The organism is Paenibacillus ilasis (genome assembly GCF_043195395.1).
Taxonomy (GTDB): domain Bacteria; phylum Bacillota; class Bacilli; order Paenibacillales; family Paenibacillaceae; genus Paenibacillus_AQ; species Paenibacillus_AQ lautus.
Genome location: NZ_JBHDJG010000001.1, coordinates 735,507 through 793,177, shown reverse-complemented (window position 1 = coordinate 793,177; position 57,671 = coordinate 735,507). Strand labels below are relative to the sequence as shown.

The 57,671-nt window shown below is 50.3% G+C and carries 49 protein-coding genes, 1 pseudogene and 1 other annotated feature (1 of these 51 only partly in view); of the genes and pseudogenes, 13 read left to right on the top strand and 37 right to left on the bottom strand.

The genetic code is table 11. The features are described 5' to 3' along the window. Together ACETK5_RS03890 and ACETK5_RS03885 are read right to left on the bottom strand one after the other, a co-directional pair. Nucleotides 1–1,218 carry the 5' portion of an amidohydrolase gene (locus ACETK5_RS03890; RefSeq protein WP_100538625.1) on the bottom strand. Its footprint begins 9 nt before the window's first position, so the window shows 1,218 of its 1,227 coding nt (coding positions 1–1,218); it begins with the start codon at nt 1,216–1,218; its stop codon lies beyond the left edge, outside the window. 52 nt (nt 1,219–1,270) lie between these two features. After that, nucleotides 1,271–1,861 carry an ankyrin repeat domain-containing protein gene (locus tag ACETK5_RS03885; protein ID WP_326114703.1) on the bottom strand — a complete coding sequence of 197 codons (591 nt, stop codon included), beginning with the start codon at nt 1,859–1,861 and terminating at the stop codon, nt 1,271–1,273. A gap of 206 nt (nt 1,862–2,067) precedes the next feature. Between ACETK5_RS03885 and ACETK5_RS03880 the strand changes: the two genes are divergently transcribed. Then, the gene (locus tag ACETK5_RS03880; protein ID WP_326114627.1) at nt 2,068–2,937 is read left to right on the top strand and encodes a LysR family transcriptional regulator; all 870 of its coding nucleotides are present in this window, start codon (nt 2,068–2,070) and stop codon (nt 2,935–2,937) included. Nucleotides 2,938–3,020: 83 nt separating this feature from the next. Here the strand turns inward: ACETK5_RS03880 and ACETK5_RS03875 are convergent, their stop codons facing one another. The 8 genes from ACETK5_RS03875 to ACETK5_RS03840 all read right to left on the bottom strand — a co-directional run bounded on the left by ACETK5_RS03875 (nt 3,021) and on the right by ACETK5_RS03840 (nt 13,880). Continuing rightward, nucleotides 3,021–4,871, bottom strand: coding sequence for an ABC transporter ATP-binding protein (locus tag ACETK5_RS03875; RefSeq protein ID WP_127591689.1), 1,851 nt, complete (start codon nt 4,869–4,871; stop codon nt 3,021–3,023). After that, the gene (locus ACETK5_RS03870) at nt 4,855–6,630 is read right to left on the bottom strand and encodes an ABC transporter ATP-binding protein (RefSeq protein WP_100538628.1); all 1,776 of its coding nucleotides are present in this window, start codon (nt 6,628–6,630) and stop codon (nt 4,855–4,857) included. Before ACETK5_RS03870 ends, ACETK5_RS03875 begins: the two co-directional genes overlap by 17 nt. Nucleotides 6,631–6,980: 350 nt before the next feature. Then, nucleotides 6,981–9,038, bottom strand: a complete 2,058-nt coding sequence (locus ACETK5_RS03865) for a HelD family protein (RefSeq protein ID WP_100538629.1) — start codon at nt 9,036–9,038, stop codon at nt 6,981–6,983. A gap of 202 nt (nt 9,039–9,240) precedes the next feature. Next, nucleotides 9,241–10,074: an ABC transporter permease gene (locus ACETK5_RS03860; protein ID WP_326114624.1), complete on the bottom strand. Its 834-nt coding sequence runs from the start codon at nt 10,072–10,074 to the stop codon at nt 9,241–9,243. Continuing rightward, on the bottom strand, nt 10,071–11,027 hold the full coding sequence (locus ACETK5_RS03855) for an ATP-binding cassette domain-containing protein (RefSeq protein ID WP_326114622.1): 957 nt from the start codon (nt 11,025–11,027) through the stop codon (nt 10,071–10,073). Before ACETK5_RS03855 ends, ACETK5_RS03860 begins: the two co-directional genes overlap by 4 nt. Nucleotides 11,028–11,087: 60 nt before the next feature. Beyond that, complete coding sequence (locus ACETK5_RS03850; protein ID WP_394054323.1) at nt 11,088–11,906, bottom strand: NAD(P)H-binding protein; 819 nt, start codon at nt 11,904–11,906, stop codon at nt 11,088–11,090. Between the two features lie 35 nt (nt 11,907–11,941). Then, nucleotides 11,942–12,853, bottom strand: a complete 912-nt coding sequence (locus ACETK5_RS03845; RefSeq protein ID WP_100538633.1) for a helix-turn-helix transcriptional regulator — start codon at nt 12,851–12,853, stop codon at nt 11,942–11,944. A gap of 268 nt (nt 12,854–13,121) precedes the next feature. Beyond that, nucleotides 13,122–13,880 carry an MBL fold metallo-hydrolase gene (locus ACETK5_RS03840; protein WP_100538634.1) on the bottom strand — a complete coding sequence of 253 codons (759 nt, stop codon included), beginning with the start codon at nt 13,878–13,880 and terminating at the stop codon, nt 13,122–13,124. 124 nt (nt 13,881–14,004) lie between these two features. Here ACETK5_RS03840 and ACETK5_RS03835 point away from each other — a divergent pair, with 124 nt between their 5' ends. Beyond that, nucleotides 14,005–14,436, top strand: coding sequence for an Lrp/AsnC family transcriptional regulator (locus ACETK5_RS03835; RefSeq protein WP_100539493.1), 432 nt, complete (start codon nt 14,005–14,007; stop codon nt 14,434–14,436). A gap of 92 nt (nt 14,437–14,528) precedes the next feature. Here ACETK5_RS03835 and ACETK5_RS03830 read toward each other — a convergent pair whose 3' ends face one another. From ACETK5_RS03830 to ACETK5_RS03760, 15 genes and pseudogenes are all read right to left on the bottom strand, one after another. Next, nucleotides 14,529–15,800, bottom strand: coding sequence for a Gfo/Idh/MocA family protein (locus ACETK5_RS03830; protein ID WP_100538635.1), 1,272 nt, complete (start codon nt 15,798–15,800; stop codon nt 14,529–14,531). 35 nt (nt 15,801–15,835) lie between these two features. Next, nucleotides 15,836–17,458: an extracellular solute-binding protein gene (locus tag ACETK5_RS03825; RefSeq protein WP_326114620.1), complete on the bottom strand. Its 1,623-nt coding sequence runs from the start codon at nt 17,456–17,458 to the stop codon at nt 15,836–15,838. A 48-nt stretch (nt 17,459–17,506) separates the two neighbouring features. After that, entirely contained in the window at nt 17,507–18,391 is an 885-nt protein-coding gene (locus ACETK5_RS03820; RefSeq protein WP_326114619.1) for a carbohydrate ABC transporter permease, read from the bottom strand. Nucleotides 18,392–18,410: 19 nt separating this feature from the next. Then, entirely contained in the window at nt 18,411–19,370 is a 960-nt protein-coding gene (locus ACETK5_RS03815) for an ABC transporter permease (protein WP_100538638.1), read from the bottom strand. A gap of 735 nt (nt 19,371–20,105) precedes the next feature. Continuing rightward, the gene (locus ACETK5_RS03810; protein WP_100538639.1) at nt 20,106–21,143 is read right to left on the bottom strand and encodes a LacI family DNA-binding transcriptional regulator; all 1,038 of its coding nucleotides are present in this window, start codon (nt 21,141–21,143) and stop codon (nt 20,106–20,108) included. Nucleotides 21,144–21,352: 209 nt separating this feature from the next. Beyond that, entirely contained in the window at nt 21,353–22,537 is a 1,185-nt protein-coding gene (locus tag ACETK5_RS03805) for an MFS transporter (RefSeq protein ID WP_100538640.1), read from the bottom strand. Nucleotides 22,538–22,687: 150 nt separating this feature from the next. Then, a complete protein-coding gene (locus ACETK5_RS03800; RefSeq protein WP_100539494.1) occupies nt 22,688–22,990 on the bottom strand; it encodes an ArsR/SmtB family transcription factor in 303 nt (100 codons plus the stop codon). A 54-nt stretch (nt 22,991–23,044) separates the two neighbouring features. Beyond that, nucleotides 23,045–24,259: a glucuronate isomerase gene (locus tag ACETK5_RS03795; protein ID WP_100538641.1), complete on the bottom strand. Its 1,215-nt coding sequence runs from the start codon at nt 24,257–24,259 to the stop codon at nt 23,045–23,047. A 29-nt stretch (nt 24,260–24,288) separates the two neighbouring features. Next, nucleotides 24,289–25,860, bottom strand: a complete 1,572-nt coding sequence (locus ACETK5_RS03790) for an extracellular solute-binding protein (RefSeq protein WP_100538642.1) — start codon at nt 25,858–25,860, stop codon at nt 24,289–24,291. A gap of 315 nt (nt 25,861–26,175) precedes the next feature. Beyond that, nucleotides 26,176–27,089: pseudogene (locus ACETK5_RS03785) on the bottom strand (alpha/beta fold hydrolase). 38 nt (nt 27,090–27,127) lie between these two features. After that, nucleotides 27,128–27,886, bottom strand: a complete 759-nt coding sequence (locus ACETK5_RS03780) for a MerR family transcriptional regulator (protein ID WP_100538643.1) — start codon at nt 27,884–27,886, stop codon at nt 27,128–27,130. Between the two features lie 172 nt (nt 27,887–28,058). Further along, nucleotides 28,059–29,222, bottom strand: a complete 1,164-nt coding sequence (locus ACETK5_RS03775; RefSeq protein WP_100538644.1) for an MFS transporter — start codon at nt 29,220–29,222, stop codon at nt 28,059–28,061. Nucleotides 29,223–29,627: 405 nt separating this feature from the next. Continuing rightward, nucleotides 29,628–31,190, bottom strand: coding sequence for a 2-isopropylmalate synthase (locus tag ACETK5_RS03770; RefSeq protein WP_100538645.1), 1,563 nt, complete (start codon nt 31,188–31,190; stop codon nt 29,628–29,630). A 102-nt stretch (nt 31,191–31,292) separates the two neighbouring features. Beyond that, nucleotides 31,293–31,522: a binding site (T-box leader), on the bottom strand. An 81-nt stretch (nt 31,523–31,603) separates the two neighbouring features. After that, nucleotides 31,604–32,674: a bifunctional 3-deoxy-7-phosphoheptulonate synthase/chorismate mutase gene (locus ACETK5_RS03765; protein ID WP_100538646.1), complete on the bottom strand. Its 1,071-nt coding sequence runs from the start codon at nt 32,672–32,674 to the stop codon at nt 31,604–31,606. Between the two features lie 427 nt (nt 32,675–33,101). Further along, nucleotides 33,102–34,307 carry a DUF418 domain-containing protein gene (locus ACETK5_RS03760; RefSeq protein WP_100538647.1) on the bottom strand — a complete coding sequence of 402 codons (1,206 nt, stop codon included), beginning with the start codon at nt 34,305–34,307 and terminating at the stop codon, nt 33,102–33,104. Between the two features lie 351 nt (nt 34,308–34,658). On the opposite strand from ACETK5_RS03760, the gene ACETK5_RS03755 reads away from it, so the two are divergent. Both ACETK5_RS03755 and ACETK5_RS03750 read left to right on the top strand, forming a co-directional pair. Further along, entirely contained in the window at nt 34,659–35,348 is a 690-nt protein-coding gene (locus ACETK5_RS03755) for a response regulator transcription factor (protein WP_100538648.1), read from the top strand. After that, nucleotides 35,333–36,802 carry a HAMP domain-containing sensor histidine kinase gene (locus ACETK5_RS03750; protein WP_394054322.1) on the top strand — a complete coding sequence of 490 codons (1,470 nt, stop codon included), beginning with the start codon at nt 35,333–35,335 and terminating at the stop codon, nt 36,800–36,802. Before ACETK5_RS03755 ends, ACETK5_RS03750 begins: the two co-directional genes overlap by 16 nt. Nucleotides 36,803–36,866: 64 nt before the next feature. On the opposite strand, the gene ACETK5_RS03745 is transcribed toward ACETK5_RS03750, so the two are convergent. Then, nucleotides 36,867–37,823: a 3'-5' exoribonuclease YhaM family protein gene (locus ACETK5_RS03745; protein ID WP_100538650.1), complete on the bottom strand. Its 957-nt coding sequence runs from the start codon at nt 37,821–37,823 to the stop codon at nt 36,867–36,869. Between the two features lie 185 nt (nt 37,824–38,008). Here ACETK5_RS03745 and ACETK5_RS03740 point away from each other — a divergent pair, with 185 nt between their 5' ends. Beyond that, nucleotides 38,009–38,905, top strand: coding sequence for an NAD(P)-dependent oxidoreductase (locus ACETK5_RS03740; protein WP_394054321.1), 897 nt, complete (start codon nt 38,009–38,011; stop codon nt 38,903–38,905). Between the two features lie 162 nt (nt 38,906–39,067). On the opposite strand, the gene ACETK5_RS03735 is transcribed toward ACETK5_RS03740, so the two are convergent. Then, nucleotides 39,068–39,988: an aldo/keto reductase gene (locus ACETK5_RS03735; protein WP_100538652.1), complete on the bottom strand. Its 921-nt coding sequence runs from the start codon at nt 39,986–39,988 to the stop codon at nt 39,068–39,070. 216 nt (nt 39,989–40,204) lie between these two features. Here ACETK5_RS03735 and mgtE point away from each other — a divergent pair, with 216 nt between their 5' ends. From mgtE to ACETK5_RS03720, 3 genes are all read left to right on the top strand, one after another. Then, nucleotides 40,205–41,560: a magnesium transporter gene (gene mgtE / locus ACETK5_RS03730; protein WP_100538653.1), complete on the top strand. Its 1,356-nt coding sequence runs from the start codon at nt 40,205–40,207 to the stop codon at nt 41,558–41,560. Between the two features lie 338 nt (nt 41,561–41,898). Further along, nucleotides 41,899–42,495, top strand: a complete 597-nt coding sequence (locus ACETK5_RS03725; protein ID WP_100538655.1) for a DUF1349 domain-containing protein — start codon at nt 41,899–41,901, stop codon at nt 42,493–42,495. A gap of 218 nt (nt 42,496–42,713) precedes the next feature. Beyond that, entirely contained in the window at nt 42,714–43,790 is a 1,077-nt protein-coding gene (locus ACETK5_RS03720) for an SDR family oxidoreductase (protein WP_394054320.1), read from the top strand. A gap of 72 nt (nt 43,791–43,862) precedes the next feature. On the opposite strand, the gene ACETK5_RS03715 is transcribed toward ACETK5_RS03720, so the two are convergent. After that, nucleotides 43,863–44,237 carry a winged helix-turn-helix transcriptional regulator gene (locus ACETK5_RS03715; RefSeq protein ID WP_100538657.1) on the bottom strand — a complete coding sequence of 125 codons (375 nt, stop codon included), beginning with the start codon at nt 44,235–44,237 and terminating at the stop codon, nt 43,863–43,865. 34 nt (nt 44,238–44,271) lie between these two features. Continuing rightward, nucleotides 44,272–45,618, bottom strand: coding sequence for an aminotransferase-like domain-containing protein (locus tag ACETK5_RS03710; protein ID WP_394054319.1), 1,347 nt, complete (start codon nt 45,616–45,618; stop codon nt 44,272–44,274). A 179-nt stretch (nt 45,619–45,797) separates the two neighbouring features. On the opposite strand from ACETK5_RS03710, the gene ACETK5_RS03705 reads away from it, so the two are divergent. The 4 genes from ACETK5_RS03705 (at nt 45,798) to ACETK5_RS03690 (ending at nt 49,181) form a co-directional block, all read left to right on the top strand. Continuing rightward, a complete protein-coding gene (locus tag ACETK5_RS03705) occupies nt 45,798–46,430 on the top strand; it encodes a nitroreductase family protein (RefSeq protein ID WP_394054318.1) in 633 nt (210 codons plus the stop codon). A gap of 126 nt (nt 46,431–46,556) precedes the next feature. After that, a complete protein-coding gene (locus tag ACETK5_RS03700) occupies nt 46,557–47,540 on the top strand; it encodes a glycoside hydrolase family 43 protein (protein ID WP_394054317.1) in 984 nt (327 codons plus the stop codon). A 183-nt stretch (nt 47,541–47,723) separates the two neighbouring features. Further along, nucleotides 47,724–48,374, top strand: a complete 651-nt coding sequence (locus ACETK5_RS03695; protein ID WP_394054316.1) for a YczE/YyaS/YitT family protein — start codon at nt 47,724–47,726, stop codon at nt 48,372–48,374. A 138-nt stretch (nt 48,375–48,512) separates the two neighbouring features. Next, complete coding sequence (locus ACETK5_RS03690; RefSeq protein ID WP_394054315.1) at nt 48,513–49,181, top strand: hypothetical protein; 669 nt, start codon at nt 48,513–48,515, stop codon at nt 49,179–49,181. A 127-nt stretch (nt 49,182–49,308) separates the two neighbouring features. Here the strand turns inward: ACETK5_RS03690 and ACETK5_RS03685 are convergent, their stop codons facing one another. From ACETK5_RS03685 to ACETK5_RS03670, 4 genes are all read right to left on the bottom strand, one after another. Beyond that, nucleotides 49,309–49,947 (bottom strand): SdpI family protein, encoded by a 639-nt coding sequence (locus ACETK5_RS03685; protein ID WP_326114598.1) that lies wholly within the window; start codon nt 49,945–49,947, stop codon nt 49,309–49,311. Then, entirely contained in the window at nt 49,931–50,215 is a 285-nt protein-coding gene (locus ACETK5_RS03680) for an autorepressor SdpR family transcription factor (RefSeq protein ID WP_100538664.1), read from the bottom strand. The genes ACETK5_RS03685 and ACETK5_RS03680 overlap by 17 nt, the downstream gene beginning before the upstream one ends. Before the next feature lie 227 nt (nt 50,216–50,442). Further along, nucleotides 50,443–50,952 (bottom strand): GNAT family N-acetyltransferase, encoded by a 510-nt coding sequence (locus ACETK5_RS03675; protein ID WP_100538665.1) that lies wholly within the window; start codon nt 50,950–50,952, stop codon nt 50,443–50,445. A gap of 143 nt (nt 50,953–51,095) precedes the next feature. Next, nucleotides 51,096–51,677, bottom strand: coding sequence for a TetR/AcrR family transcriptional regulator (locus ACETK5_RS03670; protein WP_100538666.1), 582 nt, complete (start codon nt 51,675–51,677; stop codon nt 51,096–51,098). A gap of 284 nt (nt 51,678–51,961) precedes the next feature. Here ACETK5_RS03670 and ACETK5_RS03665 point away from each other — a divergent pair, with 284 nt between their 5' ends. Then, a complete protein-coding gene (locus tag ACETK5_RS03665; protein WP_207797485.1) occupies nt 51,962–53,230 on the top strand; it encodes an MFS transporter in 1,269 nt (422 codons plus the stop codon). Between the two features lie 246 nt (nt 53,231–53,476). On the opposite strand, the gene ACETK5_RS03660 is transcribed toward ACETK5_RS03665, so the two are convergent. The 4 genes from ACETK5_RS03660 to ACETK5_RS03645 all read right to left on the bottom strand — a co-directional run bounded on the left by ACETK5_RS03660 (nt 53,477) and on the right by ACETK5_RS03645 (nt 57,314). After that, nucleotides 53,477–53,689, bottom strand: a complete 213-nt coding sequence (locus tag ACETK5_RS03660) for a hypothetical protein (protein ID WP_394054314.1) — start codon at nt 53,687–53,689, stop codon at nt 53,477–53,479. A 75-nt stretch (nt 53,690–53,764) separates the two neighbouring features. Continuing rightward, entirely contained in the window at nt 53,765–55,066 is a 1,302-nt protein-coding gene (locus ACETK5_RS03655; RefSeq protein ID WP_100538667.1) for a DUF1963 domain-containing protein, read from the bottom strand. 364 nt (nt 55,067–55,430) lie between these two features. Next, nucleotides 55,431–56,285: an NAD-dependent epimerase/dehydratase family protein gene (locus ACETK5_RS03650; protein WP_100538668.1), complete on the bottom strand. Its 855-nt coding sequence runs from the start codon at nt 56,283–56,285 to the stop codon at nt 55,431–55,433. 846 nt (nt 56,286–57,131) lie between these two features. Continuing rightward, the gene (locus ACETK5_RS03645) at nt 57,132–57,314 is read right to left on the bottom strand and encodes a GapA-binding peptide SR1P (RefSeq protein ID WP_100538669.1); all 183 of its coding nucleotides are present in this window, start codon (nt 57,312–57,314) and stop codon (nt 57,132–57,134) included. Between the last annotated feature and the right edge of the window lie 357 nt (nt 57,315–57,671).

The following is a 57,671-nucleotide window of genomic DNA, read 5'->3' as shown; positions in this document are numbered from 1 at the left end:
GTAAACCGGTTTTCCCTTGAACAGCACGGCCCGGCGGCGTGACCTCCTGGCAACGGCTTCTGCGGAGCAGCTGGCTTCTACGATCACCGCGTCCGCCGCATCTCCGACATTAGGCCAGGCATAACGGCCGTCCTGTTCTAACGGTGTCACGCCTCCCGTAATAAACCCGAGAGCCTGTCCGAGCGAACGCTCATCGTACATATGGAAGCGTTCGGCCAGCGTGCCCGCCTTGTCCAGATTATCCCCTTTGCCAAACGGGGACCAATGGTCCATAATGCTGTCTTGCCCAAGCGAAATGTCTACGCCGCAGCGGTGCAGCTGCGGAATCGGGATGGTTCGGCCAAGCGGTACGGAAGAGGTGACGGAAATGCCCAGATCCGCCAACCGAATCGCCACTTCATCCACTTCGCTTGGTGAGACGTCCGCGAAAGCCAGCGCATGGCTGAGCGTGACTCTCCCGTTCCAACCCGCTTCCTCCGTAAGGTCAGCTACATACTTAAAGGTATTCAGCCCTACATGCGACGACTCATGCAGGTGCAGGTCAATGCCGGCGTTGGCTTCAACCGCCAGCTCCATCACGGTGTTCAGTGATTTCTCCATGTTCTCATCCACCGTTGTGGGATCCAGACCGCCAACAAGCGCTGCTCCGTTCCGGAGCGCTTCCCTGACCAGGGAGACGGACTGGCTTCGAAGCAAGCCGTGCTGAGGAAATGCTACAATCTCAACAAAAGCTTTTTCCCTGTATCCTTCAACCGCCTGCAAGGTGGCCTCTAAATTTCTCAAGCCGACAACAGGATCCACATTGCAATGGGAGCGGATATGGGTAGACCCGTAGCGCAGCAGCAGATCCAGCAGCCCCTCCGCTCTTTCCTTGGCGGTAGGAAGAAGCTTCGGAAGCAGTCTCTCTTCCTCCTCGATTCGGCTGAATATTCCGTGAGCCGGACGGCTCGGTGCCTTCCAAGGGCCTCCATAATAGGTTTTGTCCAGGTGGATATGCATATCCCTAAATGATGGGAGCATTAGATCCCCCAACATGTCCCGAGTCGGCAATAACGTATCAGGCAAAGCATCCGCCGGGCGGATCTCTGAGAAAGCCCCATTCTCTATTTTCATATGAAAAAGTCCCGTTTCGGTTCCGATCACGACGTCATCCTCGCAGCGATAACCTGTTTCCAGACGGACATTCAGCAGCCAATATGCAGTGCTCTGTTCGTTCATAGCGTTCATCCCCTTCTCGCTTATACTGCCTTCTATTTGACTTGCTCTTTGTTTATAGCGTCGCATCCAATAGGATGCGTTCGATCTCTTGGTATCCCCGCTCCCTGGCATGCTGCAGGGGAGTTACGCCATTCCCGTCGGAAATCCGAGGGTCCGCTCCATGATCCAGCAGCAGCTTCACGATACGCTGATAATTCTCGCTGCCGTCACCCAGAATAACAGCCTCCAGCAGTGCGGTCCAGTTCAGATTATTGATATGGTTCACATCGACGTCGGTCCGGGTCAGCAGCTCCTGAACAATCTTCACATGTCCGCGGTCAGAGGCCGGAATGAGAGCCGTCCCGCCATAACGGTTGGTCAACGTCACATCCGCATCGGCATCGATCGCCAACCGCAAAATTTCCATCATTCCCTCAGCACCGGCGTACAAAAATACATTGTTCAGTTGATGATCCCGAATATTGATATCGGCGCCTGCCTGGATCAAAGCCTCTACCGTTCCGACATGATTATGGTAGGTTGCAGCCATCACGGCCGTTCTTCCTCGCTCATCCGTCGCATTGATGTCTGCGCCGGATTGAAGAAGCTGTCGTACTTGCTCCGTATTGCCTTGCTCGGCATATTCAATGAGTTCACGATTCATATTCTGCACCTCTTCTTTCTCCGGATTGGGTTGACAGGCCGACAGGAAAAGGATCAATAGAATGGCTGATAAACGCGGCACTCGATGCTCCCTCCTCTTTCTATCGTGTATATTGGTATGCTAACATGAGACAGAACCATATGAAAAATACTTAAAAAATTGAATTCACTAAGGTTTTTCATATACAAGGAGGGTTGCATCAACCTATGGACATCAGACAGCTCCGCTATTTTATTGCCATCGTGGAGGAAGGTACGATCTCGCTTGCCGCCAACCGGCTTCATATATCCCAGCCCCCTCTCAGCCAACAGCTGAAAGCAATGGAGGAAGAGCTCGGGTCCGTCTTGGTATATCGTAGAGGGAAGCGGCTTGAAATCACCGAATCGGGTAAAGCGCTGTATAAATATGCGCTCCAGATGACCCAGCTCATGGAAGAGGCCAAAGCCGAGGTGAAAGAGGTCGGGAACGGCGATAAGGGTACGCTGAGTCTTGGCATCAATACATTATCTTCGGTAGAACTGCCGTCATGGCTGCATGAGTTCAAAGCAAGATACCCCCAGGTTTCGTATAAAATTCAGCAGAACGAGTCGTATCAGCTCTGTGAGCTCGTGAGAAACCGGTCGCTTGAAGTAGCGATCGTTCGCCTGCCGCTTGAATTGGATGATTTCTCGATCCTTCATCTGCAGACGGAGCCTTTTTATATGCTCACTTCTGAGCCATCCATCGAACAGGAGATAACCCTCCCGCATATTGCGCAGTATCCGCTCATTCTGCCAAGCACGGAAGGGTTAGGCGTGTATTATACGATCCAGATGGCTTTCTCGGAACAGAAACTACAGCCGAACATTGTAGCCGAATGCTCCGACATTTCGCTGCTGCTGCGTTTGGTCGCTTCGGGTTTTGGCGTGGCGATTGTTCCCGAAACGCTGGTCAAGCAGCATGTGCCTGCATCTGTTCATGCCTTCAAAATCAAGGACACCCCGGCAGCGGCTTCCACAGCCTTGATCTGGCTGAGGGATCATCATGTCTCCAGAACGGCTCTGAACTTCATTGACTTGTTGTCAAGCGCTTTATAAATACGGCTTCCCTAATCGCACGCTCATAAAAAAAGAGGACAGCGCTAATGAAAGCTCCGTCCTCTGGCAAGAATCTGATGCGGTTATTTTGTACGATACAATGAACCGGCAGTCTCATGCTCCTGCTTCTGTCCTTGGGAGTGAAGATACAGCTCTTCATAATACCCATGGGAGTCCAGCAGCTCCTGATGCGTGCCTTGCTCCACGATCCGACCTTTGCTCATGACCAGAATTCGGTCTGCCCCCATGATGGTAGATAGGCGATGGGCAATAACAAGGGTCGTTCGCCCTTCGGCCACGAGCTGCAGCGCGTTCTGGATCAGCTGCTCCGTATGCGAATCCAGGTTGGCGGTCGCTTCATCAAGAATGAGAATCTTGGGCTGGAAGACGATGATCCGAGCGAAGGAGATCAGCTGCCGCTCGCCGGCGGACAGGCCGCTCCCCCGCTCCGACAACCGGGTGTCATAGCCTTCCTTCATCCTCATGATGATCGAATCCGCACCGATAAAGCGGCAAGCCTCGATCACCCGTTCCCTCGAGATGGTCTCATCGAACAACCGTACATTGTCCAGCACCGTCCCGGAGTAGAGATACGGCTCCTGCTGAACAAGGCCTACCATCCGGTGCAGATCGGACTGTGCGAGCTCCCTGATGTCGATTCCATCAATCCGAATGCTTCCTTCGTTCACGTCATAGAAACGGCACAGGAGACTGATGAGCGAGCTTTTTCCCGCTCCGGTGGTTCCGACGATTCCGATCATCTCTCCGGGGTTGATATGGAGATCCAGGTCCTGAATAACCGGCGCTCCGCCTTCGTAACCGAACGTGATCCGGTCAAAGTCAACGCGTCCCTCGACGCTTGCTTTCTCAATGGCCGCCGGCTTGCGTTGATCGGTAACCTCAGGCTGAATCGCCAAGAGACCCCATATCCGGTTAATCGCCACCGTCGCCGATTGCAGCGTATTCCACTGCTGGGTGATCGTGTTAATCGGCTGGAAGAATAAACGGATATACGTTATGAAGGCGTACAGCACGCCGAACTCCAGCGTTGTCCCCAGGACGGCTTGTCCGCCGAGCCACGTCACGAACGCAATGGCCAAGTTGTTCAATATTTCGTAGGAGCGGTTAAACAGCACATTCGTCCGGATCTCCCGAATATTGGCCTTGAAGTAAGAGCCGTTCCGTTCCTCGAACTGCTTCTCCTGCTCCTTCTGCTGATGGAAAACTTGAATCAGATTCATCCCCGAGAGATTCTCGGCCACAAAGGCCACCAGCCGGGATAACCGCGTTCTGGCCATCTGGTAGGTGTGGCGCATATAACGCCGGAACGCAATGGCGATCCCTGCAATGATCGGCAGCAGGATCAAGCAGTATAAGGTCAGCGTGACATCGAGCTGGAACATCAGGATCAGAATGAAGATCAAGGTGAAGCCGTCGCGGAACAGGCTGAGCAGCACCTGGTTAAAAAATTGATTAATCGCTTCGGTATCACTGGATACATGCGTAATCAAGCTACCGCTCGGCACTTTATCGAAATAAGACATCGACAGCTTGGATATATGGGCAAACAGCCGTTTGCGAATGCTCGCTACAATGCTCTGCCCCGCCTTTTGCAGCAAATTATTTTGCAAATAGGTGAACACCATACTGAGCAGCGATAACAAAAAATAAATGCCGCAAATGACCATCAGGCTCCGAAAATCGTTCTTGCCGACCATCAGATTATCATCGATTGCGATTTTCATCAGGTACGGCTGCAGCAGCTCTGCCGATATGGCAATCAAGGTGCAGCCGATAAACCCGGCAAAGATCAGCCGATATTCCTTCATGTAACCCGATAAAGCACGGAATGTGGATATATACTTGGGCTTGGACTGAGGGGCATTCAGATCCGCCTTCTGGTCCAGCTGCCAATTGTTAATGGCCTGTGCCATGATGCTTCATCCCCTCTTCCTGAATGTCATGCAGCGTTCGGTACAGTCCGTCCTTCGACAGCAATTCCTCATGCGTACCCCGCTGAACAATCTCTCCCTGATCCAGGACGATGATCTCATCGGCATGTTTCAGTGCACTGATCCGGTGCGCAATAATGATCGTAGTCTTCCCATCGCGGATATCCCGGATCGTCTCCATGATTTCCGTCTCCGTCACCGCGTCGACCGCGCTTACGCTATCATCCAGAATGAGGATCGGTGCATCCTTGATCATGCCCCGTGCAAGGCTTGTCCGCTGCCGCTGTCCTCCGGAAAGCGTAATGCCTCGCTCCCCAAGGCGGGTTTCGAACTTGTCCGGAAACTCTGCGATGTTGTCATACACCCGAGCTTTTCGTGCCGCTTCCTCAACGATTGCCGGCTCTGTGTCCCGTTTATAGAAGGCAATATTCTCGCGGATGGTCGAGCTGAACAGGAAGCCATCCTGGGGAACATAGGCGATCCCTTCACGCAGGCTTTTTAATGTAAGCTTCCGAATATCCTCCCCCCCGATCAGCACTTTCCCCGGAGGCGGGTCATAGGTACGCAGCAGCAGCTTCATAAGCGTAGTCTTGCCGCTTCCCGTTCGGCCAATGATGCCTAACGTCGATCCTGGCGGAACATCCAATTGAATACCGCGCAGAACCTGTCTGGCCCCCTCCTCTTGACCATCCACATCGTCGTAGGAAAAGGATAAATCACGCACTTCAATGCCCGGGATCTCCTGATTCAGCTCCTTGGCGCCGGGCAGTTCCTTAATATCGGCCTGCTTGCCAAGCAGGTCGTTCAATCGGTCAAGCGAAGCCCTCGCGCGCTGAACGACATTAATAACATTGCCGATCTGCTGCAGGGGATTCATCAGCATGCGAATGTAAAGCGTCAATGCGACAAAGTTTCCGACCGTAATGCGTCCCAGAATCGTCAGGTAACCGCCGAATAAGAGGGCGATAATGAGTGAGGTGGCGCCCAGAAACGGAATGATCGATTGAAAGAGCGATGATACGCGTACCAGCCGCAGCTGCTTGTCCCGGATGCGGTCCACCGTCGTCCCAAAGCGCCGCTTCATCGTATCTTCCACCGCGAACTTCTTGGTGACGCGGATCCCGCCAAACTGCTCCTCCGCGGATTCCGTCATCAAGCCCAGCGCTTCCTGCACCTGCAGCGATCTTCTTCTGATAATCGGTCCGAGCCAAACAACAATAACCGGAATCAGCAGCAAAGGGGCGATGCTCGCAGCCACCAGATACAGCGGTACGTTCGTGATCAGCAGCATGACGATCGTGGAAACCAGCAGGATGGAGGAGTTTGCCGTCTGATTGATCCCCATCGAGATGGCTTCCCTTACCGTAGTCACGTCATTCATGAAATAACTTAGCAGCTTGCCAACGCCATGCTTGGAATAAAATCGCTCACTGAGCCCCGTAAAGTGGACAAACAATCGGCGCCGGTTCATAAATTCGAAATACCGCCCCGTGTACATAACCAGAAACTGGCCGATCCCGCCGATGACGGCAAAGCCGACGCCGATGCCCAGCAGCGTCCAGCTGTAACGCACGATGCCATCGACAGACAATAAACCATCCTTCAGTTCATCCGTAAAATGGCCCAGCACCCTTGGGAAATTCACGTGAATGATGTTGGCTACCAAATGGCAGCAAATCGACAATACATAAAACGGCCACGTCTTCCTGAAAAAATCTCCAAGTATTCGATGAGAGTCCAATGTCCCATATCACTTCCTGTCCCGTTGTTGGATTGATTAGCCCGTTACGTTCCTCCTTCCATACGTTTGCTGTGCTACTCTCATATTAATAGGTTCGAGAAATAAATCAGTCCTCCTTCCTAAACGCCATATGATTTATTCAAATTCAGACATAACCAAAACGTTTATCGAAGTAATGCCTAAGAAGCGGCGCTAAGGTTAAGTTCTCCTGCGATGATCGAATGGGCTCAGCTTCGCTGAAATCTTATGCATGGTCTTAAGAAAAAAAGCCGCAAGCATCGGTTGCGACTTCCTTAAAAGGTGTTTCTATGGATGACATGGATGACGCTATCCTGATTTTCGGCTCACGCTCACACGGCCAACCAAGCTGCCGGCTCACCCGAATAGGTCAGCGAAAGTTTATGCATGGCCCGGGTACAAGCAATGTAGAGTAAGCTTCGGTCCATCTCGGAACGATAGTTTTCGCCGTCCGCAAAAGGAACGATAACCTGATCGAATTCCAGGCCCTTGGCCATATGGGCGAAGGTGATCGTAATCCCATCCTGAAAGCGGTCGCTGCTAAAATCGAGCAGATTCACGCTGCCCCCAAGCTCACTGATGGACTCGTACACCTGCCGGGCCTGCGAGGACGTTTTGCATAGGATCCCCATCGTCTGCAGCCCGGAATCTAAAAAGTGACGGCTAAGCTCTTGAATGAACGCCAGCTCCTCCCGGGCGTCACGACACCGGATCACCTGCGGTTCTTCTCCATGCCGCTCCACGGGAATCATGGTGCTGCCCGGACGGATTCGCTTCGCAAGTCCCATAATCTCCAGCGTGGAGCGATAGCTTTTTAACAGTTCAATCGTATCGGCATGTGGAAACACGCCCTTGATATCATGCAGTGAAGTGGACGTATATACGTTGACCGACTGGTTGCTGTCCCCAAGAATCGTTTTTTTGCACGAAAACCATTTGGAGAGCACGGCATATTGAATCGGTGTATAATCCTGCATTTCATCGACGAGCAGATGCTTCACCATATCGTATGATGTGCTTCCCTCCAAATACATTTTGAGATACAGCAGCGGAAAAACGTCAGCATACTCGATCGTTTTCCTTCCGATCATGACGAACATGTCCGGTTTGTTCCTATGCGAGAAGAATTCCTTGTACATGCTGAGCGCATTTTGAAATTTGAACATTTTTTTGATCGCGGTTTTGACTTTATTGGCTTCTGCGGTTGTCAGCCTCTCTCCATCCTCCGTACGAACCCGGCTTGACAGGATGGAGGCCGTCTTCTCCAATCGCTGCCTGAGCGGCATGGTCATGGTGCCAAGGTAACCCTCCATGATCTCCGAAGCCGAAATGCATACGCCCTTCAGCTGAATATCCGCAGGCAGGAAGAACTGCTCATCGGCATATTTCATATAAGCCTCCAGCTCGTGCACGAAGTGCATCCCGGCCTTATACCGGATCCGTTCAATAGCCTGCTCGTCATGGGCGTGCACGATTTCGTCCACCTGTTCGGAGAAGGTCTGGAACTGACATAATCCTCCCAGCTCTTTGGCAGCAAGCTCCTCCATCGTAACCTCCATGATTTTCTCTTCGCCAAGCTCTGGCAGAACGTTGGATATATAATCAGAGAATACTTTATGGGGGGATATAATGAGCACGTTGCTGGAATTCAAAGTCTCCTTATGGCGGTACAACAGAAAAGCTACCCTGTGCAGAGCCACTGAGGTTTTGCCTGAACCTGCCGCCCCCTGTATGATCAGCTCATTTGCGGTTTCGTTTCGTATGATGGCATTTTGCTCCTGCTGGATGGTAGCCACAATATTCTTCATCTTCTCGTCCGACGTGCTGCTGAGCTCCTTCTGCAGCACGTCGTCATTGATGTTCATGGAGCTCTCAATCATATATTCCATTTGACCGTCTTTGATTTTGTACTGCCTTTTGACGGTAATTTCGCCTTGCATCCTGCCCATGGGGGCTTCATACGACGCAGGACCGACATTGTAATCATAAAACAAGCCTGCTACCGGCGAGCGCCAATCATAGATGAAATGCTCCTGACTCCCTCCGTCCGTGAAAGAATGGATGCCAATATAGTAAGCATCTTCTTCCATCGTTTCATTCGTTCGGAAATCCACCCTGCCAAAATACGGCGAGGCGAGCAGTTTGCGAATCCTTTGCAGCCTCGATACCGTCTTCTCTCCCGTATCAATCGACAAGGAAATATCAACCCGGTTGGCCGCCCGTTCCGCCGCATCCAATTGGGCCATGTTCACCCACAGGTATTTCTTCGCTTCAATGATCTCCTTATACGAGTCGGACACCTTCCCCTCTAATTCCTCCGATGCTCGATGAAGCTCCTTGAATACAAACTCAAGATATGCCCGCTCCGCGCTTTCGCTTCGATTCAGCATTCCGATTTCCCCCTCTTTGCTAAAGAATAGCTTTAAGTATAGGGGTTTCCCGAAAAAAATATAGACTTATACTTTCCGTTGTAGTATTGTGTATTTATCGTGGGTCCAAAAATAGTGATACGATTTACATCAACCGCAAATGACATACCATAGATAAAAAACCAGGCTGCATGCTCATGCAAACCTGGTTTTTTTGTGTCTCTTACCGCTCGTTTTTTGTCTGATACAGATACAGCGTGAGCGGGGCGAAAATAGCGATAATCACCACGCAGACCCCGATTCCGAACATGCTCACGGCCATGGTAGCCGTGCCGTTCATCAGTCCCCTGACCGTGGCTGCCGCCATGCTGATCGGATTCAGATCGATAAGAATGCCCGTCCATTTCGGCATCGTCGACGAATCCACCAGAATGTTGCTGGCAAACAGCAGCGGATATATCGCGATCATGCTGGACCCCGACACCGTCTCCGGCCGCTTGGCCACAACGCCGATCAGCGCAAATATCCAGCTGACGCTGAATGCAAAAAACAAAATGAAAGCAATGGCGCATACCATTTGGATGGCGCTGCCCTCGGGGCGGAAGCCCAGCGCAAGCCCCGTACCCAGGGCAACGATAACGCCGACCGTAAAACGCAAACCATCCGTAAGGATGGAGCCGATGACGGAAGCGGGCTGCCAAAAGGGCAGCGTTCGGAAACGATTGTACACCCCTTTGGTAATATCCGAGCATATCGTGGTTCCGCTGTACACCGTCATGGGAACGACCGTCAGGATGAGGATGCCGGGCAATAGGAATTGAATATAAGCTCCGGTTGACCCGGCCATGGCACCGCCGAACAAGTAACTAAATATGAGCAGCAGCAGAACCGGTGACAGAACCGCATCCATCACCAGACCAAACCCGTTATGCTTCGTATGCTGCCAAGTTCTCCACATAAAGATTCGGATCGCCGTCAGGGCATTGGGATGATCGATATCGGCTTGACGAACAGGCAGCACGCCGTTCTTATTCGCTGTATGTTGGCTTACACTCATGGCTTGCCTCTGCCTCCCTTCGACTTCGCATGGGTCAGTGACAGAAAGACCTCATCCAGACTCGGTTCACTTAAGGCGAAATATTCAATGGCGAATCCGTTATTCATCAGCGTACGCAGAGCCTCAGTGGCGGCACTTGCGTCCTCCACCGGGATTTTAAGTACCAACGGATGATCATCCTCCAATACGTTCAGCGCGTGTGCCTCGTTTAACAAAGTACCGACCCTGCGCTGATCGGCCGGTTCGATGAATTGGATGGTTAACGTTCTGTTGCCAACGGAAGCCTTTAATTGGCGGGGCGTCCCTTCCGCAATCAAACTCCCCTTATCCATCACGGCAATCCGGTCCGCTAACTGGTCAGCTTCCTCCAGATATTGCGTCGTCAGCAGCACAGTGGTTCCCCGCTTCAAAAGAGACCCTACAACCTCCCACACTTGATTGCGGCTTTGCGGATCGAGGCCTGTTGTCGGCTCATCCAGAAAAATAACATCGGGCTCGGTAACGATACTGGCGGCAATATCCAGCCGCCGCCGCATCCCGCCAGAGTAATGCAACACCGCGCGCTCCTTCGCTTCGCTGAGTCCAAAGGATTCGATCAGCTCCTCGCTTACGGATCGAGCCGTTTTCGCCGAATAACCGTAAAGCCTTGATATCAGCATTAAATTCTGAAGACCGGAGAGCCCTTCATCCAGTGCTGCAAACTGGCCTGTCAGGCTAATCCTTCTCCGAACGTTCCGGGCATTGCCCACAATATCAAAACCGGCCACGCTTGCGAAACCCCCGTCCGGCTTAACCAGGGTGGATAGCATGTGGATGGTCGTTGTTTTTCCGGCGCCGTTCGGGCCTAACAAGGCAAACAACTCTCCTTGTTCGACTCGCAGATCGATTCCTCGAACGACCTCCATGCCGTTGTAAGATTTGCGAAGCTCCTTCGTTTCAATGGCGTAAGGCAAGTTTCACAGCTCCTCCTCTTCCTATAAAAATAGCCTTTAGAATGTCATGCTGGCTTACTCTTAAAAATCGTCCAGATGATCACGGACCCAATCAGCAAGCGTGGCTGCTGGCCGCCCCGTGACTTCCTCCACCGTCGGCAATACGGTATAACCGATCTCGGGCGGATTTTTTCCCATTTGCACAAAAAACTCAATCGATTCCTCGTCATAGCCTTGCGCTCTCCATTGATCTCTCGCCTGTTCCTCGGTCAGTTCGACAAAACGGATGTCCTTGCCTGTTACCTCGCTTATGATCCGAACCGCTTCCGTTCGCGAGAGGGCTTCCGGTCCCGTAAGGAAATATTCTTGGCCATGGTGACCCACCTCAAGAAGTGCGGCGACGGCAACCCGCGCAATATCGGCTTCATGGATTCTCGCACTCAGCGCATGGCCGAACGGCTCGCGGACTACCCCCTCCGTGCGGATCGACTCCTGCCAATCCACCAGAATATTCGCCATAAATTCCCCTGGCTTAAGCAAGGTCCATTCCATTTGGCTCTCTCGAAGGGCAGCTTCGACAGGACCTTCTTCATAGCCTACCAATACCGTTACCCGCTTTATGCCTGCCTCCTCGGCAAGCTCAATAATTCGCGGATCCGTCTGCAGGGACCCGTACGCCTCATCACTGGAGATGATCAAATGCATGGCCGTTACGCCTTGCAGGGCGGGAATCAGGCTTTCCGGGTCATTGAGATTTCCGGCAACCGCCTGAACGCCCTCCGGTACTTTCGCTTGCTGCGGATTGCGTGAGATTGCTCTCACTTCGCTGCCTTGCTGCACAAGCTGCTGCACGATGTGTTTTCCTACGATTCCTGTTGCTCCTGTTATCAAAATGGTCATTTTGAACTTCCTCCCTGATATCGTTGGGTTACGATTCATATTTTTGGATTGTTCATCATTACATAACGTTTACGGATTTCCTCCATCTCCTGCAGCAGATCTTCTTTCAGCTCCGGCGGGGAGATGATCTCCACCTTTGAACCGTAGCTTAAGATCACCGAGATGGCATAAGCTTTGGTGTAAAAAATAGTTTGGACATCAAGAAGCCCCTCGCCGGAGATGAAGGCCTCCGGAAATTGCTCGGTCACCCGCGGTCCGGCGGATGAATCGAAGCGGAGATGAGCCTGTATCCCCTGCACCGCCTCCCGATCCTCCCGCTCTAGGTTACCTCTTGGGAGGAACGTGTCGGTGGATACTTCAAGACTGGATATGCGCGATACTCTGAAAATTCGTTTCGCCTGCTTTAACAAGCAGTAAGCCTCCAAATACCACACGCCTTGTTCCCAGTACAGCTGCAGCGGCTCCACTTGCCGCTCCGAGCAGCTGCCGGATGTACTTGTATACTGAAGTGTTATCAGGTTCGAGCATTCCATGGCATTCAGAATGGGCTGAACCCATGCCCGCTCATGCTTCGACGTGCTCATATCGAATAGGATTTGTTCATGACATCCTCCGTTCAACAGGGCAGGCTGCAAGGTTCCGAGCTTATTCATAATGCTGGTGTATCTCCCCTTCACAGTCCCTTCGATGCCCTTTAAAAGATTGTAGATGGCCAAAAAGTCATCAACGGAGAAGTGCTGCCTTGTCAGATAGAACCCGTTCATTAATTCAAACCCGCCATCCGCACCGGGATAGGAAGCAACCGGAATGCCGGCCTGATTAATGAGGTCCACATCGCGGTAGATCGTACGAACCGAGACCTCATACCGGGCGGCAAGCGCCGTGGCCGTCACTCTTTTTTTGGTCAACATTTCCATTGTAATGCCTAGCAGCCGGTCGAGCTTCATCGTTAACACTCCTCGCGCTTCGTACTTTTTGACTTCTGAATCGAATATTAAAACATAAATCCTGACATCTAGTATGTCAGGATTAAATATCGTTCCTGTTGGAATAGGGATTATTTTTGATGAAAAGCAGTAGATGAGGTGGGACAACAAAAAAGCTCCGCATCACGGAGCTTCCTGCATAGATTATATCATGTTCAGACAGTCCTACTACTACAGAAACCAGCGGCTGACAGCAGCCTTTCCCGCTGCTGTGCTTAGCTGTTGCGTATTACACTTTCCATTCGACCCATTCACCATCCTGCGGAATTTCAATTTGATCGCGCAGACCTTCCGCTGCCAGACGACCGGACAGCTCCTCTCTTGTCACAAGGCAGTGGTTGATGGCTTCCATATGGACCGCAACCGCCTTCGTGTAGGGAGCATGACGCAGCAGTTCGATCACATCGTCCTCATCCATGATAATCGGGTCTCCTGTGAGAAACCGGGCACCGCCGGCGTTGACAACCGTCATATCAGGCTTATGGACATCCAAAACTTCTTTCACTTCATCACACCAGATGGTATCTCCTGCTATATACAGGGTCGGCTGTCCTTCTGCTTTCAAAATAAAACCGGATACCTGTCCCATCATCTGACCGATCTCACCCGTGCCATGATGACCACCGGTTCGGATTATCGTAACCCCCTCATATTCCAGGGTTTCCTGGACTGCCGTCACGGACGTAAAGCCTTGCGAAACCAAAGTATCCTCGTCCCCCGGTTGACACAGGATCGGCTTCGTCTTTGGCAGTGCATCAATCGCAGCTTGATCCCAGTGATCCTGGTGCAGATGCGTAACCAGCACCACATCCGGATGGACCTTGTCAGTCACGGAGAACGGCAGCGGTACAAGCGGATTCCGTCTGTCATTCGCGGAGTTGATGACCGGCGGGTTCGCCTTGGCTTCGCTAAACATCGGATCGACCAGCAGTTCAAGATGGGCGTACTGTATTCTTAACGTAGCATTACGTATCAGTTGAAGTTTCACTTTCATTTCCCCTTTGTTTCATTTAATATGGTTCTGAACCCATTATAGAGAACGCTGAACTTCCCGCCTACAGCTTCGTGAAAGGTATTAGGGGGACTCACTTTCATCGTGAAAGGATATGACCATGCCAAGCGCTCATGAACTCGACGAAGTCGATCTTCGCATATTACATCACCTGCTGGAGGATGCGAGCCTGTCCCACAAAGCCATCGGAGAGCGGGTGCATTTGACGGGACAAGCTGTCGGGGCCCGTGTTCGTAAGCTGCAGGATCTGGGTGTCATCGAAGGCTTTACGCTTCGTTGGAACCCGGACAAAATCGGTCTGGCCGTACATGCTTTTATCACCATGTTCTTGGCGTTAAATACGGCTCATTCTCCCTTCTTATCCTTTGTTCAGTCCCACGACATGGTCGCCGAAACCCACCGCGTCAGCGGTGAGGGCTGTTATTGGCTCAGGGTACGGGCGGGCTCGCCCAAGGAATTGAATGATTTTCTGGAAGAGCTTCTGAAGTATGGGAATTATAAAGTCAGCCTGTCCATTGATCAGGTGAAATAAAAAAGAAGAAGCCGCGGATCTACGAGATCGGCGGTTTCTTCTTGTTATCTATTATGAATTTCTCACATGATGTATTTTTAATATAATTCCATTTATTTCACCGCGTTTTCTTCCGCCATCAATTCCTGCGCATATTCGTTCAAATTGATGGATTGGCCGTGATTCAGCCTCGATTTCTCTGCCGCGAACGCAATAAGGTGGCTGCGTACGGAGGCATTGGCCGACGTCAGGCTCTCCTGCCCATTATAGCTCCGAACCTCTCTCAAGAAGCTGGACACAATTCCGCTGTCGCCCCCGCCATGTCCGCTGGACTGTGAAGGAATGGTAATCTCCGTTTTCTGTCCGGTCAGAAAATCGTAAACCGTAATCTTTCCTTCCTCTCCCCGAAGCTCGCCGCGGGTGCCCATGATCTGAATTCTGCGCTCCTGTTCATACGTAAATCCACACATGCTGAACATCGCGGTGGCGCCGCCCTCAAACTCCATATTGACAACCTGATGATCGACCACGTTGTTATCGCTCCGATAGACGCAGCGGCCATAGTCCGTATCGCGAAGCCCTTGGATGATGTTCGGCTTGGTCAGCTCCTGGGTGAAATGCCCCGCCCATCCCTTGTATTGATCGCTCAAGTAAAACCGAGGTGCCGAATATGGACAGGTTGGTTCCACCTGGCAATCAAGGCAGCGGTCGGCCGCACCTTCGGGGGCCTGCTCCTCACGGAAATGCATCAGAGAGCCAAACGAAGTGACCTGCGTGCAAGGACGGTCCATCAACCACGACAGCACATCCATGTCATGGCAGGATTTGGCCAGTATCATCGGGCTTGCCTTGTCGGAGTTATTCCAATTCCCCCGCACAAAGCTGTGGGCAATATGCCAATATCCCACATTCTCGTTCAGCTGGATCGAAGCCACCTCGCCGATGGTCCCTTCCTGAAGCACGCGTTTGATGGTACTCCAAAAAGGGGTATATCTCAGCACGTGGCATATGGTCAAAAGCCTGTTGTTACGTATAGCAGCCTGCTCCATCTCTAGACATTCCTTCGGTTCCGGAGACATCGGCTTCTCCAGAAGCACGTGATACTGTTTCTCCAAAGCCTGCATGGTTGGGCCATAGTGCATGCGGTCCTGCGTACAGATGACGGCGATATCGGCAAGCTGTGGCTCTGCCAGCAGCGGCTCCCAGGATTCATAACACCGCTCCGGCGGGATTCCATGCTTCTCGGCAAAACCGATGCGCCGCGCCGGATCGGCCTCGGCTACGGCCACGAAGGTCAGCTCATGCGGGTAATCCAGGGCATAGGGGGCGTAACCCCCGGCGCCGCGCGCGCCTGCCCCGATCAATATGGCTTTCAATTGTGTCATATCATGTCGCTCCTTTTAGGTTCTGGTACTCGCATTTATTCGGTATATCGGTCTGCCGCGGACTGGTAAATGGCCAGATAGCGCTCCGACCCCATCTTCTGCAGGTTTGCTACATATTGATCCCAGTTCTCAAAGGACTCGTTGCCGGCTATGAATTTATCCCGCATCTCATCCACGTACGTGTGAATGTCGGTCTGGATACCGGTAAGCTCGGACTGCTCATCGGCCGTAAAATTAAACGGCGGCCAAACCTTGTCTTGAGGGATGACGTACGGCTCGGCTTTTTTTGCGTTATCTACGGACGTCGGCAGACCTTCCGCTCCCTTGAAATACTTCTGTGTCACGAAGCCCGGATAATATCCGCCAGGCCATATCAGATACTGCCCTACCGCCTGGTCCAGATTGAGGCCGTCCGGATTGTTCTTGATCTCGTCCACGTAATCCACATTGCCTTCTGCATCTTCCTTATACGTATCGTCTTTCCAGCCCATGAAGAACATGCGGATGCCTTCGTCGCTGTAGAAGTAATCCATCCAACGGATCAGCGCGGCCGGATTCTTCGCTTTATCGGTCAGGACAAACATCCCGATGTTCCCCAGCGGAGAGCCTGTGGCGCTGAACATCTGATCGCCGTGCGGCCCCTTCAATACCGGAAGTCCTACATAACCCTCCTGGTTGTAGATGGCGACCGGGTCCACATTATCAACCACGCCGAGAAGACCCTCTACGCCTTTGGCGTCCACCTCCGTGCTCTTCACGGACATGATGTCCTGCTCCAGCAGGCCGTCCTTGTAAAGCTTGTTCACGAACTGAAGCAGTTCCTTGTATCTTGGATCCGTCGGAATGAACCGGACCTTTCCGCTCGCCGGATCGGTATCCACGTTAATGTTCGAGGTTCCGTGATAATTGAGGCCGAACGAACCGCGCAAATAGTTGACGATGCCGGCGGTTCCCACACCACCCCAGGCATATTCATCCTTCTGGCCGTTGCCGTTCGGATCCTTCTCCTTGAACGCCTTCAACATATCGTAGAATTCATCCAGCGTCTGCGGCTCTTGAAGGCCAAGCTTGGTCAGCCACTCCAACTTCACCCACGGCGTTCCGTACAGCACGGACCGGAACTCCGGATCATACAGCGTCGGCAGCCCGTAAATGTTGCCGTCGGGCATCGTAATCCCCTTCTCAATGACCGGATACTTCTCCATCAATGCCTTGAAATTCGGCGCATATTGGTCAATTAGGTCATTCAGCGGGATAAAAGCGCCCTGCTTGCCGTATTTCAGCAAATCTGCCCTCGGGAATGCGGAAGCATAGAACATCTCCGGATAATCGCCGCCGGCGAGCAGCAAATTCCGTTTTTCCGCCAAGTTGTCTTTGTGCACCGTGTCCCACTGTACCTGAATATTGGTCATTTTCTCATATTCCTGCCACAGCTTGATGTTGTTCCAGTCGGCGTTGGCAAAGAACTTTCCGGCAAATCCGGTCACCGTCATCTTGTCACTGACAATCGGAAACCCGGTCTCATTCATCGCTGTTTTCCCTTCACCCGCGGAGTCCGATTCAGCCGTTCCTCCCGAACCTTTCGAACTGCAGCCCACCGCCAGCGATACCGACAACATGCAGGTCAACAGAAGACTTCCCCATTGCTTCAGCTTCATCCGTAATCCTCCCCTTTTCATGTTCCATCCATCTATCCATACAAGGAATTATCCTTTGATGGCCCCAATCATCACGCCTTTGACAAAATACCGCTGCAGGAACGGATAGAGCACCAGCACGGGAATATTAGCCACGACCAGCACCGCGTACTTTATGCCCTCCACTTCCCTTTGCTGCTTGATCGCCGATTCGGTCGACATTTTGACCATGTCGTTCGTTTGCCCCTGAATCAGAATTTCGCGCAGGATGAGCTGCAGCGGAAATTTATCTTTATCCGATAAATACAGAAGTGCATTGAAGAACGCATTCCAATGACCGACCGCATAGAACAAAATGGTCACCGCGATAATCGGCATGGACAGCGGCAGTATGATCCGGGTCAAAATTTTAATGTTCGAGCATCCATCGATCGTCGCGGCCTCCTGCAGTTCGCCGGGTATGGACTGCTGAAAGAAGGTACGCATAATGATGATGTTCCAGATCGATACGGCATTCGGGATAATCATGACCCAGAGCGTATTCAGCATGCCGAGGTTCTTGATCAGCAAATACGTCGGAATGAGTCCTCCGCTGAAAAACATCGTGAAGACCAGCAGCGCCATGATGGCATTTCGGCCGACAAAATCCTTCCGCGACAGCGGATAGGCCGCAAGGATGGTCATCGTGAGATTAATGAACGTGCCCAGCGATGTATACACCAGCGTGTTGGTAAAGCCGCTGATGATATCCTTGTTCTGAAATATTTTCACATAGGAATTCAGGTTGACTCCCTTGGGCCACAGCAGCATCTCGCCCCTCAGAACCGCCTGCGGGTCGCTAAACGATGCGCTGAGCACAAAGACCAGCGGGTACATAACAATGATGGTAACCAGGATCAGAATCGTATAGTTGATAACATTAAACATGCGGTCCCCTCTGGTTTCGATTTGCATGGCTCTTTCGCTCCCCTCTTTACCAAAGACTGGTCTCGCTCACGCGCTTTGAAATAAAGTTCACGGCAACCAGCAGGACAAAATTGATGACGGAATTAAACAATCCGATGGCTGCGGAGAAACTGTACTCGGCATTCTGAATCCCCATTCGGTAGACATAGGTGGCAATAATGTCGGAGCTCTCCATATTCAGGTTGTTTTGCATCAGGAGCACCTTCTCAAACCCGATGCCCATAATGCTGCCCATGTTCAGGATCAAGAGGATGATGATCGTTGGCATAATGCCTGGGATGTTAATATGCCATATGCGCTGAAGCCTGGTCGCACCATCGACACGTGCGGCTTCGTGCAGCTGGCTGTCTATGCCGGCAAGGGCTGCTAAATAGATAATGGAGCTCCAGCCCATGGTCTGCCATACATCCGACAGAACGTACAGGGATTTGAACCAGGAGGGCTCCGTCATGAAATTGATCGGCTGACCGCCGAACATTTCAATAAAATGATTGATGATGCCGTAGCGGGGCGATAGGAAAATCATCATCATGCCGACAACGACCACGGTAGATAGAAAGTGAGGAGCATACGTGATGGTCTGCACGAATTTCTTGAAACGTTCAGCCCGAACCTCGTTCATAAGCAAAGCCAGAATAATCGGGATCGGAAAACCGACAGCAAGGCTGTATAACCCGATGCCCAGTGTGTTCTTGATCAGGCGCCAGAAATAATAACTGTTGAAAAAGCGATCGAAATGCTCAAAGCCGACCCACGGACTGCCCCATATCCCTTGCGTTGCTATAAAGTCCTTAAAGGCGATCTGGATGCCGTACATCGGAACATACTGGAACAGGATGTAATAGGCGATGACCGGTGAAATCAGGGCATATAGCTGCCAATTGCGTAAAACACGATTCCACAGTAAGCGCTTACGTTTCGTTTCAGGTACCTCGATTGCTGCGGGCTGCAGGGTCGTATTAGCCAATGAGCATCACCTCGTATGTATGGATTGGGTTAACCTCTTAATCCTAGCAAAGCCATCTTGACATGCCATCAAAGCACGGGGTGTCCGTTCATTCAGCGGATCAGTTCCAATTCACATGCATGGAGCTTGGAAAGTACTCGTTTATGATTTCCCTCCTTTTCTCTGCATTCCGTCATATGACTAAGCTACCACCGCCTCAGCTATCCATAAGTCAATACGGTTATTGTGGCGCCCTATATGTTAGGTATAGTAACGCCAAATCATGATATAAATAAAACCCGAATAAGTCAGGTATTATTTCATTTCTTTGGATTGTTTTTGGATAAAACTCCGTTATTTTGGATTATATTTGGATAAATATTGATACACGAAAGGCTTTACGCAGACAATGCGAAGGGCCCTAATTCATGAATGAGAGGAATTAATATATTATTAATATTTCTTTATATCAAGGGAATGAAAACGCAATCAATAATAGGGTGAAATGAAACGAAGAGTACTTTTTTTCGAATTCCTAAACCAGAAATCCCATTCCAAATATTTCATTGATTTGCACTCATGATAATATAGCGATATGGCATTGTCAAACATTTTTTTGGACTCTTTTGGCACAAAAATATTGATATTTGGGTGAAAAAGCGTGAAAAACAGCTGCTGGATTTCAAGCCGGCAGCTGTACGACGATCCTCTTATATATTATATGTCAACTAATCATACATGATGGGGTAGTTAAATTCATTCTCTAGTAAAACTGGAGGACTCCCGAACAATCAATGAGCATGGCAGTAATATTTTGGTTGCCACCTTGAAGTGCCCGTCCAAATAATCCACGATGGATTTGGCAGCTACCCTGCCGATTTCGTACTTCGGTACGGAGACGGAGGTTAACGGGGGCGTTGTATATTGGGCTACATCAATATTATCCATCCCCACGATCGCGATATCTTCCGGTATGCGCCCTCGATTCTCGACAACGGCACGCATGGCCGGAATGGCAAGCATGTCGCTGGCACAAAAAACAGCCGTTGGCCATAACTCTTTGGGAAGCCCCCCCAATAACTCGGACATCTTGCTGAAGCTCCGATCCACATTCCATCCGGTATTCATCAGCCACTCCTCGCGCACTTCCAGGTTGGCTTCCAGCATCGCGAATTTATATCCGACATACCGTTCTTCGCTCTCCATCTGCTTGGAATACGCAGGGCCCCCGATATAAGCGATTCGCGTGTGTCCCTGGTCAATCAGGTGGCGTACGGCTGCCCTTGCTGATAAAATCCGGTCACAGTCTACAACCGGCACGGTCAGCCGGTCATCATTCAAACTCACGCCCATGATGGCAACCCCGGCCTGCTGTATCAGTTCAAACAGCTCCTTGTCGTACCAACTGACCGCTACAATCCCCTGAGCGCCTGTCTCCCTCAGCATGTGGCGTATTTTGTCCGCATCGCCGACTTCCTCGCATGTACGAACGATTGCCGGGGGCTGTCCGAGTTCCTCCATTTTTTTATGGAAACCGGCAAGAACCGTTGAGAAATACGGGTGGTCGTCCATCAGGTTTTGGGGAACGACACAGACAACCCGCTTATCGGCCATGCCGTTAATATGCACGCTTTGGGATGGCTCAGGTAGTTTATAACCAAGATCAAGCGCCGCTTGCCGGATTTTCTGCTTGGTATCCTCGTTGACCGGACGGCTTGCATCATTGCTGATGGCCCGCGAAACCGTAGATATGGATACCCCGACCCGTTCGGCGATATCTTTAAGCTTAGCCAATCGCATCTCCTCCTTCGCAAAATTTGGAACCAAATTTTCCGCCATCCATTGATCATAGCATAAACTTTCTCATTTCGGGGCGTCAAATTGATGTCCGGTTCTTCGCTGGAGAAGGACGATGTCTTATGGATTCTTACGTTTTCAGACCGTCTTAAAGATGCAGCATATCAGGCTCCGTCACGGCGTAGCCGTTGCCAGCGGTTATCCCATTAAGCTTCCAATGGGGCGCGCGCCGCGCTCTCCTGCTTCCCTAATCGGAAAAGAACAAACGACACTATCATGGCTATGGCAACGCCCCCGGCACCGATCCAGGTAATGGATGACAAGGACCATTGCTCGACGGCAACCCCTCCGATGCCTGCGCCCGCAGCCATGGCGAGCTGCATCACGGACTGGTTCAGGCCCAGCATAACCCCGGATGAATTCGGCTCCAGCCGGACAAGGTTATACTGCTGCGTCGGACCGGAAGACCAGGCAGATAACGACCATATAACAAGAATCGCAAACACGAGAATGACAGATACGGCTGCTTGGGTAAAAGTCAGAACGATTAGCGCGAGAATATGCAGAATCATGCCACCGGATAAAGTAAGCGGTACTCCCCATCGATCCGTACTGAATCCACCGAACTTGGAGCCAATGAGGCTGGCAATGCCAAAGGCAAACAGTGCTGCACTAATCAGACCTTCGTTCAGGCCGCTAACAAGAAGAAGGTAGGGAGACAGGTACGTATAGGCAATGGAATACCCGCCCAGCCAGAAGAACGTGATCGCCAAACCGAGTGCAACTTTAGGCTTCTTGAGCAGCGCGAATTGCTGGAGCAGCGGTACGGGAGCATCTCCTTTTGTTTTCGGAATCGCCTTATGCAGCACAATCATGGAAACAACCCCCAGAATGGCAATGAAACCGAACACTGACTTCCATCCAAAAGCAGCAGCTACGACACGGCCGAGGGGGACGCCAATGATCAGGGAAGCCGTGAAGCCCATGATGACCGTAGCGATCGAACTCGCCTGTTTGCCCGACGGCGCGATTTTGGCGGCAATCCCGAGTGCAGTTACAACTACCATCCCTGCGCCCACCGCCATCATAACGCGCGCAATCACAAATGGAACATACCCCGGAAGGGCAAATGACAGTAGATTCGCAATCACAAAAATGCCTAATGAATAAACCAACAGCTTCCGTCTCTCCACTCTAGCGGTTAGCGCCATAAGAATGGGGGTCAAGATCGCATAGACCAATGAGAAAATCGTGATTAGCTGACCAGCAGCGGTTATTGTAATCCCTAACGAATCTGCAATTTTATCCAAAACTCCCGATATAATATACTCCGACGTTCCTACTAAAAAACTAACGATAGCCAAAAAATAAATCTTCCAAGCACCCGTCATAATATGAATTACACTCCTTTATTTAATATTTATATATCGCGAATTGTCGATATGTTAAACCGATAAAAATACATATCGCAATATGTAGATGTGAATTACGGAGCAAGACTGAATACTCCTTATTTCTTAAGGAATCATTCAGTGCCTGCGCTATATCTCCTGCTTCAAATACTCTCCGATTTCCCGGATAACCTCTTCATCCCGCGTATAATACGTGAATTTCCCAAGCCGCTCTGTCTTGATCAGACCTGCCCGATGTAGAATCGCTAAATATTGCGATGCGGTGGACTGCGTCATATTCAGTTTCTCGGTCACCTGGCTTACGCATACCCCGACTTTCCTCATATCAATCCCTTCATGGGGCGTAAAATGTTGTTCCGGTTCCTTGAGCCACTGCAATATTTCAAGCCTCGATTCATTGGACAATGCTTTAAACACTTCGATTGGTTTCATACGTATCATTATATCGAGAATTATCGATATGTCAAACTATTTTCCTTATTTTCCTCAGTCATGATCCTCCGAACGAATGCCATAGCGTCTCATGGCACTCGCGTAGAACCATTCATTTGCCGTATGCAGTGCCGTCTCCTCGTCGATCCAGCCAGATAGGACCCGCTCCCACAGAAATTCGGCGGCCAGCTTCTTCACAAGCAAAATCTTGCCGTAACTCCATTCCATAGAGCGGGCATCCGAGACGATAATCGAGCTCTTGCTTGCCGGGAGTGCCTCCAGACGGTACTGCATGCTGTCCCGGTAGGTGCTCGCTCGGAAATTGAACCACCACATGCCGCCGACATGAACGTTCGGGAAATTCCAGGCTGCCTGCACCGCATCGAGATTGTTCAGCTCCGATGCAAGCACAAGCTCAAATTCACAACGGTACGACTCAAACAAAGCAGTCAGCTTTAGAATCCGCTCTGTATCATTGGCAGGGAACGCCGCACCGCACCATGATCTCTCCACTCCCAAAAACAACTGAACGAGCAGGCCGTTCCGAGCCGCAGCACCACATAGGACGTGCAGCAGCTCCATTAGAATGTCGTCACGCCCGCTTGCCGGCCCAATTTCCTTACGGATGTGCGAGCTCGATTCATACCGCGGCAGCGTTGTCATGATGCCCGGGAGACCAGCTTCGCGAAATTCGCCGAGCAGCAAGTCAATCTCGCCTCCCACATCCAGAAAGGTCCTGGCCGGATCATTAGATTGCACGATCCGGTCAACCCATGGACCCAGCACTCCGTCAATCCGGGGGATCAATACGGCATCGTCCCGCATGCCTTGAAACGCCGCATGTTCCGGATGATTCACGACAAACCGGCGGATATTCATTCGGTCTGCCGTTTGCTGTGCCCAGCCTTGTTCGGCGGATGTATGCTGAACGCGAGCCATGGCTTCCCGCACCGAATGTTCATCCTTGATGATGACTCCGTATAATTCACGCATAATGGAGGTGAATACCCAGTTCATCAGCGTGCTTCTCGTTGATCGATAGGCTTTTAGAAAAGCTGCAATTCGCTGCTCCTCAGGCAATTTATCGGCCTCATCCGGGTAGCCACCGGCTTGGAGCTCTCGATAGAACCAGAAGTAATGGGCGATTTCCCAGAAGTCCCTTGCACCAAGCCGGTCACCGATAAGATGGGTATGGGTATCGAAGACCGGCAGCCCCATGATTCGCTCGAAGAATACAGCTTGTTTGCCGCTCCTGTCATGCAAGCTCATGTGTACATCTCCTTTTCTTCATGAATCGATTATTTCCGGTTTTCCGAGACGACAACGCCCTTTCCTTCGTTGTAGCGGTCTGTGGCTTCCTTAATAATCTCAAGGCCGCCCTTCTTCTTGTACTCCTCAATCACTTTCGGCCAATCCGAGATCGGCTCTCTGCCGTAGATCATCTTGATCATATGATCAAGAACCAGCTTTGGCCCCACGTCATCGCCTTGCGGCGCGGTGTCCGGATATTTGGAATAAGCCTCCAATGCCGGGGAGAAGCGGATCGACCCCAGCCCTTCCTTGAAGACCACCGAATCCATAAACTTGATCATGTCCTGCCCGTCCTCGGTCAGCTCTTCCTTTGCCTTGTTGTACACCATATCGTGGACGAACCAGAACATGCCGCGGAAACCGTCTTCGTCCATGGCTTCAGGCGTGGATGGCGGCGTAAACTTGATCGCGCCGTTCTCCCGGGTGAAAGTTTCGCCTTCAATGCCGAACGAGAAATATGTCTCTGCCTCCGGCGTCAGCATCCAGTCAAAAAACTTGATAATGCCGATGGCCTTCTCTTCTGAGACCTTGCTGTTAATATAGTAAGACGTATTTATGCTTGAATACAGCAAATGGCCTCCGGTGTTCTCCGGACCGCGCGGCGATGCAATGATATCAACCTTGGCGTCCGGCACGGCATTTTTCAGCTTACCGCGGAAGCCTGACAGAAGCTGGGCGTTGGCGGACCACATGCCGGATTTGCCGCTTTCAATGTTTTTGCCGTAGTCACTGGAGGTCAGGGTCGCAAAATCCTTAGGAATTAGTCCTTCATCGTACATGGTCTTATAGGTCTCCAGCGCCTTTGTCATATTTTCCACGTCGAAGAACTTGGGAACGACCTCCCCGTTCTGCAGTTCGTACTGGGATGGCAGCACATCGAACGCTCCCAGAATCGTGTCCGCATATTTAAAGTTCTCCCGCATTTGATATGGGAACTCAACGCCTTCCTTCTTCATCGCACGCATCACGTCCAGAAATTCATCCACCGTCTTGGGTGCCGGGAGCCCTGTCTTTTCCAGCAGATCGGTCCGGATATACAGCCCTCTCCGGGACGGGTTGGACAGCCATGCCGGTATTCCGTAAATTTTGCCGTCATAGCTTGTCTCCTGCCAGGCTTCCTTCGGCACGCTCTTCATCAAATTCGGAGCATGCTCCTTCAGCAAGTCGTCAAGCGGCATAAATACGCCTGCTTCCACGGAACCGGACATTCCCTTGCTTGTAGCCCCTCCCACGTTCTGAACGACGTCAGGAATATCATTAGAGGCAAACATTAAAGTCATTTTGCTGTCGAAGTCCTTCAGCGGCAGCATGGTCAGTTCAATATCCGTATTGGTCAGCTTTTCAAGCTCCTTCACCCATCTCTCTTCATTTACGTCCTTCGAACGCTCGGCATGTTTGTTTCCGCTGGTTGCCATGGACATCGTGAAAGACAGCTTGCCATCAGCGGCAGCGCCGGAAGAACCGGAGGTTCCGCCATCCGCTTCCTTGGCACCATTACAGCCGACCGCGGTTAAGGCAATTAGCGTGCTCATCAAAATCAAACTCCATTTTCTTCTCATCCACATCGCTTCCTTCCATATTTCTGACAGATTGTTTACCTTTGTCGCTTCTGCATCGCGGCTCGGATTTCGAGCTGCCCATCTCCCTATGAACCGGAATATCCCTATCCCCCTGAGCGTCTCACCTCAAACCTAAAGCGCTTTCATAATAACATCCAACTCCCGAAAATTAACATGTACTTTCTTCTGATCGCATGTGTTTTCCTATGCTGTCCGTTTGCTGGGAGGAGAACAACCTCTCTATACCCCGTTCATGTATTTTAAAGTACCGGGTTATGAGGATAAAAAAAGACGGCCGAAGCCGTCTGTCATTGACTAGATAAGTTCGTTATCAGAATGCTGATCAACAAAAGCAAGTATTCTTGCATTCACCTCTTCCGGAAACTCGCCATTCATGGCATGCGAGGCGCCAGGCCAGTTCTCGATTTGAATATTCGGCACATGGGTTTGCCTTGCTGCACCGCTCTTTGCGAGTTATGCATTGTGCTTTTTTCTGCCATTAGAGCCAATACGGGGATATGAATGTTCTTCAAATCCTCCGCGCTCATCAAATCCGGCGTCGGCAGGCTGATCTTATAATTTGCCATACCCGACTCTATCAGCCTTGCAATTGGTTCACTGTCATCCGCTTTGGCTCCGCCTGAAATGCAGCTCAGCATTTTCTCTCTGATAAACTTGGGAACGGTCGGTACGGATGCAGGAATTGAGGCAGCCATCATTTTAAGTGACAGAGGCGCAAAAACAAGGACCGGATCCAATAAACTGATCGTTGCCACTTTCGATGGAGCGTGTCTTGCAAGATTCATGGCCGTCCAGCCTCCAATGGAAACGCCTATGAGATGGACGGTTTCTACATCCACTTTGCTCAATGCCTCACTCAACCAACTGGCTTGATCCTCAGCATTTCGGATCGGCTGTGTTTGACAGCTCATTCCCGGCTCTCCCAGCAGATCGAGAGTATACACCGGCCGTTCCTTCATAAGTCCAGGCAGGTTCGGCTCCCACATCGGAGTGGATGACGAGCGTCCGGGCAATAGCAGGAGCGGCTCTTTCCCCTTATGTTCTTCTTTGGTAAATCGATAGATCCGTACACGGCCAAATGCAGTTTCAATATCTTTCGTTTCAAGCGGCGGAGGGAGAAACTTCATGGCAGCTTCATAAGCCGCCTCAAACTTTGCCTTTCCCTTCTCTGTGAGGAAACGCCCGGTAGGCTTATCATTTGTCACCATCTGTCTCTCCTTTCTTCAAAAAAGACTGATGAGCCGCTTCAATAAAAGAATCGCAATGTTCCATGAGAAAACGGTCCTCCTGCGGCCAAGTTTGCTTTGATGCATAACCTGCCCGATAAACGTCTAAGATCTCCCCGTTGTCCTGCGTAGCATTTTGAACCAAAGCAATGCCACTTCTCGCCGAAGACATATCCAGCTTCGCTGCCAGGGTCAATCCCATTGTTGGTCAGCAAGAACGCCTCCAGAACCAGTTCTTTCCACTTCCAATATACTTGGAGTGCGGTCTCGAGATCCGGAAAAAACTCTTCGAAAGCCTGTGCTGCCTGTGGTGGAAGCGACATATCCTGATAATCCAATAAAATATGTTTCCTTCTGTTCACAGTGAGCCCCAGCATCGTCTCCAGGTTCATAGGATGATTCGTCTCCAGGCTCGCCACCATCGCATCTATATAGGCCCGGTCACTTCGGAACTCCATCTCTTTCTTGAAAAGAACGTCGCTTTGACGCTGCAATATCTGCTTAAGATCCCCTTTGGCTCCGAGAGCCAAGCACTGATCTTGTATTTCCTTTAAGGTGAATCCCAGATTTTTATAGAATAGAATTTGCTGGAGTTTCACCAAATCATGTTCGGTATAATATCTGCTGTTCTTATCTCCGCTGCGAGTCGCCACAAGCAATCCGATTTTATCGTAGTGCTGCAAAGTTCTGACGGTGGTACCACATATCTCTGCCAACCGACCTACCGTATACATTGCTTCTTCCAGATGCCGCACCTCCTGCATCCTATTCTTACACATGACGTTGCGTCATGTGCAAGCAGGGGCGTTTATTTCTTCATAATAAAAAAAACGGCATTTCTGCCGTTTAGTGGTGATGCGAGCAAGTGGGTCGTGGAAGGGTTCTCGGAGTCCCTGTTTGATAAACCACCAGCCCCCGTTATAATCGGTGATGGTGGTTTCAGGTAATCCATCATTGATCGGAAGACAAAGGCTGTGCTTTTCCTCCACCTCGCGCGGCTGGCAGCAGGGACAGCAGGCCGAGAACAGCCAGCAGTGCCCCAACCCATAGAGGCGATGCCAAGCCATAATCGGCATCGATCGCCATTCCTCCCATGGAGGAACCAACGACAACGCCGAGGCTGATAACGGACCCATGCACCGTCGTAACAAGCGATCCCGTATCGGCAACCCGGGTGACCCGGGTCGCCATGGCCGGGTTCATGGGCACACCCGCCAAACCAACGATCACAACCGCAATCATAGCTATCGCCTGGCAGTGCACAAATAATCCGAATACCACTAAAGCCGCGGCTAGAGCGACCAACCCAATGGTGAGGATCTGCATCATATATCGATCTGCCAGCCTGCCGGTGACCATGTTGCCAAGCACCGTTGCCACGCCGTAAACGCCAAGCAGGATCGGAACCGCCCGAGCGCCAAAGCCGGCGAGATCGGTTAAGATCGGCGAGAAATAACTGAATGCGGCAAAGGTAGCTCCGATAATCAGCATGCTAGTCGCATAAGCAGCCCATAGATGGCGATTCTTTAGGGCGACAAACTCTCCCCGGATGCCGGACGATTCAGGTCTGGGTAAGGACGGGATCGTAAACTGCCCTACCAAACCGGATACCGACACCAGAACCACCACGGCCCAGAAGCTGGCGCGCCAGCCGAGCAGCTGCTCGATCCACATCGCCAGCGGAAGTCCGATCGCCGTTGCCACCATTAAACCGCCGAGGACGATCGACGCCGCCCTTCCACGCGACTCCGGACCGACGAGGGAAAAGCAAATCGCAAGCGATACGCCAAACGCTGCCGCAGAGGAGATGCCCGTGATCACTCTGGCCGCCATCATTACTTCATATGTGGACGCGACAGCGCCCAGCGTCTGACCGACAAGGAAGATGGCAGCCAAGATCATAAAAGCCTGTTTGCGCGGCACCTTTAAAAGCCCCACCGTCAGCAGCGGCCCTCCTATAATCATGCCGACAGCATAAGCGGTAATGAGATACCCGATGGCTGCAACCGAAACGCCGAATTCTGCTGAAAGCGAAGGCATCATGCCTGCTACCATAAACTCAGAGGTTGTCATCGAGAAGATCATTAAACCCAATATATAAATGGAAAATGGCAATGGGAACAACTCCTATCATGATGATTCTATAGTTTTGTAACTTTCGGTACAAAAATAAACGCAATAACTCCGACTATTTTACCGTTTGGTACAGAACCTTACAAAAAAATAATACACCTCGCCCACTCTAAATTTCTGCATGGATGAACATGCCATTTCGCAGCAAGGACGTATCCCTCCGAATTCTTCGCATCATGAGCGGCTCCTCTCCTATAGTTTCCAGCTCATTATATATATTTTGTAACGATCGGTCAATAAGCATGTTTCTAAAAAACAATCCGATGCGGGCGGCCGCATACCCCCCATCTACATTAGTAGTAGACGTGAGGTATCCACCCTCCGCACCAGCATTACATTACTGTTATGACTTGGCCTTTGGTGAACGCAACCATCTCATAACATGAACTATCGTGCATCCACCGGCGCTTGCACCTGCGCATCCTGGCCGGCATCAAGCAATACCGCGTTAATCCCGTTAAGAAAAGCCAAAGCGCTTGCCTTAATGATATCCGTATCCATGGCGCGCCCGGAATAGACTTTGCCTTGATATTCGATTCGGATATTCACCCGGCCGATGGCCTCTTTTCCCCTGGACAGACTGTTGATTTTGTAATCCTTCAACTGTACGTCCAAACCGACCAACGCTTTCATGGCGCTGTACAGCGCATCGATCGGGCCATCCCCCACCATGCTGTCCCTGAACGTCTCGCTGCCTTTTCTCAGCTTCACGGTTGCCGTCGGATACAGATCATTGGTCACGACCTGGAACGAATCCAGCTCATACAGATGACTGCTGACTTCTTCATGGGTACGATGCTGGGTCACCAGATAAAAAACGTCATGGTCATATACTTCCTTCTTGGCATCGGCAAGCTGCAGGAATTTCTCAAACAGCGCTTCAAAATCTTCGCCTTCGCCTGTCTCGAAGCCCAGCTTCTCCACCGCATTCTTGAACGCATGCCTTCCGGACCGCGCCGTCAGGATCAGCTCCATGCTGTCGGCGCCGACTTCCTCCGGCGACATAATTTCATAAACCTGCTTATCCTTCAGCAGACCATCCTGATGAATACCGGAAGAGTGCGCGAATGCGTTCTCGCCCGTAATCGCCTTGTTCACCTGCACATCCAGGCCCGTCAAATGCGTCAGCAGCCGGGAGGTTCGGATCAGCTCCTTAAGCCGGATGTTGGTGGAGGCCTTAAAGTGATTCTCCCGGACCTTCAGCCCCATGACCACTTCTTCAAGCGACGTATTGCCTGCGCGCTCCCCCAAACCGTTGATGGTGCATTCCACTTTCTCGGCGCCGTTTCTCACTGCGCTGAGCGTATTTGCCGTAGCAAGCCCCAGATCGTTATGACAGTGAACGCTGAGGACAACCTGATCGTTCAGATTCTTCAGGCGCTCGTTGATTTTGCGGATCAATTCGCCGAATTCATCCGGAACGGCGTAACCGACCGTATCCGGCACGTTAATCATTGTTGCTCCGGCCTTCACGACGGCTTCGATCGTTGTCCACAGATATTCAAAATCGGACCTGGAGGCATCCTCCGTCGAATACTGCACATGGGGCAGCAGCGTTTTGGCGTACTTCACGGCATCCACGCCCATCTGAAGCACGGCATCCTTGGAACGGTTGAATTTCTTCTCCACATGGATGTTCGAGGTGCCGAGCACGATATGAATCAGCGGGTTTTGCGCGAGCTTAATGCTTTCATATACGGCATCGATATCGCCCTTCACCGCGCGTGCAAGCGCAGTAATGGAGACGCTGTCTCCCACGGTTCTGGCGATTTCCTGAACCGCTTGAAAATCCCCTGCCGAAGACGCGGGAAAACCCGCTTCGATAATATCGACGTTCAGCCGCTTTAGCTGCTGTGCAAATTCGATCTTTTGCTGTACGTTCAGTTTGGCGCCCGGAACCTGCTCTCCGTCGCGCAAAGTCGTGTCCAATACAATAATGTTGCGTTCCATTTGATATTCCTCCTCGATAATCGATCGTTCATTTCGTTGATTTATATCAAGCGGGGTTGGTTAAACCCGGAATTTAACCAACAAAAAAACCCCGCCTCTACGTATAGAGGCGGGGTTGAACCCGCGGTACCACTCTAATTCATTTTATGCAAAATGATCTTCTTCGATGGCCATCACCATCTATCCCTATAACGGTGGAACTCCGGCTAACCCTACATGATCAGGCAGCTGTTCATAGACGAGTTCAAAGGGAACGACATTACCGTTTCACACCTGCCAACGGCTCTCTGAAAAGTCATTTCGCTTTTACTATTTCTAATCAAAACATTTCGATATGAATTTTGATAACTATCTTAAGGAATGAGAATCGTTTTGTCAACCCTTTATCTTCCAGAGGCCAAAGAATGCATGGTTTACAGCAATCCGGACTTCTTCACATTCGCCAGGAAATCATGGAATTCCGGAATATTCAGCTGCTGCGCCGCATCGGACAACGCCGTAGCCGGATCGGGATGAACTTCGACCATCACGCCGTCCGCACCTGCAGCTAGAGCCGCTCTGGCACAAGGAGCCAGGATGTCCTTGCGGCCTGTGGAATGGGTCACGTCCACCAGCACAGGAAGATGCGTTTCTTGTTTCAGAATCGGCACCGCCGAGATGTCCAAGGTGTTTCTCGTCGCCTTCTCGTACGTCCGTATGCCGCGTTCAATCAGCATCACCTGCGTATTGCCGCGAGACACGATGTATTCCGCAGCGTGCACGAACTCATCGATCGTAGCCGCAAGACCGCGTTTCAACAGCACCGGCGTCTGAACGTCGCCCGCCGCTTTTAACAGCTCAAAGTTCTGCATGTTCCGCGCACCGATCTGAATAACGTCAATGTATTCGCACGCAAGCTCGATATGCGCAGGGTCCACGATCTCGCTGATCGTCTTCAGCCCGAACTCGGACGCCACTTCCTTCAGAATTTTCAGACCTTCAATGCCCAAGCCCTGAAAATCGTAAGGCGACGTTCTCGGTTTGAACGCGCCGCCGCGCATGACGGTTATGCCTGCTTCCTTAAGGGCAGCCGCAACCTGGCGTACTTGCTCATAACTCTCAACGGAGCACGGCCCTGCGATCATGACCGGCGTGCCGCCGCCAATGATGGTGCTGCCCAGTTGAATCAGGGTATCTTCCTGTTTCTTCTTCCGGCTCACCAGCAAATGCTTCTTGTGATCGACTTGCTGCAGCTTCAAGGACGCCTGGAAAATCTGTTTAAATAAATGACGCACCGTTTCATTATCAAAAGGACCTTGGTTATGCTCCACCAGAGTATCCAACATTTTTTTCTCGCGTACCGGATCAAAATCAGGAACTCCCTGCTTTTGCTTCTCCTGACCGATCTCCTGGGCGATCCGTGCCCGTTCCGACAGCAGCTCCAGCAGCTGAAGATTAACGGAATCGAGCTCCGATCTTAATTGTTCCAAACGTCCTTGACTCATCTGAAATCTCTCCCTCACCTATTTTTCTAGTTTATGAAAACAAAAAGACCCCCCGCCCGGAAAGGGACGAGGAGTCGTGGTACCACCCTTATTAGATATGCAAAAAAAAGCAAACACATCTCACTTGAACCTCTTAACGCAAGGGTTACGGGTAAACCTACCATCTGCACGAAACATGCAGATTATCAGCATACCAGCTCCGGAATGAACTTCAGCGGAGAACCTTCGCCCGGGCGCTCTCAGTCGGTGGCGGCCCTTTCCTGTCAGGAACGTTCTTTCGCTTACTCTTTCCATCATCGCTTGTTATAACATATCGTGTTGGTTAATTAAGAAGCATTGTATTACACCCGGGATCGATAATGCAAGAGTTTTATTTAAAGCTTGGGTGCTTTGATGCAGCGAAGACTTAAATGGGCGGCCTTGTTCTTCAGGAAGAAACATGCACCCTTTCTCTTTGTTTCACCGGATTTCCCCAATACGTAAACATGCGCCAAACGTATTCAAATGGTCCGATCGGAAGCCGCTTTAACCAGGCTCTACTGAATACAACTTGCATAGCGAAGATAATGAATACCATCACCATCTGCCAGATCGGTTCGATCATTCCGTACCACCCCAATCCGTAGCTGTAAAAGATCAATCCGCAAAGGATCGATTGCAGCAAATAGTTGGTGAAAGCCATTTTTCCCGGATAAGAAAATAGATCCAACACCTTCTGCCACGATTTGTTCTGGTATAAAAGTGCAAACAATCCGATATAGCCCAGGGTCAAGAGTGGTGCCCCAACGAATAAAACGACGGCCTCGCCCCAGGATGGAAGTCCTTCCGCCAGCGACATCACGAGTTGAAGGACAAGACCCAGACCTCCGCCCATCGCGACCAATCGGATGATCCCCTTCCGGTTCTTCCGGACCTCATGCAAAATACGGCGCTTGCAGAAGTAGGCACCCATTAGGAACATCCCTAATACTTGCGGGTAAAAGACCACCATATTCAAGATGGAGCCGATGTAATCATTCAGCCGCTGAGCGATGATCTTGGCCATCGTCCCCTCACCGTATATGGCGGCATCCCGCTCCTGGAAATAGATTCCGATCTGATGGGCATCCGCCTGGCTAAACGGCTCAAAGACTTGTCCGGCCGAAGAGCTCAGCAGGCTTGCTCCCGTCAGGAGAACGGGAACGAGCAGCAGCAGGGACAGTGACCAGATCAGCAGCGTTCTCGGCTTGCAGCGTTGAAACAGCATCAGTAGAAAACCCATGAGTGCATAGTGGGTCAGAACGTCTCCGTACCAAATCAGGATTCCATGGATCAGACCGATCAGAAGCAATGCCGTCAACCTTCGAGCATAGATGCGATTAAAGTTCCGGCCTTTTGCCTGACTGCTCTCCTGTAACATCACCATGCCAAAACCAAACAGGAAAGAGAAAATCAAAATAAATTTGCCGTCAATGACAATTCCGCGCAGCAGCATCAGGACTTCATTGTACCAGCCTGACCATAATTCGACCCCGAAAGAAATCGTTTGTAGCGATGTCGTAAAAAACGTAATGTTCACCAAAAAGATGCCTAATAGTGCAAATCCCCTCAAACTGTCAATGAGCCTTATTCTTGGCTGTAGATTCGTTGCCATCATTGTACCTCCTTATCAATGTGCCTTCAGGTTAAGGTACAATCATAAAGAAAGGATAAAGAAACTCATCTACTAACCTGTAAATTTACAGTAGCTTAAACATCACTCCGCATGCGGATCATTCTTCCGATCGCTGTTGCCCCCAGATTTCTATCTATCCACTAAAGAATGGTTGAAATCCGTGAGCAAAGGCGACCGCTGCCGCTTCTCCAGAATGATTCCGTCTGCTCCGTTGAAGTATGGGCACTTATAAACTTCAAGTAATCCAACTTTCTTTATTCATTCTTTAGAAATGACGTGTACACTAATCAGATATATTTTAAAAGCTATTTCTTGGAGGAAGTAATCGATATGGCAAACGAAACGATCCTATTGGTAGATGATGAAGAAGAGATCATCTCTTTTATACAAGACGCGCTGGAGCTTGAAGGCTATCACGTACTGACTGCCGGAAGTGGACGGGATGCATTGATCCAGAGCAAACAACAACCGTCCCTGATCATACTCGATGTGATGATGCCCGAGATGAACGGCATTGAGGTCTGCGAGCACCTTAGGGAAAGGACGCAGTGTCCCATTGTGTTCTTGAGTGCTTGCCAAAGTGAAGTGGACCGGATACGAGGGCTGGCTGCGGGCGGGGACGATTATCTGCTCAAGCCCTTCAGCCTCGCGGAATTGAAAGCCAGAATCCATGCCCATCTTAGGCGAGAACAGAGAATCCACACGCAAAAAGAACAAGGCATCCTGCGGTTCCAAGCCCTGACGATCGATTGCAAGGGACATGCTGTTAGCTGCAACGGGCACAGCATCGCTCTGACGAATAAGGAGTATCAGATCGTGGAACTGCTGGCGATGCATCAGGGGCAGGTCTTTTCCAGAGAGCAGATTTACGAGAAGTTATGGGGGTTTGACGCCGAGGGGGACGACGCTACCATTACCGAGCACATCAAGAAAATCCGGGCCAAGCTGGCCGCCCATGCACAGAACCGCAGCTATATTCAAACCGTATGGGGCATTGGCTACAAGTGGGATCCCAAATGATGAAGCAGCGTTCCATCAAAAACACGTTCGCCCGCCATTTCGTCTCGATTCTGGCCTGCAGCCTGCTGGCTACGCTTGTAACCTGGGGGCTGCTCGTGCTGCTGCTCGGGTACCTGTTCAACCATGACATCGCGCTCCCGGCGAATCATTACGAAGCTCAAATCCCTGTTATTTCGGAATACGTCGAGGCCCGGGGCGATTCGGTCATCAGCACGCAGGGACAAGCCGATCTGGAAAAGGTAATCCCCTCGCAGGGCATGTCCTACCTCGTTGTGTCCCTTACCGGCGAACCTTTATACGGGGATCTTCCTCTCTACGAATCGCTTGACCGGCGGAAGATCATGGCACGCTTAAACCAGATCCACAGAAGCATGAATCAAGTCGTTAAGTACATTCCGGTTGTCTCCAGTGACGGAGATCTTGCAGGGGCTCTTCTGCTTGGATACAACCTGAAGGTGACGGCAGCCAATCCGGCGCTGAATCCTTTGGTAACCTTCGGGTTCCTGGCCTTTTTTCTGACCCCTTTTCTGTATATCATCCTGTTCACTCTGATATTCGGAAGGCGATTCAGCCGAAAGATCAGCACTCCGCTGCAGCAGCTTCTGCAAGGAGCCGAACAGATTAAAGAGCGAAACTTACACTTTTCCATGACAGGAACATCGTCCATAACGGAAGTTAACCGGCTTACGAATGCTTTTGAGGACATGCGTCAAGAGCTTGAGCAATCCATCGAGCGGGAATGGAGATTGGAGCAGGATCGAAGCACCATGTTTGCGGCTCTCGCTCACGACCTTCGGACACCGCTTACGATTATTCAAGGACATGTTGAAGGCCTGGAGCAGATGAGCGGGGAGTCTTATGAAACCAAACGATCGCAATATCTGCAAGTCATCAAACGCAACACGGCACGTGCTTCGAAACTTCTTCAGGATATGAACACCATCGCAGAAATTGAAAAGGTGTCTTTTCGGCTCCAGCCCCTTCCCGTGGATATTGAGGAGCTGGCGGATGAAAAAACCATGGAATATACCGCTTTATGCAGCAATATGAACATAACCTTCCATACAGAAATCAATGATAACCGAATGAACAAGAAACCCGTCATCTTGGATCCTTATCGCATCATGCAGGTTCTGGATAATCTCGTTTCGAACAGCATTCGATATACCCCTGAAGCCGGACAGATTCTATGGCGTATCGAACTCACCGAGCAGCAGGTGATGATGTCTGTTACGGATAATGGAGCAGGCTTTGGGAAGCAGCAAGATCTGCAGCAGGTATTTAAGCAGTTTTATCAAGGAGAACATCCTTCCTCCAGACAAAAAGGGCATTCCGGTCTGGGGCTGTATATCGCCAAACTTCTAATTCAGCATCATGGAGGGCATATTTCCGCCGAGAATACCTCACCTTGCGGGGCGACAATCCGCTTTACCATACCGATCCAAGAATCATAAGCCTCCCGAGGCATCATAAAGAGGCATCCTGCCCGATCCCATGAATCGGGGGATGCCTCAATCGTTATACCTTTAACCGATAAATTGCCTTATTGTCGAGTCCGCGGATCATCGGTGTCCATGGCTCCGTTTCAAGCGTCGTATCCAGGGCGTCCTCCACCATCTGCAGCTTGGCGTCCAGCAGGTCGATATGGTGCAGCGCGACGGCTTCGGCCGTTTGCGGCTGAACCGGGCTCCCCCACTCTCCGAGGTTATGGTGGGAAAGTACGAGATGCTGCAAGCCCAAAACCACTTCGGATTCCAGCGCGATGTCGTTCTGAATGGCCGCTTCCACGATCCAGTTGGATGCCAGGGCGATATGTCCGATCAGCTTTCCCTGGTTGCTGTAGTCCGTAACGATGCCCATCTGGGCGATCATCTCTTCCGGCTTTGCGATATCATGCAGGATAATGCCGGCCTTGATCAAGTCCGGATTCAGAAACGGCCGCTGCTTGCAGATGAAATCGCCAATCTCCAGCATGCGGACAATATGATAGGCAAGTCCGGCAAAATAGGCATGATGATAGGTTTTGGCAGCCGGATAATGCATCAGCTTCTCTTCCACCTTCGACACGCAATACTGCACAATGCTTCGTACCTGCGGCTCCGCAATCTCGTTCATCGTAAGTTTAATTGTATGTAACAGATCCACGGGGCGAATTGGCGCAGCCCTCACAAAATCGGTCAAGGAAACGCCATCCTCATCCGTTGCCTTGCGGATTCGGCTGATTTTGACTTGAGGCTGATCCCGGTAGCTCAGCACGGTTCCCTGGATTTTGACTAATTGCATCGGCAGGAACGTTTCTTTATCCTGAATGGTCACATCCCAGTACTTGGCCGAAATCTGGCCGCTCGCATCCGAGAGAATAATGTCAAAATAATCTTTCGGCGGCGTGCCGTTGGTCTGTCTCATATTTAATTCCTTCAGCAAGTAAAAACCAACAAAATCATCTTGAATGCTAAGTTTATTAATAGGTTTCATCTGGTTCCTCCCCAAAAAATCCCGTTAAGTTAACTATAACAAAGTCCCGTGCAATGAGTCTATCACACTGAAATATCCGCTCTGCAAAATCACAGAATCATAAGCCGAACTTCAGCAGTTGACTTTGACACCAGTGTCATCGTTTAGCATGGGGTTAGACTTATCGAGAGGAGCTATAATTCAATATGAAAAACAGTACGCAAAGTCAATCATCAGTGACGATCATAGGCCTGGGACCGATGGGCCAAGCGATGGCACGCACGTTTCTAAACCATGGCCACGCAGTCACCTTGTGGAATCGTACGGCCAGCAAAGCCGATGAGCTTATCAAACTGGGAGCTGTCGGAGCCTCTACAATTAAGGAAGCACTGGATGCCAATGAGCTAGTGCTTCTAAGTCTTACCGACTACAGCGCAATGTACGCCATCCTGGAAAATGCCATAGAAAGCCTCGCCGGCAAGGTATTCGTTAATCTAAGCTCGGACACCCCGGAGAAAGCCCGGGAAGCAGCCAAATGGCTGGCCGGACATGGTGCTTCGCATCTAACAGGCGGTGTGCAGGTTCCTCCGTCGGGAATCGGCAAGTCGGAATCCTTCACCTTTTACAGCGGACCCTTGGATATCTTCGAGGCACACAAGGAGGTGCTTGAAGTGTTGACTAGCACGGACTACAGGGGGGAAGATCCTGGACTCGCCGCGCTGTATTATCAGATCGGAATGGATATGTTCTGGACGGCTATGCTCAGTTATCTCCACGCTGTTGCAGTAGGACAAGCGAACGGCATCACGGCAGAGCAATTGAAGTCACATGCAATCAGCACGATGGCTTCGCTGCCACAATTCATTGAGTTCTATACCCCGCGCATCGATGCAGGAGAATATCCGGGGGACGTAGATCGGCTCGCCATGGGCGTTGCCAGCGTTGAGCACATCGTTCATACCACACAGGATGCAGGCGTTGACGCTTCATTGCCTGAAGCGGTTCTGGAGATCTTCAAGCGGGGGTTGGCGAATGGCCGTGAAGGGGACAGCTTTACCAGCCTGATTGAATCGTTCAGGAAAACCGCGGCATCATCGCATTGAACCATCCCGCGCATCATCGAGTGAACTTTAAATTTCGATTCTTGCCTGAGAAGCGAATGGTTGATCGGTTTCCAACAAGATACGGATGACACAAGAAAAAGCACCCGCGGGTGCTTTTTCTGTCATCGCCTTTTCGCATTCGAGTCGAGGCCAGTATTAATTTTAAGATTTCCATGCACCCGGATGGTCGTCTTGAACCAAATCCAGCTCCACGGCTCTCGCGTTTGCCTCCACCTGCTCGACGCTCTTGCAGCCTGGAATGACGCAGCTGACAGCCGGATGCTTCAAGCACCAGGCCAGCGCCCACTCGGCCATATTCACGCCCTCCGGCACTTCGTTCTGCTTAATCTCTTCCACAAGCTTCAGCTTGGCGTTGATCTCGTCCTGGTCACGGTTCTTGCGCACGTTATCGCTGAAGACCGTCCCTGGCTTATACTTTCCGCTTAAGTACCCGCTTGCAAGCGGAACTCGCGCCAATACTCCAAGATCCTGCTTCAAACATGAAGGAAGAACCTCTTCCTCCGGAGCTTGCTCCAGACGGTTATACACGACCTGAATGGCTTTGGCATTCACCTCCGCAGCCTTATCCGTTTGATAGATGTTTCTGTTACTTCCAATAGAAATGCCCAGATTACGGATGGTTCCCGCCTGAACCTGCTTGTCCAGCATCGTCCACATCTCATCATTGTTGAACACTTCATCCGAGCCGGAATGGAATTGATACAGGTCGATGTAATCGGTACGAAGCGCTTTAAGTGATTCCTCGAGCTGAATTCGAATCTGCTTCGTATCCCATGCGTTCTCCCACTGCTCATGCCATCGATGACCAAACTTCGAGGCAATGACCCAATCCTCGCGGCGGTCGCGCGACAAGAAATCACCGATGAAATTCTCGGACATATGATGAGGACCATAACATTCGGCTGTATCGAGCAGATTAATGCCTAGCTCCTTCGCATGCGTTAAAATGGCATCGACTTCCTGTTGGTTGAAATCCTTCCCCCAATCACCGCCAAACTGCCAGGTTCCCACACCGACTACCGATACTTTCAGATCGGTTTTTCCGAGACGTCTGTACTTCATATACTCACCCCTACTCTTAGATTTGTGCGCCTATATCTTATTTGAAATTGCAACCGTTTGCAACTGATGCTGCGGACTCTTTTTTCTCGTCCATCACCTATATTTTTCATCCGCTCGCCGTATCCGGATTGTTTAATAATAAGTCGTTATGGTGAACCCTATAATACGTAATCATTTCGTTATTATAGAACGGAATCAGAAAGGAGGATTGTCGGCGTGAATACTCGGACACTGGAGCAATGGATGCCGGACATTATAGAGAGTCTGAAAGCAAAAACACCCAATGACTTTCAGCGAATGATCGATGAATTTCTTCCTTATGACCTGGCCAGAATACATAGCCATCTCAGCGATGCGGACCAGACCCGATTTCTGCAGTTTCTGAACGAGGAGCAGCTGGCCGATATGATTCAGGAAATGGAGCATGACCAGCAGATCGAAGTTTTGGGCAGGCTGGGCAAAGAAAGAACGGCCATCATCATGGACTTGATGGATAACGACGACCTCGCCATTTTGCTGGATGAGCTGTCACCTGAGCAGAAAGACGAATTCCTCAAGGGAATGCGGGACGAGGAATCCCAATTTGTCTTGAACCTGATGAAATACCCGCCGGAAACTGCGGGCCGAATCATGACCAATCGTTACGTGTGGATTCCCCAGCATTACACCGTATCCGAGGTCGTCCAGAAGCTGAAAACCTACGTCTCCATTTCCGAAACGATCAACTATCTGTACGTCATAAACCAAGACAAGAAACTGATGGGCGTGGTGTCTTACCGGGGTCTTATCTTGGCCGAACCGGATGAATATATGGTGGATATCATGCACAGCCGGGTGCTGTCCGTACCTGTGGATGCCGATCAGGAGGAAGTCGCTCAGATGATCCAAAAATACGATCTGGTCGCCATCCCCGTCGTTGAACAGGATAACAAACTTGTAGGCATCATTACGGTTGACGATATTCTCGACGTCGTCATCAAGGAAGCCGATGAGGATATTCGAAAAATGAACGCCACCGGGGGCAAATCCATTGACTTCAACACCAAAGCAACCGTTGCCGCCTTTCGAAGATTACCGTGGCTGATCCTGCTCTTATTCATCGGTCTGATCTCGGGAACGATCATTTCCCGATTTGAAGAGACGCTGGCACAGGTTGTGGCGCTAGCCTTCTTCATGCCCATGATTGCCGGAATGACCGGCAATACCGGCACGCAGTCGCTAGCTGTTATTGTACGCGGCCTGACTACGAAAGAAATGACCAAATCGCTGGTGTACCGGCTGTTAGCAAGAGAGCTGAAGGTCGGCTTGATGATCGGGGTCACATGCGGGATCCTGATATCCTTGATCGCATATTTCTGGCAGGGCAATCTCTATCTGGGGTTTGTGGTCGGAAGCTCGTTGATTGCAACACTCATCGTGGGCACGATGGCAGGTACAATCATTCCGCTCATTCTGTTCAAATTCAAAATTGATCCGGCCGTGGCCTCGGGACCGTTAATTACAACCATTAACGATATTCTCTCGCTTGTCATCTACTTTGGCATCGCGACCCTGTTTCTGTCCTATATCTAGCCGACCGCCGGGATGAACATTCCCTTTCAAAAAAAAGACTTCCGATTCATTCACCGGAAGTCTTTTTATTTGGAATCCGGCAGTTCGATGTCGAGGATATCATCAACTCAAAAACGGCTGGGTCTTATGAAAACTTACGGAACAAGCATGATGATACATTTCCTTTTCTACCTTTTTTTTCTTGCAAATGATGCCACCTGGTTTATTATATATGTAGTTCAGATCAAGAACTTAAACATGCTAAATACGAAGTACATAGAGTATATGTTATATGCTAGAATCTGCCCGGCTTGGTTCAACATGAAGTTTGCATTCAATCCAATAGAGGAGTGATGGTTATGAGTATGAATTTATTTCATCCCGAAACAAGACAGAAATTAATGTGGTTGAATGAGCCTGAGCATTGGGAGTTTACATCAGATGACCGGCTAATCATGGATGCCCCGTCGAAGGCAGACTTTTTCAAAGACCCTGGAGGAAAACATATAGCTCATTCTGCCCCCTATCTTCACCTTCAGGTTGATTCTACCTTCCAGCTAGTAACGCAGCTTCAGGTAGATATGCTCCATTTATATGATTCCGGGTGCTTGATGTTGATGGCAGACGAGAATAATTGGGCCAAGCTATGTTTTGAATACAATGGTGAGTATGCTACGATTGTGTCCGTTGTTACCCAGAACGGCTTTTCGGATGATTGTAATTCCGAGCGTGTATTCGTTAGCAAGCCTTATCTAAAAATAACGAAGAAGGATAGAACTATTTCTTTTTACTACTCATCGGATGGTGAAGCTTGGAAATTGATTCGATACTTTGGAATGGATGCCTCGACTCCATTTACAGCGGGTGTGGTAGCCCAATCACCGATGGGAGCAGGTTGTCGAGTCCAATTTCTGTCTTTGTTTTTATCTGAATCGGATGAGAAAAGCAGGTTTTAGTATAATATATTCAAAATAATAACATTTTTCTCACTCGAACTGGCCATCATGAAAATGATAGGGTGAGCTCATCGTATCTCCTTAGATTGAAAAATGGTTGGCATAACTTAAACATTACCAAAAAGTAATTATATCACTTCAAAGTGCGTACTTCTCAAGCCGAACCCTAACGTGCAAAATGACATTAATCAAGAACATCACGTTAGGGAGATGAACCTATGAATACAGATCAACGTTCACATCATTCGCAAAAAACAGCTTTGGTTGTAGGGGCCAACGGGGTGATCGGCCGCAACCTCATCGAGCACCTTTCGACGCTTCAAGGCTGGGATATCGTCGGCGTATCGCGCCGAGGCGGAGATTCCACGAACCGCGTACGTTATATCTCCGCCGACCTGCTTGATCGGGAGGATACGATTGCCAAATTAAGCTCTTTGACCGAAGTGACGCATATCTTCTATGCGGCTTATCAGGACCGGCCAACGTGGGCCGAGCTTGTCGCACCAAATCTGGCCATGCTTGTCCATGTCGTGGAAGCTATCGAGCCCATTGCTGCCAATCTGCAGCATGTCAGCCTGATGCAGGGCTACAAGGTATACGGCGCGCATCTCGGTCCATTCAAGACGCCGGCCCGGGAGACGGATGCGAACCATATGCCGCCAGAATTCAATATCGATCAGCAGAACTTTTTGGAGGAACGGCAGCAAGGCAAAGCCTGGACCTGGTCCGCGCTGCGTCCATCCGTTGTCAGCGGATTTGCCCTTGGAAACCCGATGAATCTGGCGATGGTCATTGCCGTCTATGCCTCGATTTCAAAAGAGCTCGGCATTCCTCTGCGTTTCCCAGGTAAGCCGGGAGCCTATCACAGTCTGCTGGAGATGACCGATGCCGATCTGCTCGCCAAGGCCACGGTTTGGGCTGCTACCGATGAACGATGCGCCAATCAAGCATTTAACATCACGAACGGGGACCTGTTCCGCTGGAACGAGTTGTGGCCGAAGATTGCGAATTATTTCGGCATGGAAACCGCGCCGCCCCTGCAGATGAATCTGGAAACGGTCATGGCGGATAAAGAGCCGGTCTGGAATCGTATGGTTGAGTTGCATGGACTTGCGGAGCACACGTATCAAGAGGTTTCATCCTGGAAGTTCGGTGATTTTGTGTTCTCCTGGGATTATGATTTCTTTGCAGACGGTTCGAAGGCACGCCGCTTCGGTTTTCATGAGTATGTCGATACGGAAGCCATGTTCATGAATATCTTTGACGAGCTCCGGCGGCGTAAAGTCATTCCATAAGTTATTGCGCAAGCTGCATGACGAAGAGCCGACTATACGTGGAATAGTCGGCTCTTTCATTTATTATACCTTTTAATGCCGATCCTCAAATGCCGGCTTCTCCAGCACCATGGCCGATTCCCCATACTTCCGTTCGATATGAATATCTCCCCATCTGCACATCAAATGAAGAATTTCCTTCAAGCTCCAGCCATACTCGCTCAATTCATACTCCACCTTGGGCGGAACCTGATTATACGTCTTGCGTAATATAATGCCCTCCTCTTCCAGCTCCCGCAGATGCTGTGTCAGCATTTTTTGGGTGATCTGGGGAATCAGGCTTAAAAATTCGCTGTTGCGTCTTTTACCGAAGGTAAGATGAAATAGAATGACCGGTTTCCACTTTCCGCCGATGACCTCCAGCGTAGCTTCGACCGCGGTGTTGTATACTTTTTCCTTATGCTCCATGAAAAGCCTCGCTCCTTCGTTCCACGATATGGCATTACCAGTGATTTCCGACCTCTCGCTTTACTTCTTCCACTATAACACGAACCCCTTCCTCGATCTGATCCAATCGCGCTCTGGAAATACTGATACGTATAAACTTCTCGCGCATAAGGTAGTCGGACAGATAAAAAAGCTTGCCGGACACCACATGAACGTTCCGCTCTTGCAGCCGCCTGATCAATCGCTCCAGGTTAACGGTCTGCGGCAGCTTAAACAGTTTATATATGCCGCCGTCGCCGGGCATGGCTTCAATGAATCCGGTTCCCTCGTACCGCTGCAAAGCGGCATTCAGGGCTTGCATTCGGGTTTCATACTGGCTGTAAATTTTCTGCTTATGCCGCTCGTACATCCCGTTGCTGATATAAATTTCGAGCGCCGCTTGGGACAGCAGCGACGTATCCCCATAACTTTTGAAAGCATGAAACGTTTCAAGCAAACGTTCCGGCAGGACGACGGCTCCTAAGCGCAGTCCGGGGAAAATGATCTTGGAGAAGCTCTTCAGGTATACGACGTGCGATGTTCTGTTGTACGCATAGACAGGATCATATCCCCGTTCTTCGCCTAGATCGGCCATATAGTCGTCTTCGACGATATAGACGTTATATCGGGTCGCCAGTTTCGCAATGGCCTTCCTCTGTTCGGCGCTGTAGGAAGTGCCCAGCGGATTATGATATCTCGACATGGTATAGAAAAATTTAATATGTCCGGAGCGGAAATGCTCCTCCAGAGCCTGCAGATCGATGCCAGCTGCCGTGCGCGCGATTCCGATAACGGGTACTCCTTCACTCTCCAACAACTGCAAATAATTATTGTAGCTAGGCTGTTCGACCAGAATGACGGACTTTCCGCCGGGAAACGCCATTTTAGTCAAAATCTCAAGTGCCTGCTGGGCGCCCGCCGTAATCATGATCCTCTCCGCGGTAGTGAACACTTGAGCTCCTGCCAGATGGGAGACCAGCGTATGGCGCAGTTTCTCCATCCCTTTCGGATCGCCATAGGTAAACAGCTCGTATTTATAGGTATCAATCGCCTTGTTCAGGCAATGCTGAAAATCCAGATACGGGAATACATTCACGTCCGGAGAGGCCGATGCAAAATCAATCCAACTCTTATCCATGTTATCCGAATCCCCGTCTTTCTGGACGACATAATAGCCGCTTTGCGAAACCGAATAAATGGCGTGCCGTTTCTCAAGCTCGGAATAGGCACGAATCACCGTACTGATGCTGCACCCGTAGGATTGTGCCGCACTTCGAACGGAAGGCAGCTTCTGCCCTGAACGGTATTGGCCTTCCTGAATTTTCGATTCCATATCGGTAAGAATGGATAAATACTTTTTCACGATCACGCCCCCTTGTGACTCTTATTATACAGGACCTCACCACTGTATCGGTACAGTTGTTAAAATAGGGAATGGTTTCAAACGCATCATTATCCTATATTTCAAGTAACCGTTCGCTGCTTGGGGAACACCTTCCCAGCTTTAAGAATGAAGATAACTGTGATAGGGAGCTGATTCGTATGTCATCCATCTCGCATACCGACTTTTTAACGACTGTACGTGAACGTCAAGCGGTTAAACATTTTGACCCGCAGCACAACCTCCGTCATGAAGAGATTCAAGAATTGCTTGAGATTGCGAGTACCGCACCTTCCGCTTGGAATCTGCAGCATTGGACGTATCTTGCCATTACAGATAAGGCCGCCAAAGAAAAACTGCTGCCCATCGCATATGGACAAAGGCAAATCGTTGAAGCCTCCGCTGTCATCGCGGTGTTGGGAAACCTGCAGGCCCATCATCATGCTGAAGCGATATATGACCAAGCGGTTCAGGCAGGGTTCATGCCAGAGGAGGTCAAAACGAATCTGGTCCGGCAAATTATGATTTCGTACACCAATGCGCCTGAACTCGCCCAGGAAGAAGCGATACGGAGCGCTTCCATGGCCGCCATGCAGCTCATGCTGGCTGCAAAGGCACGCGGTCTTGATTCATGCCCGATGGGCGGATACAGCGCAAGCCTACTCACGGAAGCATTCGGGGTTCCGCGCCATTTGGTTCCCGTTATGCTGGTTGCGATCGGTAAGAAGTCCGTTCCGGCTCATCCTTCTACCCGTTTACCGGTAGAAAAGACGGTAATTTGGAATCACTTCTAAGGCTCAACTAAAAAAGATCTAATATTTTTAGGTGAAAAACCTAATTTTATTAGGTTTTTTGAGTGGAAAGCGTCTGATAGAATAAATACAAGCGCTTACAATGCAACGATTCAAGGAGGAAACGTGATGACCAAACCCGTACAGCCTAACGAACCGATCGTAACCCATATCTATACCGCGGACCCTTCCGCCCACGTATTCGAGGGTAAAATTTATATTTATCCATCCCATGACCTGGATCACGAGAACACGTCCAATGATAACGGCGACCAGTATGACATGGAAGACTACCACATTCTCTCGATGGATGATGTGAATGCTCCATGCGTGGACCATGGCGAAGCCCTTCATGTGAAGGATGTTCCATGGGCGAAGAAGCAAATGTGGGCACCGGATGCCGCCTTCAAGAACGACACGTACTACTTATACTTCCCTGCCAGGGATCATGACGATATTTTCCGACTTGGCGTAGCGACAAGCTCCTCGCCTTCCGGCCCCTTTAAGCCGGAGCCTCATTACATCCCGGGCAGTTACAGCATTGACCCTGCCGTATTCGTGGACGACGATAACCGGGCCTATATTTACTTCGGCGGCCTCTGGGGCGGACAGCTGGAACAATGGCAGACGGGATCCCATATTCCGGATGCGGAAGGACCTGCCGCGGATGCGCCTGCCATCGGACCGCGGGTCGCCGAGTTGAGCGACGACATGCTTACTTTCAAGGAGACGCCGCGAGAAATATCCATCGTCGATGAGGAGGGCAACCCGATTGTCGCGGGGGATGAAGAGCGAAGATATTTTGAAGGACCTTGGGTCCATAAATACAACGGCACCTACTATCTTTCTTATTCTACCGGCTCAACACACAAAATCGTCTACGGGACGAGCCAAAGTCCAACGGGGCCTTTCGAGTTCAAAGGCACGATTCTAACACCTGTTATCGGCTGGACGACCCATCACTCCATCGTTCAGTTTCAGGATAAATGGTATCTCTTCTACCATGACAGCTCCCTCTCCGGCGGGGCCGACAACAAACGCAGCGTCAAGTTCACCGAGCTGACCTACAATGAGGACGGCACCATTCAGACGATTGATCCGTACGGTAAATAAGGCAAGAGGAAGGCTGGATTCCATGACTATGGAGTTCAGCTTTTTCCGTTTCAATTTTTTCACAGCTGCTTCGCTGTCGTTGTTTAGTGATATAATGAAAGCTGCTATCATTTTTTGATGTTAGTCGCAGCGGATCCATCTATATCACACAGAAGAAGGAATGCAACCATGACAAGGCAGCTTATGAAACGATATATCATCCTGATTGCAGGACTATTCTTAATGGGACTTGGCACGGCTCTCGTGACCAAAGCCAATATCGGAACCTCCCCGATTGCCAGCGTACCGTATGTGCTGAGTTTAAAATTCCCCCTCTCCATGGGACTGATGACCATCCTGTTATGCCTGCTGTTTGTAGTGATCCAGGTCCTCATGCTCGGTAAGCAGTTTCCCAGGATGCAGTACCTGCAAGTGTTTGTCGGTGTTCTGTTTGGCCTGTTTCTGGATATGGGGGCGTATATCGTAAGTTCGCTCAACTTTACGATGTATTTCATGAAAATTTTAGCGTTACTGACGGGATGCATGATTCTGGCGATCGGCATCTATCTTCAAATCATCGCTAATACGATCCTGAACCCGGGTGAAGGCATCGTGAAAGTCATTTCTGAAAAACTAGGTGCCGAATTCGGGAACATCAAGATCATATTCGACTGGACCCTGGTGTCCATCGGTATCGTCATCTCGCTGTTTGCTTTCGGTTCGATTGAAGGCGTACGCGAGGGTACCGTTATTTCGGCTTTTTTGGTTGGCTATTGTATCAAATTGCTGCGTCGGATCATGTTTCGTTGGCGCAGCAAAAGAACCCGGGAAGCAGTGCTTGAACAGAGCCCGTAATTTTCATGAGATAGCCTGTGGTTAAACGATCACCTATTGATTATAATGAGTGGTAAGAGACGAAGAACGTCCCAGCGCATTCCTAATTTGGAATGAAGCCGGGGCGTTCTTTTTTTATTTAGGGAGGTATGCGGTCGAATGGATTTTCGGAAGGCATATGGGATTTTTATGTATTATCATCTGAGCAACAGGACTGGAGAAAGAAGAGGCCGTCTGGAACGAGGGCATGGTGTGGCCGAAACCTTGTTTTGCCAAAAAGTCTGGTGGCCGCTGCGTGGTCACTTTCGCGATTTACATCCACAATTCGAGGTGCTGGATTGGCGCGGACGGTCCTATTACTGCAGCTTCGCTTTCATCACTCCGCATCTGAGACTGATCATTGAGGTTAAACCATTTAGCACGTATACAACCGAGACGGACCGGCAGAAATATTGCGACGAGCTGAATCGGGAAACCTTTTTATCCGCCATGGGGTATCAGGTGATTTCATTTCCTTGCGATGATGTGACCGATCGTCCGGAACTGTGCATCATGCTCCTGCGGAAGGTCCTGAGCCGGTATCTGGCAGAACCACATCCAACAAGCGTATCGTCGGTAACGGAACGCGAAATCATCCGGTTTGCATGCATGCTGGCACGGCCCCTGCGCCTGATTGACGTGAAAACGCATCTGCGACTGAATCATCGTACAGCCCTTCGCTTCCTTCACTCTCTTTGCGATAAGGGTCTGCTGATTCCCGTAACCGGATCGCAAGGCAAACATGTCGTGAAATATAAGCTTCATCCTCGTGCGGCGCAGTGTCTATAACTACTACAACGGAGGCATCTCGAACAGCAAGGCTCGCACTCTGCCGTAAAACAAACAAGCTGACCCATCGTTTATGGAGTCAGCTTGTTTTGCGATTCGTTATAGTTCATATGTTGCAGCCCGGCGGTTACACGCCCCTTTTAAACAAAGAGAAAGAGTAAATCGCTGGAGCCGCCACAATCAGTATAATGACAGGAACAATTGCGACGGCAAGATTCACTTTCAGAAACGCCGTCAGGATCATGAACGCTCCGCCTGTCATCCACAGGTACCCGGCAAAACGATGCGTTTTATTCCAATTATCCTGGCTGTTCAGCGTCCAAGGCAGCTTGATGCCCACCGTATAGTTCTGTTTGCTCTTCGGCAAATAATTGCCGGTGACCACGAGGAGCATGCCCACGAGAGCCGGTGCAATCGTCTGGATCGGCAGCTCGGCCCCCATGGCCTTGAACAGCGTGATCGGCATGAGAATGAGAGACAGCGCGGGGATAAGCCATAGACCCATCGTTCTTAAAACCGGGGCAGCGTTCATTTTCTTAGGATCGTTGTTAAGCGCTACATGGACAATGACGTTAATAACCGCCGTAATCAACGGAAGCACAAACGCCGCAACCGCCTTCGACACGTAATTATCCGGATTACCCGCCGCGTCCCAGTGAACAGCCACCTGCTCAGGCAATTGGCTGTACAGCGTCATCGATAAAATAATCGGCAACAAGCATATCAGCGTTGTTATAACCAGCATTGAACTATTCTTTTTCCTCATCTTGTTTCCCCCCGTTAAATTGTGAAAACCACAGCATGATTTCTTCGAAGACGGACACGTTGATCTCATAGTAAACATAATTTTTATATTTTGTTTCAAATATCAGTCCGGCCTTCTTTAGCTGTGACAAATGATACGAAATGGTCGCCCCGGTCATATCGAAATGCTGACCGATCTCACCGGCTGACATTTTGCCGCGTTTGAGCATAACCAGGATGTCCCGTCTCACCGGATCAGATAACGCCTTGAATGTTTCCGGAAACCCCAATGTGCATCACCAGATTTCTATTTAGAATTTCATCTAAATACATTATCTCTCATTCCTGCACCGAAATGCAATACCTATTTTGAAAAAAATCTAAATAGAAAGTAAAATGGGCATCCCGACATGCCCAACGCCTTGATCCAAGAAATCGTTGATTTCCTTAAAACAACAAAAGTCCGCCTCGGACCAGCATACGTGCTGATCCTCAGCAGACTAACTTCATGGCTTGTTTATCCAAGCACCTTCTCAAATACCGGAAAGCTTGCCGCTCTTCCCGGGAATTTCACTTCTCCCCGCAGGTCATAACCTAAGCCCTGATACAGCCTGAGCGCCGCCGTATTCTTGGCATAGGTGTCCAATCGAAGACTTCGGTAACCCTCGCGTGCGCCATATTCTTCGGAGAAAGCTACCAATTTTCGCGCAATGCCTTGTCCGTGTGCTTCCGGATCGACAGCAAGGCGATGCATCATCAGATGCGGTCCCTCTACCTGCCTCCAGTTAATGGTCTGGTACTGTTCAGCCTGCGATTCGTCGAGGACAACGATCCCCAAAATACGGCCTTCGCCCTCAGCCGCAAACAACGTTCCACGCTGTAAATCCTCACCGATGACCTCCCGGTTCGGATACTGATCATCCCATTGATCGCTGCCTCCAGCCTGCATGACACTAACGCAGCGTGCAATCAAAGCCATGATTTCTTGAAGGTCCTCTATTCGTCCTGTCCGTATGTTTATATTCATCGATGCACCTACTATTGTTTTTTTAGAACAGTTTACTATGATTGGACGACTGTAACAACACGACCGTGAAACTCGATAGCATCCTACGAAATCATTCATTTCGTGGAATAGCACCTTTTAAACGTTCCAGTTAGGATGACCATTTATCTAAGCAATGTAAGAGTCACCTCTATCGTATTATTTACGAATGCGCGCTCTGGACGGGATTTCAACATGACGGTCAGCCCAATTAGCGATACGATGAGCGCTTGTGATAAAGCTTTGGCGTTTGTGTCACTCGCAAGCTCGCCCGATTGTATACCTCGTTCAATGGTTTCTTGAAATATGACCGCCAGGTACATCTGATGCTCCCTTGTGAGAATTTCAAATTTCTCATCATGAGGCGCAAGCTCGACCATCGTATTAATGCAAAAGCATCCTCGGCTGCGGCTTTCGGAATATTCCTCATTAACCACGTTCTCAAAAAAAGCTCGAAACGCCTCTCTAACCGTTCGATGGTTTTGTAGCCTGGTTCGCACCTCGGAAGCATGCGACCTCGTATATTTGCGCAGAGCGGTTTCAAACAGTTCCTTTTTGTCTCCAAAGGCAGAGTATATACTTGGCCGCTGAATGCCCATTCTGGAAGTCAAATCGCTCAATGAGGTAGCCTCATATCCCTTCTCCCAAAATAGCTGCATTGCGGCATCTAATACGTTCTCTTCATCAAATTCGCGGATTCGCCCCATAATGAATTACCTCTCGTTACTTTTTATTTTTAGGAAACTCCATGATCACAACTGCATGTAAACAGCTCATTTTATTACCAATCAGTATAATTAATTTTATGATGTACCGATGCTCTTGTCAAATAACGATTTTCTTTATATGTCAGGATAAAACCAACATAATAGATGTCATCCTAATCGTCAAAAATAAACGTGTTGACACGGCATGAGTTTATAAGATATATTTATCGGGAAATTTACCATACTGATCGGTACATAAAAATGAAAGGGTTGAATATACAAAAATGGAGGATATTACAGAAAAGGTAGCCGTCAAAAACGACACAGGGGCGAATGCGTTACAGGTGACGGTGACCTCGACCGAATCCGTTTATCGTACTCCCCTGACTCGTAACGTTACGTTATTGTTTGCGATTGCTTGCGGTATGTCGGTAGCCAATATCTACTTCGCACAGCCGCTGCTCGATCAACTATCGAACGAGTTCAACATGGACTATTCCATCATCGGAATTCTGATTACCGTCACACAGGTCTTTTATGCATTGGGCCTGCTGCTGCTGGTGCCTCTGGGGGATTTGCTGAACCAGCGCCGATTGATTATCGGTCAGATGGTAATCTCCATAATGGCTCTGGTTATCGTTGGTACTGCTTCCTCCGGCACGATGCTCTTCGCAGGTTTGGCTTTGGTCGGATTGCTTGCCGTTGTAACGCAAACCATTGTGGCATTCGCTGCTGCCATAGCTGCCCCTGCTGAGAGAGGGCGTGCCGTAGGTATGGTAACCAGCGGAATTGTGATTGGCATCCTTCTTGCGCGAACCATTTCAGGGGTTTTGAAGGATCTTGCAGGGTGGCGTTCGGTTTATCTGGTGTCTGCCGTGTTGATGCTGCTGATGGTTTACGCATTATATAAGGTGCTGCCAAATGTTGAGCGTAAGGTAAAGACTCTTTCCTATTCTCAACTGCTAAAGTCGGTACTGATATTGTTCCTGCAAGAACGGTTATTACGGATCCGTGCTGTATTGGCTATGATGATTTTTACGGCTTTCAGCATTTTGTGGACCCCATTGGTACTGCCCCTGAGCTCGCCACCGCTATCCCTTTCGCACTCGGCTATCGGCGCGTTTGGTCTCGTGGGCGTCGTGGGTGCATTGGCTGCAGCAAAGGCCGGTAAGCTGGCTGATCGGGGTTATGGACAAAGAACGACGGGGATTGCATTGTTCCTGCTATTGCTGTCATGGCTGCCAATCAGCTACACGGAACGGTCGCTGTTCGCCTTGGTCATTGGCATTATTCTGCTGGACTTGGCGGTACAGGCCGTGCATGTTACGAATCAGAGTATGCTTTTTGCATTGCGCCCGAAGGCGCGCAGTCGGATGGTTGGCGGGTACATGATTTTTTATTCCATCGGAAGTGCTGCCGGTTCCATTGCTTCAACCCATATTTACGCACACTTCGGCTGGAGTGGGGTATGCGTGCTCGGGGCCTCTGTCAGTGCTGTTGCTCTTGTATTTTGGGCTGTGACCAAAGGTACTGCGGCACCCGTAATTAAATAAAGCTTATGACCTATACGTGTTAAAAATCTTAAAGGAGAGATTCCCCATGGAGATAGGTATTACTTCGTTTGTAGAGGCAAATCGGATGTTCACACCGGTGAAGTGATGAGTCACGGACAGCGATTAGAGAGGGGGTTGAGAAGATGATCCTTGCCGATGAGGTGGGGACTGGATGTGTTTCTCTATATATAGTTATGGATGCTTTTCCTCAGAATAGCAAAAGACACGCCGTATGGCGTGCCTTCATCAAGCTTTCCTTATGGTGTTTTTCCCCAGGATCACCTCGCCTGTCGTCTTATTCCAGGACATCGGAATGCCTAGCTGTGATGTAATCAACTCCAATGGAAACATGCTCGTATTGGCCAGAAATGGAACGCTGACGTCATCACGTGTCACCTTTCCGTTCACCAATGCAACTGCGGGATCACCGGACTTAACTGGATACGGTATTCCCTCCATATGAGAAAAACCATACTGGAAAGGAAAAACTAGCATACCGATCTAGTAACTGTTCAAATCGCTGCTAGAGCAAGCCTACGTCTGCTGAAACAAGGTTGCCGTGACCTGGCAGTCCGCGCACAGGAACATATAATAAATGCCTTCCCCATACTCCTCAATCTGTTCCCAATCCAGCTGCCCAATGAATGTCATGCTTCGGGAACAGCAAGGGCAGGAAGGGTATACGGCGTCCTGAATCCAAGCCGGGTAGCCGCCGATTTGCGAAACCGCCGGACCGAGCGTCCAATAGGCCGCATAATAGCTGTTGCGAGGATGGTGTGCAAGCCGTAAAGACTGCGCCGCCGCTGCATAGCTTCTATCATCCTCCTCGGAATCAGGTTCCGGTACATAACCCTGTCTACTATTAGCTTGGCTCCATTCGGATTTCCCATGGAAATCCACATCCATATAGATCGTATCGTAACAGCTGCAGGTCACGCAGGTGCTCACCCGCAGCCTCTCTCCAGACAATCCAAGGAATCGAAGCTTCGGGTGGCTGATGTCCAGATCCGTCAGGGTGGTCAGGCGACGCCCGCACCATGGACAGAGCGCGGAATTCTCCTTCAAAAATTGTGCGGGTTCGTGTTCCGCTATCCATGTGCTTTCGGACAGCACCCTTTTCTCTATGGCGAAGCTTTCATTGAAAAATAACCGGCGCTTGCCCCCATTCTCCGTAAGCTCCCAGCCCCCCTCATGCGCGTAAGCTTCAGGCGGGACATATAGTTCCTCCGCCCAGGATGGAGAATCGGACCTCCATTCTTGAAATTGGTGCACAACCTGATCATCTCCGATCCAAGCCAGGGCAAGCAGCAGATGGTTGCGATGATCGCTGTCCTGCTCTACTTGTTGCAGCAGCTCGTCCCGGCTCCGGGCAGAGGCATCCTTGAACAGAATGCCGGGGTAATAGATACTACGTTCCAGCAATGTTGGTATGCAGGTTTCAAGCGACTTGTTCTGATAGCAGATCAGGGACACAAGAATTTCCTGACAGGTGTCCTCATCGCCCGCTTCCAGCAGATCAAGGGCAAAATTCAGCATACGTTCGGCCTCGCCTGGAGATAACGCCGAATATACCTCTTCTCTTTTCTGCGGATAGGGAATATATCGAATCAATGGATCCCGCTTCAGCGGGGCATGCATGATCTTAAGGACCTCTACGGGATCTGTAATCCCTTCGTATAAGTTGATGTCTCTCCGATTTTGTTCTATGTAACGCTGCCGTTCCTTACGCTCCATCTCCTGCTTGCACGGCATGCAATAACCGCCGGTCTTGGCCGCGGTTGCCGGTAGTATCCTTGCGGAACAGCCTTCGCTTCGACATGGCAGCCGTTCTGTCATGCTAGCCCCTCCTTATTGAGTGTGAGTCAAATCAGCTCGATTTCGGCCCAGTCATACTCATGGCCATCCATCCTTTCTATTAACTATAGCTTTCTTTTCATTCCCATATCAACAAGGAGCTCTTTGAATCTACCACTGACCGGCAGGCATTTGGCTTCTTGCATATTAGGGAGCGAAATGACTGGAAGTCTTATAGCGTCTCCATGGAGTCGTGCGCACTGCTACCTGTGCGAACCGTGCGCGGCTTGGGACATGCTCTAGATGTTACCCTTTCAGATCGATCACGGTGTGTATTGTGAACAGCATACTCTTTTGTGTATATACTCTTAACGGCAGGAATCGGTTGGCGCATTGTTAAGCTCTCTCAACTCAGCGATTGCCCGAACCCTGTTCGCCACGTAGGATGTAATGGCTGCCAGCCGTACTCCATCCGGGCTTTGGCGTTCGAAGCGCCGCGCTCGCCGCGCTTGCTCCCCGCTTGATATGCTGGAGATGGCGCTTGCAGCGCTTCGGCATACACCGGCAGCCATACCGTTCCCGCAGCCGGCTCATCATCTACGATATTAACCGGACCCGCCGGCCAGTCCAATGCCTGCAGAGCGGCATTCGCCGCATCCTCGATATGGAGAAATGATATAACGCCGTCCGTTGCCGGAAGAGCTCGAGTTCTTACCTTTTCCGCCATGACCCCGTTGGCGTCGTACCACGTGCCGGGACCGTAGAACATGCCGTACCTTAGAATGACGTGGTTTGGCATTTGGGCAACGGCATGTTCCAGCGATATGATACCGTCTATCGTGGACTTGCGAGGTGCAGGCGCCTGGATATCCAGGGGGGCGTCTTCGGCGGCGGGATGCTCCCCCGGCTCGTATGCCCAGGCAATGCTCTGGGCAATCATTCGTGTAACGCCATGGATCTGCGCGGCTTCTACCAGATGGCGGGTACCCTCCATCCGAATCCTCGCATTATCCTCCAGATTCCATTGGCTTAACGAAGTGAGCTGATGGATAACGACATCCGGCCGTACTTCCCCGATCGCAGCTATCATCCCTTGTCGATCAAAGGCATCCGCCACGATCGCTCTTGCTCCCCATGATTCGATCAACCCTTTCCGCTGAGGATTGTGGGTCATGCCTGTAACTTCATGACCGGCTTGCACCAGTTTGGGAAGCAACCGCTGGCCGATCACTCCGGTGGAGCCCGCTACGAATATCTTCATAAATGACAACCTCCCGCGTACTCGATATAAAATGAATGTGGACCTTCGGGATTGAAAGACGTTAGAAGGGCCGTGGTCCCATTGGATATTGGCGGTTTGACAGTTCTTATCTTAGCATGATGGAAAGGCATCCTTAAGGGCCACTTTTCATCGGGAAGACCATGCCAATTCATCCGATCGTTAGGTTTGCTCGACAAACGAAATCACTGATTAAGTAAGTGCTTTGGACTTGCAATAGACAAAGCGTACAGGGTACTCGCAGTTTGACAAATGCACAGAGCATCGTAGTTTGACAAGCACGACAAGGCGCACTGTGACATGCGTGGATAGAGCACCCGCCGTTTGATAAGTGCGCACAGTATCGTATTATTACAAGCGCGATAGGATACTCGTATTTTGACAAGCACTAAGCACACGCAGCACTCGAGTTCGACAAGCGCGTTAGAGCACCCGCTGTCAGTGAACAAAGCATTTACTTAGACAAGTGCACCGTAGTTACAAGCACGACAAAGCACGCAGCACCCGAGTTCGACAAGTGCAATAGGACCCGCTGTCAGTGAACAAAGCATTTACTTAAACTCGACAGAGCGCGCAGCACTCGAGTTCGACAAGTGCGATAGAGCACCCGCTGTCAGTCAACAAAGCATTTAGTTAGACAAGTGCCGTAGTTTTACAAGCACGACTAAGCACGCAGCTCCCGAGTTCGACAAGTGCGATAGCACCCGCTGTCAGTCAACAAAGCATTTACTTAGACTCGAAAGAGCGCGCAGCACTCGCATTCTTCGTTCAACGCAAAAACGCACCACATCAAGTGGTACGTTTTTGGGAACCAGCCTTCTCCTGTCATTACTCTTGGTCTATTACATCACTTACTGATACATGCATGCGGCTGTGCAGCTGCTGGCACTCCGGCTGATCGCACACGCCATAGAAGGTAGCGATTCGATTGGTATCCACCGTATCGATTTGAGCATTGCAATGCCTGCACAAGATGACACCCATATTCACCCTTTTAACAGAATTGTCCATACTTCACTCATCCTTTCTTGGTATCAGATTGTGTTCGAACTTCCCGCCATCAGCTTCCTGATCATTTACAGACCGAACCTCCATTCTCGCTTCAAACTCTTCTGGTTTCAACTCACCTCCAATTATGCATTTTTAATAATCATCTCATGTTATTAATGTACAATATAAATAAATAATACACAATATATATTCGTAAAATAGTCTAATTTCGTTATATATGACGTCATATTTATGGGGGCAACATAAAAAAACCACTCTCGATCGTAACGGAAAGCGGTTCATGGCCTAAATTTGCAAATATCACGCCAGCATATGCTTTTTTAATCAATTGGAAGAACTATATCGCTGTTAAGCATA

Excerpts from the sequence above, each read along its gene's own strand:
- ACETK5_RS03770 (WP_100538645.1), bottom strand. The coding sequence starts at position 31,190 with ATGGAACGCAACATTATTGTATTGGACACGACTTTGCGCGACGGAGAG.
- ACETK5_RS03695 (WP_394054316.1), top strand. The coding sequence starts at position 47,724 with ATGAAACGATATATCATCCTGATTGCAGGACTATTCTTAATGGGACTT.
- ACETK5_RS03860 (WP_326114624.1), bottom strand. The coding sequence starts at position 10,074 with ATGAGTGTAAGCCAACATACAGCGAATAAGAACGGCGTGCTGCCTGTT.
- ACETK5_RS03765 (WP_100538646.1), bottom strand. The coding sequence starts at position 32,674 with ATGAGTCAAGGACGTTTGGAACAATTAAGATCGGAGCTCGATTCCGTT.
- ACETK5_RS03700 (WP_394054317.1), top strand. The coding sequence starts at position 46,557 with ATGACCAAACCCGTACAGCCTAACGAACCGATCGTAACCCATATCTAT.
- ACETK5_RS03685 (WP_326114598.1), bottom strand. The coding sequence starts at position 49,947 with ATGAGGAAAAAGAATAGTTCAATGCTGGTTATAACAACGCTGATATGC.
- ACETK5_RS03780 (WP_100538643.1), bottom strand. The coding sequence starts at position 27,886 with ATGTGTAAGAATAGGATGCAGGAGGTGCGGCATCTGGAAGAAGCAATG.
- ACETK5_RS03705 (WP_394054318.1), top strand. The coding sequence starts at position 45,798 with ATGTCATCCATCTCGCATACCGACTTTTTAACGACTGTACGTGAACGT.
- ACETK5_RS03760 (WP_100538647.1), bottom strand. The coding sequence starts at position 34,307 with ATGGCAACGAATCTACAGCCAAGAATAAGGCTCATTGACAGTTTGAGG.
- ACETK5_RS03740 (WP_394054321.1), top strand. The coding sequence starts at position 38,009 with ATGAAAAACAGTACGCAAAGTCAATCATCAGTGACGATCATAGGCCTG.
- ACETK5_RS03665 (WP_207797485.1), top strand. The coding sequence starts at position 51,962 with ATGGAGGATATTACAGAAAAGGTAGCCGTCAAAAACGACACAGGGGCG.
- ACETK5_RS03675 (WP_100538665.1), bottom strand. The coding sequence starts at position 50,952 with ATGAATATAAACATACGGACAGGACGAATAGAGGACCTTCAAGAAATC.
- ACETK5_RS03645 (WP_100538669.1), bottom strand. The coding sequence starts at position 57,314 with ATGGACAATTCTGTTAAAAGGGTGAATATGGGTGTCATCTTGTGCAGG.
- ACETK5_RS03660 (WP_394054314.1), bottom strand. The coding sequence starts at position 53,689 with ATGGAGGGAATACCGTATCCAGTTAAGTCCGGTGATCCCGCAGTTGCA.
- ACETK5_RS03830 (WP_100538635.1), bottom strand. The coding sequence starts at position 15,800 with ATGACACAATTGAAAGCCATATTGATCGGGGCAGGCGCGCGCGGCGCC.
- ACETK5_RS03800 (WP_100539494.1), bottom strand. The coding sequence starts at position 22,990 with ATGAAACCAATCGAAGTGTTTAAAGCATTGTCCAATGAATCGAGGCTT.
- ACETK5_RS03805 (WP_100538640.1), bottom strand. The coding sequence starts at position 22,537 with ATGACGGGTGCTTGGAAGATTTATTTTTTGGCTATCGTTAGTTTTTTA.
- ACETK5_RS03725 (WP_100538655.1), top strand. The coding sequence starts at position 41,899 with ATGAGTATGAATTTATTTCATCCCGAAACAAGACAGAAATTAATGTGG.
- ACETK5_RS03825 (WP_326114620.1), bottom strand. The coding sequence starts at position 17,458 with ATGAAGCTGAAGCAATGGGGAAGTCTTCTGTTGACCTGCATGTTGTCG.
- ACETK5_RS03655 (WP_100538667.1), bottom strand. The coding sequence starts at position 55,066 with ATGACAGAACGGCTGCCATGTCGAAGCGAAGGCTGTTCCGCAAGGATA.
- ACETK5_RS03845 (WP_100538633.1), bottom strand. The coding sequence starts at position 12,853 with ATGAAGCTCGACCGGCTGCTAGGCATTACAATGGAAATGTTGACCAAA.
- ACETK5_RS03835 (WP_100539493.1), top strand. The coding sequence starts at position 14,005 with ATGCCAAGCGCTCATGAACTCGACGAAGTCGATCTTCGCATATTACAT.
- ACETK5_RS03670 (WP_100538666.1), bottom strand. The coding sequence starts at position 51,677 with ATGGGGCGAATCCGCGAATTTGATGAAGAGAACGTATTAGATGCCGCA.
- ACETK5_RS03875 (WP_127591689.1), bottom strand. The coding sequence starts at position 4,871 with ATGGCACAGGCCATTAACAATTGGCAGCTGGACCAGAAGGCGGATCTG.
- ACETK5_RS03790 (WP_100538642.1), bottom strand. The coding sequence starts at position 25,860 with ATGAGAAGAAAATGGAGTTTGATTTTGATGAGCACGCTAATTGCCTTA.
- ACETK5_RS03880 (WP_326114627.1), top strand. The coding sequence starts at position 2,068 with ATGGACATCAGACAGCTCCGCTATTTTATTGCCATCGTGGAGGAAGGT.
- ACETK5_RS03745 (WP_100538650.1), bottom strand. The coding sequence starts at position 37,823 with ATGAAACCTATTAATAAACTTAGCATTCAAGATGATTTTGTTGGTTTT.
- ACETK5_RS03755 (WP_100538648.1), top strand. The coding sequence starts at position 34,659 with ATGGCAAACGAAACGATCCTATTGGTAGATGATGAAGAAGAGATCATC.
- ACETK5_RS03850 (WP_394054323.1), bottom strand. The coding sequence starts at position 11,906 with ATGACCATTTTGATAACAGGAGCAACAGGAATCGTAGGAAAACACATC.
- ACETK5_RS03795 (WP_100538641.1), bottom strand. The coding sequence starts at position 24,259 with ATGAGCTTGCATGACAGGAGCGGCAAACAAGCTGTATTCTTCGAGCGA.
- ACETK5_RS03885 (WP_326114703.1), bottom strand. The coding sequence starts at position 1,861 with ATGAATCGTGAACTCATTGAATATGCCGAGCAAGGCAATACGGAGCAA.
- ACETK5_RS03720 (WP_394054320.1), top strand. The coding sequence starts at position 42,714 with ATGAATACAGATCAACGTTCACATCATTCGCAAAAAACAGCTTTGGTT.
- ACETK5_RS03650 (WP_100538668.1), bottom strand. The coding sequence starts at position 56,285 with ATGAAGATATTCGTAGCGGGCTCCACCGGAGTGATCGGCCAGCGGTTG.
- ACETK5_RS03715 (WP_100538657.1), bottom strand. The coding sequence starts at position 44,237 with ATGGAGCATAAGGAAAAAGTATACAACACCGCGGTCGAAGCTACGCTG.
- ACETK5_RS03865 (WP_100538629.1), bottom strand. The coding sequence starts at position 9,038 with ATGCTGAATCGAAGCGAAAGCGCGGAGCGGGCATATCTTGAGTTTGTA.
- ACETK5_RS03690 (WP_394054315.1), top strand. The coding sequence starts at position 48,513 with ATGGATTTTCGGAAGGCATATGGGATTTTTATGTATTATCATCTGAGC.
- ACETK5_RS03735 (WP_100538652.1), bottom strand. The coding sequence starts at position 39,988 with ATGAAGTACAGACGTCTCGGAAAAACCGATCTGAAAGTATCGGTAGTC.
- ACETK5_RS03820 (WP_326114619.1), bottom strand. The coding sequence starts at position 18,391 with ATGCAAATCGAAACCAGAGGGGACCGCATGTTTAATGTTATCAACTAT.